The sequence below is a fragment of the Anaerolineae bacterium genome, assembly GCA_025062375.1.
Classification (GTDB): domain Bacteria; phylum Chloroflexota; class Anaerolineae; order SpSt-600; family SpSt-600; genus SpSt-600.
This window is the reverse complement of sequence record JANXAG010000011.1, coordinates 1-55,089: the sequence shown is the minus strand read 5'-3', so window position 1 is coordinate 55,089 and position 55,089 is coordinate 1. Positions and strand designations below refer to the sequence as shown.

The window sequence follows — 55,089 nt, the reverse complement described above, 5'->3', positions numbered from 1 at the left end:
TTTCCATGATGAATTGAGCCTTATTTCTGAGGCACTGCAGAAGACCTTCGGGGCTTACGTGCGAGGAGAAGGGTTGGTGGCCTTGCTTTACGGCCTCGGAGTGGTCTTACTGATGGAAGTAGCTGGTTTGAGTTTTGCCCTGCCTGTGGGGTTTATCTGTGGATTTATGACCTTAGTTCCGTACATAGGCGAGCCGATAGCGATGTTCTTCCCGGCCGTGCTGGCCCTTTTTCAACGGCCTGAAGTTACCCTCTGGGTTTTTCTTCCCCTGGTAATTTATCAGCAAATTCTGGTTCGTATCCTTCTGCCTAAAATAATAAGTGAAGCAACCGGAATGCCGGCCATCCTGGTAATTTTAAGCATTCTGATCGGGGTAAAAGCGATGGGGTTTTTAGGATTCATTCTCGCCATCCCTCTGGCTGGGATGCTCTACGCCATAGGTTTTTACATCCTCAGGAAATACAGGCGTTAATTTTACCCCGTAGCTGACCCTGGACTTTCTGGACAAAGCTTCGGAGGCCGGTTTCAACCCCCGCATGGGCAAAAAGTTTTTGCCTCAAGTGCTTTTGGGGCGTGAAGTATGGTAAGTCAGATAACGAAAATCAAGCGCCTGGGGTTATAGGGGAAGTGACCGGTGGCTATGGCGATTTTCCCTTATCCCATATCTCTGGGAAGCGAGATGTTCAGAAATGGGCGAAGAGCAGTTCAAGCTTCGCATGACGAACAAAAGCTACAGGCAGGGTAAGTGCGGACAAACAGGCGGGCCCAAAGGGCCCGTTTTCTTTGATTGATAAACAATGCTGGTTCATTTTGCCCGGGGCAAGCCATGCTCCATCCCATGCTCTCCTGTAGATGCCATCCTCCGACAGCGAGATAAGCCGATAAATGGCTTTTTTTCGTTTAGATGGTGGACCTCGCTACCAGATGGACCAAGATGGGGCAGCCCAAAGAAAATTTGCATAGCGATGTGGGATGCCTTCCTGGCCTATTTGGTGGAGGGATTGTTCCTCCTGAGAAGGGCGTCTTTCAGGACCGTGCAAATACCCCAACATACTTTCTTTCTGCTCTCACCCATTAATGCGTCAGGGAACCTGCATTTTTGACCAAAACCGCCAACAGGAGTAAGATGCAATCGTATAAAAGCTAAAGGGGAAAGAAGGGGGGAGGAGCATGGAAGAACTGTTCAGAAAGGTAGCTTTTGAGGCAGCTATCAGGGCTGGGAATATAATCGTTTCAATGTTGGAAAAGCCCCGAGAAATTCACTCCAAAGGGCCAAAAGATATCGTTACTGACGCCGATTTTGCTGCTGAAAGGGCCATAATTGAAATTATAACTTCCTGGTTCCCGGAACACTCCATCTGTTCTGAAGAAAAACCCTTTCGTCAGAGCAATTCCCCCTACACTTGGTATATTGACCCGCTGGACGGAACTACCAATTATTCCCATCGTTTCCCCGTTTTCTGCACTTCTGTGGCTCTGGCGGAGAGGGAGGAAGTAATTCTGGGCGTGGTTTATGAACCTTTAAACAATCGCCTCTTCTGGGCCCAGAAGGGCCATGGAGCCTATCTAAACGGCAAACCTCTGAGAGTAAGTTCCATTTCTTCCCTTGAGGAGAGTTTGATGGGCTTGGATTTGCCACGTCCCCAGGCCCTCAGGAAGGGTTTTAGCTCTTTTCTGCCTAAATTGGTAGAAAGGGTTTTCACCATAAGAGCTATGGGCTCGGCCGTGCTGGGGTTTTGCTTTGTAGCTGCCGGCTGGCTTGAGGCTTACCTTCACCTCGCCCTGAATCCCTGGGACCTGGCTGCCGGTGCTCTGATAGTAGAGGAGGCAGGCGGAAAAATCACTCAGGTGAATGGCAAACCGTGGAATGTTGAAGCAAAAGCCCTCTTAGCTTCCAACGGCCTCCTTCACCAGGAATTCCTCAAAATTCTAGGAAATTTCACCGCACCTTGACCCAATCCACCTGGTAGTGACAAGCGGGGGAATTTTCCTTATGTTCCACTGTAATCCTGGGGCTTAAATCTCTGCCATCTTCACTTATGACTACCACATACCATATAGATGGTTGGGTGCTGAGAATGATATCGTAATAGCCCAGGTCCGGCCCACCCTTTGAGACCGATACCGCTTCATAACCCCAGGGATTGAAAACCTTAACCCTAACCCCAGCCAGTGGATTTCCCGACGCATCTCTTATAAAACCAAAAATGCTTCCTATAAAACATCCTCTCTCAGGAGCTGGTCTCACAGGACCTGCAAGGGTGAAGGGGAAAAGGATAGGTGTGGGGGTAGGAGATGGAACGGGAGTGAAAGTAGGAGTAGGGGTGGGTTTTGGCCAGAAAATAGGGGTAGGAGAAGGGGTTGGAGATGGTGTTGGACTCAAGGCAGGGGTAGGAGAAGGCAAAGGGGGAACTGGCGAAGGAGTGAAGGTTGGGGTAAAAAACTGGACCACTTCTGTTCTGGAACGGATCATCCAGGATAAATTCCAGAGCATAAACACACCCGCGCAGGCCATGATGAGAAGCATAATCAAAATGATAAAGAAAGCCAGCACATATTCACGATTTCTCATCCCGGTAATCCTTATATAAATTGTGCTCGTAAATGTATCGTTCAACCTCCGGCGGGACCAGGTATCTTATGGGCAGGCCCTCCCGCACTCTTTCCTGGATCTCGGTGGAAGAGATGCCTATCTCCGGGGCTTTTATGAATATCACCTGCTTCTTTATCCCGGGTATGACGCTATCCAGAGCCTCTATGTCCACACCGTATCCTGGGCGGTTCACAGCTATTATCTTGCAGAGTTTTATGAGCTCGTCAGGCCTGTGCCAGGTGAGGATGCCGGCCAACGAATCCACCCCCATGATGAAATACAATTCTGAATCGGACCCCATCTCCTTTCGCAGCATGGCTACAGTGTCTACCGAATAAGAGGGCCCTGGTCTGTTCACTTCAATTGGGGAGACTTCAAAGTAAGGGTTGGAAGAAATGGCCAGCTCCACCATTCTGTAGCGATGGTGGGCCGGCGAATAAGGCCTCCTCAACTTGTGGGGAGGGTGTCCGGCTGGAATGAAAATAACTTTAGCCAGGCCTACTCTAACCCTCGCCTCCTCAGCTATTATAAGATGGCCGTAGTGGATGGGGTCAAAAGTTCCCCCAATAATGCCTATTTTCACTCTTTCCACTCCAGCTCCATATCCCCTATAACAACCGTATCGCCATCCTGGATTCCCATCCGGCGCAGGGCTTTTATCACACCAAGCTTTTCCAGTTTTCTGTGAAATAGAGAAATGGCCTCTTCCTGTTCCCAGTTTATAGTGGCAGCAATCCTCTCAATCTCCTGCCCCCTTATTCTCCACACTCCTCCATCCCGGGATATTGTAAACAGCGGTTCTTTTTTCATCGCGGGGGTGACCTCTTCTTCTACAAGGGCTGGCATTTCCTTCGGCATTTCCTGCAGGAGAGCAGCCACAGCTCTCATGAGTTCCCAAACCCCCTCTCCTGTGGCGGCCGATATGGGGTAAACCCCACAGCCTGCTTTTGCGAAGGAATCCCTTATTTGAGGCCATTTCTCCCTCACTTCAGGGATGTCCATTTTGTTAAAGGCTACGATTTGAGGTTTGGCGGCCAGACGGTCACTGAAAAGAGCTAGCTCCCGGTTTATAGCCTCAAAGTCTTTCATGGGATCCGGGCTCAGGCCATCCAATAAATGGATTATAACCCTTGTGCGCTCTATGTGGCGCAGGAATTTGTGGCCGAGTCCCGCTCCCCTGTGGGCTCCTTCTATAAGGCCAGGGATATCAGCCAGAACGAAATCGTAATCCCCCACTGTTACCACTCCGAGGTTGGGTTCCAGAGTGGTGAAAGGATACGGGGCTATTTTGGGGCGTGCGGCGCTTACTGCGGCCAGCAAGGTGGATTTGCCAGCGTTGGGGACACCGACTATCCCCGCATCAGCTATAAGTTTGAGTTCAAGGTAAAGCCAGCGCTCCTCGCCAGGTTCACCCTTTTCAGCAAACCTGGGAGCCTGGTTCACAGGGGTCGCGAAAGCAGCATTTCCCCTGCCCCCCCTGCCACCCTTAGCCACTAAAACCTTCTGACCTGGCTCTACAAGGTCAGCTATGAATTCCCCTGTATTTGCATCCCTAACCACTGTCCCGGGAGGAACCGGGATGTAGAGGTCTTCGCCGCTTTTCCCAGCCTGCTTCTTCCCCCGACCGTGCTGTCCAGATTGAGCTTTGAAATGCGAGCGCTTCTTAAAATGAATCAGCGTATTGATGTGAGGGTCCACAACAAGATAAACATCCCCTCCTTTCCCACCATCGCCTCCATCGGGGCCACCGAAGGGGACAAACTTTTCCCTCCGGAAACTAACACAACCGTTACCACCGTTCCCAGCTTTTACGTAAATCCTGGCTTCATCAAAAAACATATTCCCTCCCAGGCCCGGCTGCTAAAAGCATAACGGATAAGAAGAGAGTTGTCAAGGAAACCAACAGGTTATGAAAACTCCTCAGCATGGGGGTAATAGGTGACCAGAGGGCTTTTCCCCGCAATGCTTAGTGAAAGGACGCTGAATCTTGACAGAATAATTTTAATGGCTTATCATCCAGTTTACAGGTGTCAGCCCGGATAAAGGTTCGGAAGATGAGGAAAAACGCCTTTATTTTGTGGTTTCTGGCTGTAAGCGTTTTCGTGCTGGCTTTTAAACCCCAGTTGCCCGGAGCTTACATATCTAGCCCACGGGATGGAGAAACAATTCAGGGGCAAGTGGCCATCCTGGGAACTGCCAGTATCCCCGATTTCTGGAAATATGAGCTTCATTACTCACCTCAACTTTTAACGGGCGAAAACTGGATGCCCATCGGAGGCGTTGTGGAAACCCCGGTGGTGGATGGTCTCCTCGGCTTTTGGGATACTACTAAAGTGCCAGATGGCTCCTATGTTCTGAGGCTCAGGGTCGCCAGGCGCGATGGCAACTACGTGGAAGTTTTCGTCCGGGGCCTTGTGGTAGCCAACCGAACGCCGATCCAAACCCCAACCCCCACACCTGCAACCCCAGAGCCCTCCCCAACACCCTTACCGCCGACCCCTACGGTAATCATTGAGCTTCCAGCAACCCCCACACCTTTTCCTTCCCCCACCATCCCACCGAAGCTCACACCTACCCGAACCGAGGATTACATTTTTGACCCTGGTAAATTGTTTTCCCCCTTTTGCTATGGCATGGGGGCGGCTGGACTCTTTTTTGCTTTCTTCGGCTTTCTCTTCCTTATGCGAGCTCTCATACACTTGATGCGGAGGCCCTAAAGGTTTATGGCTGGCAAGGTTATCGTAGGGCTCGGGAACCCTGGACCTCAATATGCCGAAACTCGCCATAATGTGGGCTTTCAATTTGTGGATTACCTGGCCAGGAAACACAATATAACCTTTTCCGAGTTCCGTTTTAATGCTCACCTGGCTCTTGGAACGATAAAAGGCCAGGAAGTTATACTGGTCAAACCCCTGACTTTCATGAACCTGAGCGGGCAAGCTGTTAAGCCTCTGGTTAAATCTCTGGCTGTTCCTCTCCACGACCTTCTGGTGGTTTACGATGATATGGACCTTCCGGTCGGTGCTATAAGGTTCAGACCGAAAGGAGGAGCCGGAGGGCATCGGGGTATGCGCTCCATTATTGAAGCGCTGGGCCATCAGGACTTTCCAAGACTCCGCTTTGGCATTGGCCGTCCAATTAGAGGGGACCCTGTGGATTACGTGCTGGGGGAGTTCTCTGAAGAGGAAAAAGCGGCTATAGCTTTGGCCTTTGAAAAGGCTGTGGATGTAGTGGAGGGATGGGTGGAGAAGGGGCTGGAAGAAGCTTTGCGGAGGTTTTCGCTCCTGACAGTTACTGAAGGGTAGAAGAGGTGTTAAGATTTGTAAAAAAAGGAGAGATGAGCATGGAGAGGATTATGGTAATAGTGAACCCGATAGCAGCCAATGGTAAGGTGGGAAGGAAATGGCCTTCCGTCAAGGAGTTTTTGGAGAAAAGAGGGATCCCATTTTCTTTTGCCCTTACTCAATACCCCGCCCACGCTATAGCTTTAGCCGCTGAAGCGGTGGAAAGAGGGTTCAAAACTATCGTAGCCTTTGGAGGAGATGGGACTTTGAACGAAATGGTGAACGGGGTTTTCCGACATGGGATTTCTTCCGAAATCACCCTTGGGGCTATTCCAGGGGGCACTGGCTCGGATTTTACCCGTTCCCTTGGACTCCCGCGAGACCCCATCAAGGCTTTTGAGAAAATACTGGAAGGGGAAACCACTCGGGTTGACCTTGGGGAAATAGAGTGCTTCAAAGAGGGCAGGCCTGAAAGGCGCTATTTCATCAATGTGGCAGGATTGGGCTTTGATGCTGTGGTGGCTGAGAGAACTAACAGGTTGCCTAAATTTATGGGTGGAACGCTCCCTTACCTCTTCAGCCTCTTAGTTACCCTTTTGACTTATAAAAGCCTTCCCTTTAAAATAAACATTGATTCCCAGACCCTTGAGCTTAAAGCCTACCTTGTAGTGGTGGCTAACGGGAAGTATTTCGGTGGAGGGATGTTCATAGCGCCTGAAGCGGTATTGGACGATGGCAAATTCTATGTGGCCATAGGAGAAGATATGAGCCGGTTTGAGTTCCTTTCCCTTGTGCCCAGCGTTTACAAGGGTACCCACATTGCTCATCCCAAAGTAAAAGTCTACGAAGCCCAGACTGTAAAAGTTAGCTCTGAAGTTACCCTTTACATAGAAGCTGAGGGGGAAGTTGTAGGAGTGGCCCCGGCCACCTTTAAGGTTCACCCTCGCGCGGTGAATTTCCTCTGCTGAGGTGAGGATGCGAAAAGGTTTGCTACTGGCTTTCAGCGCTTTTCTTTTTGCTTTGATTGCCTACATCGCCCACCTGTGGCTTTCGGTACTGGAAGGTTTTCCAGCAAACTTCTCACCCATTATTTCCAGCAAACTGCCCTCAATTCGCGCCGAAAATGACAAACCAATCGCTAAGCAAGTTTTCTTCATTCTCTTTGAGGAGGAGATTTCTTTTTCAGGAAACGGAGCCTATTTCCAGGTGGTATGGCCTGAAGTTCCCGGGTATTACACCCACTATGTTATGCTTATAACTGGTGCCCCGCCTGAGCTTGTGGGGGTTTATTTTGAACCCCGCCCGATAAAGGCCAACAATCTGCTGGAAGAGATGGCACGTTCTGGCCTGCGGGTTGCTTTCTCCGGACCTTACTGGTGGAAAGAGCTTCTGGGGCCTTCTGTGAAAGATCTATATGCGAGTTTCTTCGCTCTCCCTGACCGTTACCCTGAGATATTTTCTGAAGGTAAACGTTTTGCCTCCCTTTTTTCACCGGACTTTCTCTTCCTCCACATACCCTCCGGGGGAGATGCTCTTGAAGGGAATCCTGAAGCTTTGGGCTTTGATGCCTCTCAGGATATTCTGGTTGTCCTGACCCCTTCCTCTTTCATTGTGGCAGGCAATGGGGTAATACCGGGCAATTATGGGCCGATCTCTTTTCTGGACATCGCTTCTACCCTCGGGGTTTTGAGTGGTTCTCCGGTTCCGGCAGCGAAAGGTATTCCCCTCCTTCATGCTTTTCTCCTTTCCGACGAACTCAAAGCTTTGAAACTTGCCTCGGTGGCCCATCAGCGTGTCCAATTAGCCGATTTTTATCTAAAAAAATTAATTGGTAGAAGCCTTGATGAGGGAATAAAAAGCGATGCTGCTTTAATTTTGAATTCGCTTGAATTGGGAAACATCTATGCAGTTTTGGAGCTGGCCAAACTTACATTAGAAGAGGCCAATGAGGCTATAGTTAGAGCCAGAGCTAGCACCATAATTGCTGGAAAGTGGAGAAGGCTTCCCCTCTTCCTTCTCTGGGCTCTGGTGCCGCCTCTGTTGCTGACCTTAAGGCGTAAGCCTTCGGCCTGGCTTTTAATCATGGCTGGTCTACTTTCTTTCACCATGAATGCATGGCTTTTCCGTCAGGAATGGCACTCTTTTTCCTGGGAGGCTTTGCTTCGCTCAGACTTATCCCTTTCGGCTATTAAACGGACTTTTCTTTCCCTCTATGTTCCAGCCCTGTTACCCCTGCTCTGGCTCCTTCTGGAGATGGAGGAAGATGCAATAGAAGCCGGAGAAACCCTGGCTCGTTACGGGCTGTGGACTTTGTATTTTACCTCTCTCCCTGTAGCCTTGAGCTTTTTAATGATTGGGGCTGTTCCGGTTTACTTTTTCCCTTCCCTCGGCTTTTATGCAGCCGAGTTCATGGGTTTGCAACAGTTATTTTTGAGCGGTCTTCTGGCTTTACCGTTGCCTTTTGTGGGGATGGGGCTCTTTCTCCCCTTAAAGCTTATAGCTTTCATGATGCATCGTTCTGAGACAAATTAAAAAGACTTTCTCTCAAAAGAGCGGTCAACCGCCCTTCGCAACTCGCCCCGCAAGTGGGACCCATAACCACGGCGAACCATCAGGCCCACGAGGGTGGAAAAAAATTCGGGGGGTCCAGGGGGCCTGGGGGATGTGCCCCCAGAAAACCCCAAAAGGGAGCCATCACCCACCCCTTGCACCCCGCCCACGAGTGGGACCCAGAACCGTGGCAAACTTAAAGCCCATGAGGGCGGAGAAAAATCGGGGATGGAGGGGGGCAAAGCCCCCATCACAGGGGTCTTGGGGGGCCCCCAGAAACCTTTGCCCACGGGGGCGGGAAGATCCCATCCATGGTGAAGCGGCCTCACCCCCGCACTCTGAAGATTGAGAAGGATCGCCCTTAAGCGCAAACAAGTAATTACCGCAACCGTTTCTCCCTGAGGTCCAGGGCCAAACTTTTACTTCAGCTTCTCCCTGAACCACTCTATAGTGAGCCGCAAACCCTCCTCTAAAGGGACTTTTGGCTCCCACCCCAGAATTTTCCTGGCTTTAGTTATATCTGGCCGGCGAAGCCGCGGGTCATCCGGAGGAGAAGGTTTAAACTCTATTCCAGACCGGTTGCCCACAATTTCATTGATCAAGTAAGCAAGATCTAATATCCGCATCTCCTCAGGGTTGCCCAGGTTAACAGGTTCCACTTCGTCGGAAAAAAGAAGCCGGTATATACCTTCCACCATATCCTCTATGTAGCAGAAGCTTCGGGTCTGTTGACCATCCCCATAGACAGTTAGAGGCTCGCCTCGTAAAGCCTGTCCAATAAAATTGGGGATAACTCTACCGTCATCAAGACGCATCCTGGGCCCATAGGTGTTAAAAATCCTGGCGATTCGCGTTTCCAGCCCGTGGTGGCGGTGGTAGGCCATAGTAAGGGCTTCGGCGAAACGCTTGGCTTCATCGTATACTCCCCGGGGGCCTATGGGGTTAACATTGCCCCAGTAGCTTTCAGGCTGGGGATGGACCAGAGGGTCGCCGTAAACTTCGGAGGTGGAAGCCAGAAGGAAGCGAGCTCCTTTGGCTTTGGCAAGCCCCAGGGCTTTGTGGGTCCCTAGTGCTCCCACCTTGAGGGTTTGAATGGGGTATTTCATGTAATCCACAGGGCTAGCCGGCGAGGCAAAGTGCAAAACTGCGTCAAGAGGCCCAGGAACGTAAATGAAATTGGTGACATCGTGCTCTATAAATAGAAAACGCTTGTTCCCAAAAAGGTGAGCTATGTTGTCGGGTGTGCCTGTAATGAAGTTATCCATCCCGATGACTTCATGCCCTTCCCTTATAAACCTGTCGCAGAGGTGAGAACCTATAAACCCAGCAGCCCCGGTTATAAGGATGCGCATTTTTTCCTCCGGATTGCAAACACAGGTTACTCTTTGAAGAAGCTTACCTCCACCAATGCTTCTTTTTCCAGGGTAAAGCCTAAGCCCACCACCCCTTTCGCTATCTTCAGGAGGGCTTGCTTACGGTCATCGACCCGAGCCCAGCCTTCCTTCCACCCTTCCGGAAGAACAAAGAGGAGTTTGCCAAACTGGATACCAGGCTTCTTGAGGTGAAACCACAGCCTGAGTTCTTTACCCGCGACTAAGCGTTTAACTTCCTGAATCTCAACCCCTCCTTGGGTTATATGGAAGGTGGAAGAAAGAAGTTGGGGTTCAGAAAGAGAGGGCCTTATGCCCAGAAGGACAGTTTCATGGGGCTGATGTCTTTTCAGGATAATGGTGCCATCGGTCACGCCCAGATAGCGCCCGCGCCAGTAATTGTAGACGTGGTAGCGTCCTGGTGGTATGCCCAATTCCTCTAGGGTCAGATTGGTAGTTACGGTGCGGTTGCTCCAGTTAAGAACTCCTGCCACCCACCATTCACCCCATGGCCTTTTAATTTTCATCACCATGATGGATGGCTGTTCGTGTCGGAAAAGGTCCACGGTTGTAGCGCTTTCGGGAGAAGGAGGTAATATCCGGCGCAGGTAGTTGGACCTGCCTCTCCTCAGGGAGAGGAGGTTATCGCTATCCACCACTGCTCCTCCACTTAAACCCACTATGCTCACCAAGGACCGGACTTCGTTCAGGACCAGGTTTGATTGGTCGTCGCGCGTGCGGACCAGGACGCAATCGGGGTCGTTGGCCCACAAACGGCGGTGGAAGAAATAACGGGTCATGGTGTTACGGATGGAGTTTTCGGCTGATGGGGACGATAAATCCCGCCAGAAAGGACTCCAATCGGGGTGAACATCTGGCCCAATCCTCATGGCGTCCACTAGCCCAATGGAAGGGCCCAGGGGAGCCCCGCACCCGAGGAGGTAAACATCATCTCCAGCACCTTCCCTTATCGCTTCAAGCCCCTGCCTAACGGCTTGCGCTCTGGTTATACGGGGGTTACGCCTTCGCCCGGGCATCGCTCCGGCAAAGAGGAAATCCAATTTGAAGAACTCAAATCCCAAATCTCTGCGGAGAATGTGGAAGAGTTCTTTGAGCCAGCTCTGGACTTCCTGGACGGATAGATCCAGACCGTAGCAGGGAACTCCCCAGTGCTCCCATGCCAGAACAGGTTCCCCTTCTTCACTTCTCAGGACCCAATCGGGATGTTCGGCCATGAGGCGGGAATCTTCGCCAACGGCAAAGGGGGCGACCCACAAAGCTGGACGGAAGCCTGCTCTTTTTATCTCCTCTGCCAGAAACTTCAAGCCGGAGGGGAATTTATCTCTGTTTACTTCAAGCCAATCTCCGATAGCGCGCTGGTAGCCGTCATCTACAATGATGTACTCAAAGGGTAGAGCCAGCTCCCTGGCCTTACGGACACATTTGAGGACTTCTTCCTCGGTGTTTTCACCGTAAAAGTAATACCAGGTGCACCACCCGGTGAAAGAGCGAGACTGTTTGGCTTGCATCCTTTCGCCCCAGAGGGATCCGTAAGCTTCCAGAAGTTCGCATGGGTTATCACCACAGGCCAGGACAAGTTCTTCCGAGAGGAATTTCTCCCCGGGAGAAAGGGGGAAGCCATCAGCGTAACAGCAAGCCGAAAGTTCGGATATACCTTTGGAGTTAGTAAGGGTTAAGGATATTTCTCCGAGTTGCCTGGACGAAGTGACGAATCCCAGAAGGAGGGATAAGCCTTCAGGTGGAGCAACTACTGTAAACCATTCGCTGCTCAGTTTTCTGGCGCCAGCCAGATCAAAATGGGGCTGGTGCATCCTCCGGTAGGCATCGGTGGCAGGATCTACATAGAGGCCATCGCTTATCAATCTGGCAAAAGATGGGGACCAGGATTGCCATCCGTTCTGGTAAAAACGCCAAGAAGAAGTGGGGCCTTCTAACTTTAACCCCTCCTTTTCCACCTCAAGGACTATGAGCCTCTTTATGGAAAGGGGGTTGCCGCTCTTGTTGAAGACTTCAAGCTTTACCGAGGTAAAAAGTTCTCGGGAGATAAACCTCTTGACCGCGATGAACTCGTCTTCCCCCTCGGGAGCCTGCAGGCGGAGGCAATGGGTTTTTCCTTCTACCTCGTATTCAACGCGGGAAATTGTACCCTGCAGGAGGGGGCTGAAATCGTTCCCTTCGGGTTCAAGGGGGTGAATCATTTTCCACCTCGTCCTTTATTCCAGAAATTTCACGTAATTGAAATTAACCTTTTCGGGATCTGCGTAAACGCCCCGGTATTCCGGGGGCAATAAAGAGGCCAGAATATACATGGCTTCCGTGGTCATTTTGGTCAGATCACCCCTTTCAATTATGGGAGGAGGGATGAACTTAAAAGGGCGGCCTATCCGAATGTGAACTTCGGTGGGGCGAAGCTTCTTCAAGTTCTGGAAGAACTTTTCCTGCCCCCATATGGCTATTGGAACAATGGGGGAGTCGGTTTTTAGAGCGATATAGGCAATTCCATCTTTAGCCTTTTGCAATCGGCCATGGTGGCTTCTGGTGCCTTCGGGGGCCATGAGGAGGGGCTGTTCCTGGGCCAGGGTTTCCAGAGCGCCCTTAAGGGCTTGCCGATCAATCTCCCCTCTCCTGATAGGCACTACACCATAAAGGCGAATGAAAAACCCCAGGAACGGGTAATCCAACACTTCCCTCTTGGCCATTATGGTCACTTCTCTCGGAGCAAGCCCCCCCACAAGAACAGGGTCCAGAAAGTTTATGTGGTTTATCATGAGGATAACACGCCCTTTTCGGGGGAAATTTTCCCAGCCCTCTATTCTGTAGCGGAGGAAAATGCGAAAGAGAATTCTCAGGATATAGTTCAGGATGGATCGCGCCCTCATATCCCTCCCCCTCCGGTCAAAAGTTTGCCAGAATGATACCATAAAATTTTTGAATAAGCCAATAAGACAGCCTGGAGGGCGACCATCACTCACCAAGTTGGTGCGGAAGAAGTCCACAGGTCCTCCCTTTGCCCAGTCGGAACGCCACTTCCACCTTTTCCTTGAAAGGTTTGACCTCGCGGCATTTTCATGGCTATAATTCTGGAAAACAAAGCCCGAGCGGAGGGCCCCTTTTTTAAATCTGGCCAGAGGTGTGGATAAATAAATGAGGTGGGTGAAAGTATTGCTTTACATCTCTCTGGTTTGCGTCGCAGGTTGTCGCGGAAGCATGGAGGCAAAAAATTTTACAAATTTTCGGCCAGCTCGTTATGCCGTAGATTACGGGGCCAAGCCGAACCTGGAGCATCTTTCGCAGGCTGAGCTGGCTATTGTCCAGCCCGTCCTTTCGCCCCAAGAAATACGCCTCTTAAGGGAAGGCGGAACAGAAGTCTTGGCTTATATTTCCATCGGCGAGGCGGAGCCTGACGACCCAGCCCTCCCTAATCTCTCCAGCTGCATCCTGGGTCAAAATCCCAACTGGGGTTCGTGGTATATGGATGCCCGTTGCTCAGAGTGGCAAGATTTTGTCCTGGAACGGGCCCGTTCTCTCCGGGAGAAAGGGTATTCTGGCCTTTTCCTGGATACTGTGGATACGGCTGAACTCTATCCCCAGACATCTCCCGGATTCGTGGAGTTGATCCGCCGTCTGCGCCAGGAGATAGGCGGAATCATCGTCCAGAATCGCGGCTTCAGCGTTCTGGACGAAGTGGTCAACTATATAGATGGCATTATGCATGAGGACCTGAGCGCGGGCTATGATTTCTCTACCGGCCATTATCTCTACCACGAACAGGACCCAACGCCGGCTCTGACCTATCGGGATCGGTTAATCCTTCTGGCCCTTGACTATGCCCCACCCGACCGACCTCATCTGGCCTGGAAGGCTTGTGAGAGGGCCCGACTCCTGGGCTTTACGGGGTATGTAGCTTTCCACGTGTACCTGCACGAAGGGGGCATTTTCTGCGATGAAGTTCCTCTGCCCCCCTCATACCGGGCCACACCCCAAGGCGTCCTGCGGGGTTCTGAAATGATAAACCTTTATGGCCTGAACTGGTTTGGCATGGAGACCCGCGATCGCGCCCCCCACGGCCTCTGGACAGGCAGGAAAGTGCCGGAATTCCTGAAGCAGATTCGGGAACTGGGGTTCACTGCCCTGCGTTTGCCCCTTTCCCCTCAAGTCCTCTGGCCAGGTTATGATACCGCTTCCTGGGCTCAAAATCCTGGCGGTTATCCCAGCGATGCTTATGCTGGCTTGCTCTATTTTCTTGAAGAGGCTCGCAAAGAAGGCCTTTATGTCCTCCTGGACTTCCACACTTATGACCCGAATCGCCTGGGAGCAAGCCTTCCCGGCCGGCCTTTCGGCAACGGTTATACGAAAGAGAACTGGCTGGCTGACCTACGTCGCATGGCAGAAATTGCCCTCAGTTTCCCGAATGTAATGGGCATTGACCTGTGCAACGAGCCCTATGCCCTGACCTGGGCTGAATGGAAGGCGCTGGCAAAAGAAGGAGCGGAAACTATCCTCCAGGCCAATCCCTTCATCCTGGCAATCGTTGAGGGAGTCGGGAACATGTCCGACAACGGTGGCTGGCCTGCTTTCTGGGGTGAAAATCTCACCGAAGCCTATGAAGATCCCATCATCAAGGAGTGGCACGTGTTTCTCCCTCTGGTATCGAGGGCTGGCGGAAGCTCTGGGCTCCCCAGTAGGACGGTGACCCCCTCCCTTTTGGGCCGTATTCTGTATCTGCCCCACGTTTATGGACCCGATGTAGCCCATCAACCATATTTTGATGACCCTGATTTTCCCCACAATCTTCCAGACATTTGGGAAATTCACTTTGGCCGGATGGCTGGCAAGTTCCCCCTTGGTATCGGGGAATTCGGAGGGCGCTACGAAGGGAAGGATAAAATCTGGCAAGATGCCTTTGTGGACTACCTTCTGGCTAAGAAAATCCACATCTTTTTCTACTGGGCTCTAAACCCCAACTCTGGAGACACCGGCGGCCTTCTTTTGGATGACTGGCGAACTGTTCACGAGGGCAAGCTTACCCTACTCCGTCGCCTCATGCATAAGTAATGCAGGCGAAAGTTCCCGGAAAAGGGTAGGATATGCTCTTAAGAGAAGCTCTCGGCGTTAAAGCTGGAGAGGTCATTTCTCTGACGGGGGCAGGGGGGAAGACTTCCCTGGCTCTACGCCTTATGGCTGAACTTAAAGGGGAAGGATTCAGGGTTATTTTCACCACTACCACCAGGGTCCTGGAGCCAGTTCCTGGCCCCGGTGAGGCTCTCATCCTGGAGGAGAACGAACTCTTAATCCCTGAGCGGGTTCTGGAGGCTTTCCGGAACCACGAGGCCATCATCCTGGCCCGCCGGCGGCTCAGAGAGAAGGCTTCAATCCACCCTCGCTATCCCTTCCCCGTACTCCCCCGCAAGCTTCAGGGTCTTTCTCCGGAAACGATTGATAGAATCCACGAAGCTGCAGGCGATGCAGTTATAATCGTTGAAGCCGATGGAGCCAGGGGACGCCTTCTCAAAGCACCGGCGCCTCACGAGCCCATTGTCCCCTCTTCCACCTCGCTCTACGTGGCCATGGCCCATGCCGATGCCTCAGGCAAACCCCTCACCGAAGAGTTTTTCCACAGGCCCCGCGAAATTACAAGGCTTCTGAACTGCCCCGAGGGCTCCGTGCTGGACGAAGCCGCCATCGCTTCTCTCTTTCTGCACCCCGAAGGCGGCATGAAAGGGAAACCCCCTTCGGCCAGGTTTATCCCGGTGGTGAACACCCGTGAGGAAGCACCTCCCCAGAAGGCCTACAAAATTGCTCGCTTTCTCCTCCGCTCTCCGGAAGTCCGGAAAGTACTGGTGACAGCTTTGTGGGGTGAGAAGCCAGTGAGAGATATTGTGGGAAGGGTGAAAGGCATTATCCTGGCTGCTGGCGAATCCGAGCGCTTCGGCTGCCCGAAACAGCTCTTTCCAGTAGAAGGCGTCCCAATGCTGGAAAGGGTTGTGGAGATAGCCCTGGCCTCGCCCCTGGAAAGCATTGTAGTAATCCTTGGGGCTTATGCTGAAGAACTCATCCCCATCCTTAAGGGAAAGCCGGTTCAATTTCTGGTAAACAAGGACTGGCGGGAAGGGATAGCCTCTTCCATAAGGGCCAGCCTCCTGGTGGCAGGGTCCGAGACAGAAGCTCTGGTGTTTTTCCTGGCTGACCAGCCTTTCGTAAGGCCGGAAACAGTAGCGGCGATAGTTCGACACTATTACAGGACTCGCAGGCCCATAGTGGCCCCAGCCTTTAGAGGAGTCAGGGGAAACCCTGTGCTCTTTGACCGCTCTACTTTCCTTGAACTGGCATCCATAAAGGGCGATAAAGGGGGCCGTTCCCTTATAGAGGCACATCCCGATTGGGTGGAAATCGTAGAGGTAGCTGATCCCGGGATAAGGATTGATATTGATACTCCTCAGGATCTGAGCCTGAGCAGGGAAATGCTTTCAATGTGAAAGGTCTGGGGGAACATGTCCACTGGTTGCACTTTCTCCAGGACATAGCCGTTTTTTACCAGAAAGGCGAGATCCCTGGCCAGAGTAGCTGGATCGCACGAAACGTAGGCGATCTTTTGGGGCTTAAGGCGCACGAGACCTTCAAGGGCTTCCTTTTCCATACCCGTGCGCGGTGGGTCTACCACGGCAAGGTCAATCTTCTCCTCCAGTTGCCCTGAAACTTCTTCCATTCGTCCCTGGATGAAGAGGGCATTTCCTGCCCCTTGCATCTCTGCATTGAGGAGGGCATCGTTCACGGCGAAGGGGTTCTCTTCCACTCCTATGACCCTGGCCACTTTATCTGCCAGGGCTAATCCGAACAATCCAACCCCGCAGTAACCATCCAGCAGGGTCTCTTTTCCTTCTGGCGTTAAAAATTCCTCCACTATTTCCACCAACTTCTCGGCCTGGGGAGTGTTGGCCTGGAAAAAGCTCATGGCCGAAATTCGGTAAAGCCTCCCCGCTACTTCCTCCTGGATAAAATCGCTACCAGCCATCACCACCGGAGGGCCTGAAGGGGGAATAAGGACACATGAAACAGGAAGTTCAGTGGAAAGCTCAAGGGTCTCTTTGTGTGCCGTCTCCAGAACAAGGAGCTGATGGCCTGTCCTTACCCCGACTTTGACCTTCAAGGAGAGCAAGGGGGGAAGTTCCATCTCTACGGCTTCAAGGACTTCCTCTACAAGGGGGTGAAGGATGTAGCACTCCTCAATGACCACAAGTTCGGTGCTGCGCAGGGCCTGGAAAGCGAGCATTCCCTCTGGAGTAACCCGAAAGCGTACAGAGTTGCGGTAGTGCCAGGGCCACGGACTTGGAACAACAGGAAAGATTTCAGCCTCAAGGCCTCCAATGCGAGCGAGTTGCTCGGCTAGGATTTCCCGCTTGAACTGAAGCTGGGCCTTGTAGTCAATGTGCTGCCACTGGCATCCCCCGCACCGGCCAAAATACGGACACGGGGGTTCAACCCTGTAAGGGGAAGGGGTCAGAACTTCCAAAAGCCTGGCCCTTGCCCAGCTCCGGTGGTCCTCCTCAATCTCAACCTGAACCCTTTCTCCAGCTATTCCTCCGGCCACGAAGATGGCTTTGCCCTCGTAAAAACCGAGGGCTTCACCTCCGTGGGCCATTTTCTCCAGACGAATTTCCATTTTCCTCATTGGAGATAAAGTATAGCGATTACGGCTAAGCCCCAGAGGAGGAGGCCTGCCAGCAGTGGCTTGTCGGTAAAGATGAGATCTTCGGGAGCTCCACCCTCCCCTTTCACGTGGATGAGGTAAAGGTAACGGAAAAGGCAGTAGAGGACCAACGGGATGGTTAACATCATGGTGTGATTCGGAGGGAGGTTGGGAGCAGAGAAAGTGTAAAGGGAGTAAGCGACGATGGTGCTGGAAGTTACTATGACTATCATTTCGTCCAGAAGGCGCAGGTTATATTCCTCAAGAATGGTTCTGTGGTTTGAGGCGTTCTCATTGAGAAGGAGAAGTTCGTGGCGGCGGCGGCTTATGCTTATAAAGAGGGCCAGCAAAGTGGTGCAGATATAGAGCCAGGGAGAAAATCTTTCGGCCTTTACCAGGATAACCCCGGCGGCCACTCTAAGGACGAACCCCGCTGAGACTGTGAAAACGTCCATCAAGGCTACATTCTTGAGCCAGAAGGAATAAGCTACCATGGAAATAAGGTAAGCAAGGGCCACAAGGCCGAAGTAGAAATCCAGGAGGAAAGAGACAGGGATTAAAGTTATCCCGAGAGCTGAAGCTGTAGCCAAGGCGAGCTTAGGGCTCAGCTGGCCAGAGGCAATTGGCCTCTTTCTCTTGGTAGGGTGAAGGCGGTCTTTCTCGGCATCCACCACATCGTTCACCAGGTAGACTGCGCCGGATAGGAGGCAGAAAATGAGAAAGCCCAGTACAGTCTTGGAAAGAGGAACCAGTTTGAAGAGTTTTTCATCAAAGACAAGAGCGGCAAAGACAAAAACATTTTTGGCCCACTGCTTGGGCCTCATCGCTTTTAAAAGGGCTATAACCATTCTTACGCTTCTCCCCGGGAGAGGATGACGGAAAGATAATAGCGCAAAGGATTGAAATAGTCAAACAATGGCCGAGGTTAATCCCTCCGATGGTCTGCTCCCCTGCTGTTGTAGGCAGGGGATCGCCAGAGGCGATTCCAAGGGGGTTCCTGGTTTAAGGGCGGCTTCCTTCTCGGAGAAAGTGGATGAAAAGTATTGCGATAAGAACCCGCAGAGCACCAGAAATCCAGAACAGGGCTTTGTAACCGAGCGCGTTTGCCAGCAAGCCTCCTATCACTGGCCCGATCGTCATCCCAAGTCCTGATATTACCTGATATAAAGCCACATGGACGGGTCTTCCTTCCTCGGGCGTGAGCTCCAAAAGGAGGTTAAAGACAGCGAGGTTAAATCCGGCCCAGATAAAGCCACTGAAAAGCTCAACGGGTATTATGAACCATACCCCGGGGGCCAAAGCCCAAAGCCAAGGGATAAAGGGGATAACAAGCGAAGTTAGCCTCTGAACCCACAATGCTCCGCGCTCATCAGCCTGGCGGCCGAAAATCCGTTGTCCGGGAATGGAGGCCAGGATGGCCAGCGAGGAAGTAAGCCCGATGAGAGTTCCTCCTGCTTTGAAGCCCTCAACCATGTAGACAGGGAAAAAAGGTGCGGCTAAGTGGACGGAAAAGTTCCACAGGCCAGATAAAATGCAGAAAGGCAAAAAACCAGGGATTCTTCCGGTAAATTTTAACACTGCTTTCGTAGAAAGATTTTGGGTTCTTCTCTGGGCCATGAGAGGCTCCTCTATCCGGGCGAAAGAGTAAGCCGAAAGGAGCCCCAGGATGCCGGCCAGGCCGAAAACGACCTGATAACCACCTGGGCTGCCCAGCAGGTCTATCAAACCGCCCGCTAACAGGGTGACCAGAACGCTGGCCAGGCCGATGAGTATATTGCGGGAGGCAAAATATCTTCCCCGCCACTGCAGAGGCACAAGCTTCCCTACGAGGGCTGTCCAGGCAGGGTTGGCAAAGTGGCTGGCAAAGACCCGCAGAGTAGCGATGCCTATCCCGAAAGATATCGCGTACCCACTAAAGGGGATGAAAGGCAGGAGGGCCAGGAGGAAGAGGGTTGATTTGCTGAAGATAAGGGCTTTCAGGATGAACCTTTTGTATTCAACACTTCTTTCGGCCAGGGCAGCCCCCGGGAACATAGCCAGAGGCATAGTAAGGTTGGAAAGGGAAGCCAGGAGGCCTATCTGGGGCCTGGTGGCTCCAAGGGCCAAAAAGTAAAGAGCCTGAAAGGCGTTCACTATAGCATCGCTTGCCCCTCCGAATACTCCGTCGGCCAGGAACCACCGGAGGGAACGCCTGAGCAGAGATCCGACGTGAGGCCCCCAGTCGTCTTCCACAAGGGCGATGAGACGTTTGAGCACGGGCTTATCCTACCTGGATGAATTGCTCCATAGGGATGACAAAAATAATAGCTCTGTGCTGACCAGGCGGCGGCTCAGCGCAGGCCCTGGTAACAGCTTTGAGGAGTTCTTCCACCCGCTCTTCTTCCGTGCCAATGAGGAGGGTGACGTTCCCGCGCCGCAGGAATCCGCCGGTACTGGCTATCTTGGTTACCCTGAAATTTCGGCTAATAAGTGCTTCCATAACTGAAGGTGCGTCATCATCTTTTATTATGGCCAGAACCAGTTTCTTCACGGGGTGCCCTCCCTTATAGCTGGTAAAATTTTTCTACTGGAACCACCAGGACTATTGCTCCGCCCGTGCTGACTTCTACCATCCGTGGAAAAGAAGGAGGCCAGGGAGCGATAACCCCTGCTGGAATATAGCGGAACCGGGCTGGACAGTGGGCCTTGACTACTTCCAGGAAAAGAGGAAGCTTCCGATGATTCATCCCCACCAGCAGAGTTACCATAGGCTCTTCCAAAAAGCCTCCCTTGACTTCTATAACCGTGGCCTGAAAGCTTTCCCTGTAGAGGGCCTTGAGGAGCTTTTGCACGTAAGAACTATGCACAATAGTAAAAGCCAGACGGTCTATATTCCCGCCTTTCATCTTGCCCTCTCTTCCATTATCTCTGTAAGGGATAAACCTTCCTTCCCCATAAAGTAGAGGCCAAGGGCTACAACGTAGAAATACTGGACAGCATGGGTCAAAAGCGAAGCACTCAGGGCAACCTCCTTCGGCACCCCGAAGACGGCCAGAGCTAAGATGGCAGAGGCTTGGTACGGTCCCAGCCCTCCTGGCGCTGCCGGTATCATTATCCCCAGGTTTACTGCGGACATGAAAAACAGAGCCTGCCAGACTCCATTCCAGCCAGCGAGAGGAATGTGGAGGGCTCTCATCCCAAGGTAATAGGTGACTGTTTCCACCCCCCATATTACCACGGAAAAGGTGAGGGAGCGAAGGAAAACGGGTCCGGAGCGCAGGATTTCCAGGCCTTCGGTAAAAGAGGAGATCATTCCCAAAAGTTTTCTCTCCCATTGCTGGGGCAAAGGATTGGCCAGAAAGCCCAGGATTTTCATAGTTTGTGCCCGCAAGAAAAGCAGCGAAAGCAGGACCATAAGAGTTGAAAGGAAGAGGAAGGCCGAGAGCAAAGCCACCTTCTTGCCCCAATCCGGAAGGGGATAGAACAGGCCCACTGCCCCCATGGCACCCACAATTGTCAGGCCATCCAGAACTCTTTCCACCACTACGGTAGCAAAGGAAAGACTCACAGAAACTTTGGTTTTCCGGCTTACAAGGTAAGCTCTAGCAAATTCCCCAAGCCTTCCAGGAAGCAAGTTGTTTATTGCAAAGCCTACCATTAATGAAGGGAAAAGCACCGGGAAGGAAAAATTCCCCGCAGGCTCCAAGATCCATTTCCAGCGAGTGGTCCTGAGAAAGTAAGAAAGGGACGTAGAAATAAAGGCCAAAGCCACAAAGCGATAATCAGCCCCCTGCAGGGATTGCCACGTCTTCCCCCAGTCTATTTTCTTTACCGCCAGGGCAATGAAGAAAAGGGTTATCAGGAACCCGAGAAGGTTAAAAGCTCTTTTCCTGATCTTATCTCCTCCCCTTCCCCAGAATCAACCCTAGGCTAATCCCAAGCATGTCCACGAAAAAATCCTGAAAGGAACTGGCTCGGCCCGGAACAAAGCTCTGATACCACTCATCCAGCGCGGCCCACCCCAGAGAGATTGCCCCTGCAGGAAACCATTTCCCCGCCGTAGCTCTCAACAGGAGCAGAGCCAGGATGGTATACTCAACAAGGTGGAAAAGGATGTTCCGCGGCTCTCCCCCCACTTCGGGCAAGAAAGAACCGGGGATGGAGGATAGGGAGAATATAATCCCCATCCAAAAGATGGCAGGACCCCACCTGAAAAGGAAAGACCTCATCTCCCGAAGCGTTCCCTCAGGAAATTCAGGACTGTCAAATCCACCAGGGATTCTTCCTGCCACCGTTCCTCCAGGTTTTCCCTCAGGCAGAGGTTTTTGAAGGCTTCCTTCGTGACTTCGTCGTACTGGCCTGAGAGGGGGCCTCTGTAATCCCCGGTCTTAAGGAGGATGCGCTGGATTTCTAAGGCGATTTCCCCCTTTATTTCCACCAGATCTTCAGGTCTGGGCTTGAAGAAATAAAGTTCGTAAAGGTTCAACAGCCTCCTGAGCTCTTTTATAGGCTCGGGGTGGTCATCAACCCTGAGGTCTATATAGCGGTCGTTGAAGCCGCCATATCCGCCCTTCTCTCTTACCACCAGAAGCGCTGCTGATTGCTGGCCTCGTCTGTCACCACCGGCAGCCTGTCCAGCTTCCAGGGCCGCTAAGAGCCTGTGGGCCAGCTCTCCTTCGCCCTTTTCAAAAGCTTCAGCCATGGCTTCCACTACCCTGGGGCCTGCAAGTATGTTGCCCTGGCAGGCATATCCAGAGCCCACCACATGCCCGGCCCATTCAAAGCACCCCCTACCCGTGTAAGCCGCAGCTCCACCCCGGAAATCCACTATCCCAACCTGACGCAGGTCCCGGCCTTCATCTTCAGCTAAGAGGATTTCCACCACCTCTGGAGCTGAAAGGCCCAGGCTCAGAAGCTCAAGGCCTCTCGGTCCGTAGGATGTATTAGCCCAGGATTGGGTGGCAATGGCGCCCGTTCGGGCCTTGGCCCACGGAACCACCGCCCCGACCGCGAGAAATTTGGATTGGACAGCAACACCCAGATCGCCCGTAGCAGGGTCAAAGGCCACAATTGAGAAAGTTGAAAACATTCCAGCCCTCCTTCAGGATACCTGACCTGTCAGAAGCGAAACGGCGCCTGCTTTTTTCAGAGCTCCGGAAACTATGGGAACAGTCCAGTCCTCCACCAAGGCTATCATGTTTCCACCCCATCCAGCCCCCGAAAGTTTTGCTCCCAGGGCCCCGGCCTCCCGGGCTGCATCCACCAGGCGATCCAGCTCGGGAGAGGAAACCCCCAACTCTGCCAAGAGACGGTGGTTCTCATCCATAAGTTCACCAATCCTTCGGAGCTCACCCCTTTCTATGGCTTCCTTCCCCTCCAGCACTATACTTCCTATCTGATCAAAGAGCCTTTCACACCTGGCCCTATCTTCTTCCCACCTCTTTCTTACCCATAACACCACATCCCTGGTGGGGCTTGGAATCCCCGTATCCCCTATGATGAAGGTTAAAGTTCGCCCCGCTTTGAAGGGCACCGGGGGTTGTCCTTTAACGAAAAACACCGGCATTTCGTAGGCGATTACAGTATTATCTATGCCGCTGGGGGTGCCGTGGTAAATTTTTTCCGTTTCGTAAACTATGGCCGAGATTTCATCGGGGGTAAGTTTTCGCTGAAAGTAAAGGGACAAAGCCCTTACGATGGCCGTAGAGACAGCTGCTCCGCTTCCAAGGCCGCGGGCTATGGGGATTTCGGAGTGGATCGTTATTGTGAAACCATAAGCCTTTCCCAGTTCCAGGCGTTTTAGAGTTAACTCTACCACGAGACGAAGCGGATCATCGGGAGAAGCCTCTTCCAGGTAGAACTCCTTCCCGATATCAGGGGCCCGGATGAAGATTTCACCGGGGGAATCTTCCACTGTAGCCCAGGCCTTTACCCCAGTTACCGGTGCGGCAATGGCGGGCCTGCCGTAGACTACTGCATGTTCCCCCAAAAGGATGATTTTTCCCGAAGCTGAAGCTCTGGCTTCCATCAATCCAGCTGAGCTCTGAACAGGATTGCCCCTCTGGGACAAATTTGAGCACACACCTCGCAGCCAGTGCACAGGAGCGGGTCTATTTTCATCTTTGGCTTTTTGGTTTTAGGGTCTATTTCCTCGCTCCTGAGGGTTGCAGGACAGCCCGCCCGGAAACAGAGGCCGCAACCGTTACACTTTTCAGGGTCAACCCTCAGGGGTTTGTAAGTCCTGCGCACTTCCGGCAGGAGGGCGCACTCCCTCCTTGTTACAATTACAGCCGCTTCGTCCACTGCCAGGGCTTCCTTAAAGGCCTTTTCAACCCCCTTAAGGTCGTAAGCATCCACAGTGTAAACATGCTTTATTCCGAAGGCTCTGGCCACGTCTTCTATGAGAACTTCCGCTGATTTCTCGCCCTGAAGGGTCTGGCCCGTTCCGGGATGACCCTGATGACCAGTCATGGCGGTGCTGCGGTTATCCATGACTACTGTTATGGCCTTTCCCTTATTGTAAGCTATATTGAGGAGCGCCGGCATTCCCGTGTGGAAAAAGGTGGAGTCCCCAATTACGGCTACGATTCTTTCCTCAAGACCGGATTTATCGGCACCGTGGGCCTGACCTATGCCCGCTCCCATGCAACCACAGGTGTGGATAGTGGAAAGAGGGGGAAGAGCTCCCAGGGTGTAACAGCCTATGTCTCCGGTCACTGCCAGCTTGAGTTTGCTCATTATGTAGAAAACTCCGCGGTGAGGGCACCCTGGACAAAGAACCGGAGGCCTCGGGGGTAGCTCCCCAACTTCCACTTTTGGCCTTTCAACTCCGGCCTCGGGGGGAAGAAGGCCGGCCTTTATAGCAGCCTCCCTTAATACTGTGGGATCAAATTCACCACAGATGGGGAAAACGCTCTTGCCTTCAACCGGTATCCCCATCAGGCGAATTTCCTCCTCCAGGAAAGGATCCAGCTCTTCTATGACTATGAGCCTCTTAACCCTGGAGGCAAACTCTCTCACCATCCGCTTGGGGATAGGATAGGTCATCCCCAGTCTAAGGAAAGAAGCTTCCGGAAAGACTTCGCGGGCGTACTGATAGGCCACCCCGCAGGTGACTATGCCCAGGGAGGGGTCACCCATTTCTATGCGGTTATAGGGGAAAGATTCGGCAAACTCTTCAAGCCGTCTTATCCTTTCCTCAATTACAGGGTGGCGAAGGCGAGCGTAGGCTGGAAGCATAACGTACTTAGGAACGTTGCGGGGAAATTGGGAAGGCCTTTGGGAGCGAGTTACCCTCTCACCAAGGGTTACAGCCCCCGCCGAGTGGGCAATCCTGGTGGTAATCCGATAGAGAACCGGAGTATCAAAAAGTTCGCTTATTTCCACAGCCACTTTCATCATATCTTTGGCTTCCTGGCTGTCGGAGGGCTCAAGACAGGGGACCCTGGCGAACTTAGCATAGCGGCGATTGTCCTGCTCGTTCTGGGAAGAATGCATTGCAGGGTCATCGGCAGAGATCACGATTAAAGCCGCTTCGGCTCCAGTCATAGAGGCATAAAAAAGGGAATCGGCCGCCACATTAAGGCCGACGTGTTTCATCGCGGCCATGGCTCTTATGCCGGCATATGCAGCTCCAGCAGCCACATCCAGTGCCACCTTTTCATTGGTAGACCACTCAGCGTATACTCCCGGGTAACGGGCGAAGGCTTCTAAAATTTCAGTAGAAGGGGTGCCAGGGTAAGCTGCAGCCACTTCAATGCCTGCTTCCCACGCGCCCCTGGCTATAGCTTCGTTCCCCAGCATTAACTCCTTTTCCATGTTGCATCCTCCGTGGGCGGGTGAATTTGCAGCTAATTATAACATGCTTAAAGTAAGGGGTCAATGGTTTGATGGTCAATTTAAAGACTTGAACGGCCAGAGAACGCCCCTTCACCTTCCGAAGTGCCAGGTTTTAGCCGGTGGGCCCAGAGATGCTTGCCGGCCCATCAGTCCTGCAGCGAAGAGAATTGCCCGAGATGCTCTGGGTGAGCTTCCGGGTTTAAAGATAAGGCTTTATGTAAATAAACGGGCACAGGGCACTTAAAGCGGCTAATCCAGCAAAGAATAAACCGAAGAAGAAATGATCCCATCGTTCCGGGAGCAGGGCCTTTATACCACAACCCACTGCCCCCAAAAGGGCTATGGCCAGAGTAAAACGATTCCAATCGCTGGTGAGGAAGCCCTTAAGGACCAGAGCAAAGGCCAGGAGGATAAAGATGAGCCCCGCTCCCGCCATAGCTCTTCTCTTTAAACCTTCTCTCAGGCCCAAGGAAAACCCAAAGCCTATGGGTATCAGGGCCGGGAAGAGGTATCGGCCCTGGTGCTGGACAAATTTGAGGTTATACCAGATGAAGGAAAGAGCCGTGAAGGCAAAGGATAAAGCCAGAAGGATAAAACCAAGGTGCTGGAACTCCTTAAGCTCCCGCCACCCCCGTGGCAACCAGAGGAGCAATCCCCAGAGGGCGAGGAAAGAGGCCAGAAATAATAGAGCATAGATTCGCTCATCCATAGGAACAGCCATCCAGCCGAACTGTCCCCAGAAACTCCGGAAAGAAGTCAGGAGAAAAGCCCTGAGAACGCTCCAGATTCCCATCGATTCAACCCATTCCATGGTGCGAGGCTGTCCCACTACTACAGCGTCGTGCCGGGAAAGGCCGAAGGGGTCAGAGGGACCATAAACAGCCATGTTTCGGACAAACCAGGGTAGTGTAAAAAGAAGGGGCCAGAGACTCAACACAAAAGAGCGCACTCCCCTGCTCCAGGAAATGCGGCGATAAGCGTATACGGCAAAGATTACAGGGTAAAGGACAAAGGAGATATAAGCCGTGGTCTTGGTCAAAAAACCGAGGGCTATGAAAAGCGATGGTCTCCATAGAGCTTTTTCCGGGAACCCCTCTTTTATAAGCCGCACCGTTTCCAGGAGAAATAGTCCGATGAAGAGCTCTGCCAGGGCATCGTTATTGACCGAAGCACTTATAGCGATGTGCATGGGTACAAAAGCGGCAAAGGCAGCTGCTCCCACTGCCAACTCGGGCTTTTCCGGTAAAAGCTCCCTGACGATGAGAAAGGCCACGGTTACCACCCCAGCACCGATCGCCATCGAAAGAAGCCTCAGGGCTATGAGATTTCCTCCCGTCAAGGCATATACAGGCGAGGCCAACAGGTAATAGAGAGGGGGCTGATGGAACTCATAGCGGATCGGTTCAATGGACATTTCGGGAGGAAAGCGGCGGCTTTTTATCTCCTCAAGGTAAAGGTGGGGATAATCTCCCATCTCCAGAACGGGTAAACGGCCCTCACGCACCAGGAAGGCAATGTAATTGTAATGGGCGGGCTCATCTGGAGCCTGCCAGGGGGGCGTGTACAGGGCATAGAGGGTACCCAGGACCAGAAAAGCAACTACCACTGTTAAAAACGGGGCCTTGCTTCCCACGTGAACCTCCTGACGAAGGGGTCGTAATATTCTTCCACGGCTTTGCCCAAGAGGTAAAAAGCACTGCAAAACAGAATTATAGCCAGGGCTGGGGGAAACAGGGCATGCCACTGGGGGCCTTCGGGAGACCAGTAAAAGGTCAATTGCGTGAACCAAATCATGGACCCCCAGCTCATCCTTATCCTCGTCCGGCCAAAAAATGAAAGGAAGGCTTCAGTCAGGACCGAGCCTGAAGCTGTGAACATCATAAAGAGGAAACCGGCGGGGAGAACGTAGGGGAGAATATGCCTGCGAATGATGTAAAAATCGCTTCCTCCGGAAAGCCTGGCTGTTTCCACGAAGCCTCTCACCGTTATGCTCTGGGCCCAGGTCTTTAAGATAACAGCGGGTGCCCCAAGGCCAGCGAGGATTCCGTACAAAAGGGCTAAAGTGGGCCAGCGCATATCCACCAAAAGGCCTATTATCAGCAGGATTATGGGCGGTGGCAGGAGGATCAAAACATCGCAGAGGCCCATTAACAAAGTTTCCACCCTTTTTCCGAAATAAGCCGAAGCCACCCCGACACTCACTGCTAGGATTGAGGCCACCAAACCGGACGTGATTCCCACTCCCAGGGAAGTGCCAGCCCCGTACAAAAGCTGACTCAAGATATCCCTCCCGAAAGAATCTGTACCCAGGGGGTGCTTGAGGGAAGGCAAAGTTGGATGAGGGGCAATATCCGGGTCAAACCCTACCATGGGGTGGTATATTCCCCGGTTCCAAACCAGCGCCATAAGAACGGGGTGAGATAAAGCCATGAGAGCAAACAGGGTCAAAATGACAATTCCCGTTAAGCCCTTTGGATTTTTGAGAGCCGCCGTTTTAAACCATTCGCCCATGGATTTTACCCCTCAATCTTGGGTCTATCCAGGCCTGGGCGATATCTAAGGCAACGTGGGAGATGAGAAGCAGGATGCCCGTTAGAGAGAGAACACCCATGAGGAGAGGCACGTCCTGATAGTCAATGGCGAAGAAAAGGAGCACTCCAACCCCAGGCCAGAAAAACATCTTCTCCACTATAAAGCTTCCCAGAAGGAGGAATGGGAATTGAAGCAAGAATCGGCTCAGCAGAGGCAAAACAGCGATCTGACTCAAGTGGACGTCTCTTATCTTGCTGTCTGGCAAGCCTTTGGCCTTGGCCAGGAGGACAAAGTCCTCATTTCGTAGGATGCTCATGCTGGTCCGCATAAGGAGCATTATTTCCCCGAAAGTCGTTAACAAAAGGGCTGTGAAGGGAAGGGCCAGGTGCCAGAGAATGTCCAGAGCAAAGCGAGCCCATCCGGAAAAGGCCCACGCTAAGGCTATAGCTGCGAACAAAAAAACTTTCAAGGTAACTTTTAAGATTTTCTTATGCCCGTAAGCTATCCGGCCTGTGGCCCACCACCCGATAGTGCTGACCATAAAGGTGAGCAGCATCCAGACCATCACTTCGCTGGAGGATATGGTTACATCAGCCCAGAGCTCAATGCTTACCTCGCTCTGAGTAGGGAACCATCTCAGCCTTATGGCAAAAATTTGAATCAACATGAATATAACCCAGGGGAGGAATGAAGAATAACTTACGACCGCTAAGGCTGTGATAGGGGCGCTAATGAGGGAGGAATTCCTGGGTGGCCAGGCCAATCTTTTGCCCAGCCACAACCCTAAAATCCAGGCCGAAATAGTGGCAGGCACCAAAAGGAGCAGCGTTTTGGGGAGAGCCATGAGGAGAAGCTCCACTACGGAAAAGCGCGGATAGAGGAAACTTTTCCCGAGATTGCCTGTGAAAAAACCCTTCATCCACAGCAGATACTGCTGCCAAAGGGGCAAATTGAGGCCAAGGTAGGCTCTGAGAGCTTTTTTCCATATAGGGGGAAAGCCAAAAACCATGCTTACGAAATCTCCAGGGAGAGCATGAATCAGAAGGAAGAGGACAGTTTGGAAGAGAACGAGAGCTATAAAAGCCCGAATAAGACGGTAAAAAAGGTAGCGGACCACTCAGCCCCCTTTTCTGGCAATAACGTCACCCGCGGTTATTTTAACTCCTTTTGCGGTGGTAACACAAATTCTTCAGAGAGGCAACGAACTCCCAAGCAGCATTACCCTGTTCTTTCCCTCAACACTATGCAGAGCCAGGAGTCTTTTTCCCGCAACTTTTAAGAAAGCAAAAGCTTAGGAACGGTTGCAGGAGCTCATTTCAGCCCCTGAGTTACAAGAGCGTTGGGGGCTGAGGAGAGGCACCGTTATGCGGAATTTGGCCCTTTATAAATCTCGGGCTTGAGAACCGCTATGAAAGGGAGGTTCCGGTAAATTTCCCCAAAATCCAACCCATATCCCACAACAAACTTGTTGGGGATCTCAAAGCCCACATAGTCCAGGGGGATCGGAATACGGCGCCGCTCCTTTTTATCCAAAAGGGTGCAAATGCGGAGAGAAGCGGGATTGCGAGCCTTGAGGATTTTGGTAAGGTAGTCAAGAGTGAGGCCCGTATCAATTATATCCTCCACGATAAGGACATGCCTTCCCGATATGGGGGTATCCAGATCTTTGAGGATGCGGACAACACCGCTGGTTTCGGTAGCTGCGCCGTAGCTGGAGGTGGCCATGAAATCTATTTCATGGGGGATGGAAATATGGCGGGTCAAGTCAGCCATGAACATAAAGGCGCCTTTGAGCACTCCTACCAGCACGGGTTTCTTGCCCTGGTAATCCCGAGATATCTGCTCCCCCAGTTCTCGAATCCTGGCCTGAAGGGTTCTCTCGTCAATGAGGATTTCCGCAATATCGTTCTCCAGCATGGCCCCTCCTCAGAAGATAAAGCCCTTTCCCGGCACCCTTGGGTGGTAATTTGCCAAGGAAGGTTCTTTTGTGTATAATTATAACGAAAGTCGGGGCGTGGCGCAGCCTGGGAGCGCACTTGAATGGGGTTCAAGTGGTCGCCGGTTCAAATCCGGCCGCCCCGACTTTAAGATTTTTTAAGACTCCAGAACGCAGATAGCACCAGCTTGCTTTATCCTTAAAGCGATGGTCTCAAAGACCCGGAACTTGTGTTCCATGTTGGAGCTTTCCAGATATGCTGTTACCATATCCTGTCCAACAGCCAGGTCCACGTAGATGGGCCTGGGAGAAAGGACTACCACCCTATTTTCTGGAACAGCGGGCGTGTAGAAAAGGCCTGCTTCAACCACTTTCTTCACCAATTCCACCTCTAAAATGCCTTGCTTCCCCACCACCCTCTGGAGCAGAGTGTAAGAAGATGGGTTGATTACCGCTGCGTAGGGACCATAGAATCCAGAGGAAGTCAGTTTGGCCACTGCTTTGGAAATATCAGCCAGGGCTTGCCCTTCCTTTTCCCAATCGCCCAATGGTAGAATCTGGCGGCCAGAAGCGTTCAGAAGGCCTTCAAGACCTGCTTCCTCACACCCTTTGAAGATAAGCTCATCTTCCTTCATGGCGCAGATAGCAGCCGCCCCTGCCACAGGCCCCACGTCAAAGGGAAGCCCTCTCTCAAAAGCGTCCAAGTCCCGAGCTGTAATGACGAAATCCCAGGAAAGCTCCGTCAGGGGAAGAGCCCTTACGCATTCGGCTCTTATAGTTTTCTCTTCCTCCTTATAGCTGTAAAGGGGTACAGTGTAAACCCCGAACCCAAGGGGACCACAAAGCTTAAGGAAACGCCTTCCCACCAGAATCTGGCTGGCTATTTCTTTAACGGTGTTGTCAATTATTTCCCACTGGGCCGGGCTCAGAGGTGCTGCACTTCGCATCAGGATGTGTTCCATCTTTAACCCTCCTTCTCAGATTTTATAAGGCTTCCTACAGTCCACCCGGAAGGGCTTAAATGCCTTATCCTTTCCAGAAGCCTCTTGAAAAGGTTTTCATGGTATAATTCGTGGGTCCTTAAAGTTTTCAGGAGTTCCTTGACCGAGGGGTCCTCCACTTTCTCCAGGAAAATCTCGTACTTGTGGGCTGTTCCCGCTTCCAAGTCTATATCAGCCTCCAGCATTTGCCGAACTTCCCGGGAGAGGTCCACAGGATGATGTTCGATCGGTATCGGTTTGCCTAAGGCGGCGAGCTTTTCCGCAAGCCATCCTAAATGTTGCATCTCATTGATGGCTTGAAGCTCCAGCTGGCGGGAGACCTCTTCGTCTTTGGTCAAAAAGGAATGGAAAAGATATTGCAGGATGGCGGCGTACTCGTGGCGTATTCCCCAGTCCAGTGCTTCCAGAATGAAAGGCGAAGGGACAGAGGGCGCGGGGGCCTCCTCGGGAGCTAATGCCTGTTCTCGCCGGAATTTCTCCCCGAACTCCAAGAACATCTCGCGATGGCGCTCTTCATCTGCCAGGATCCTCTCCAGATCAGAACGAAGGGCGGGATCCTCTATGACGGCAATGTAAGACCGATACATGGCTATGGCGCGGTCTTCCGCCTGGACATCCCGATCCATCCATTCAGCTTTGGTTTCTCCCCCCAGATCCGTGAAGCCCCGCTCTATGGTTGGTATGCCCTGAAGTTTGACGATCCAGCGAGAAAGTATCCAGAAATGGCGCATTTCCTCTCTTGCGATGCCTTCGATTTCGCAGGCTTCCTCCCCTTCGCCCATGGCGTAAGCATGCAGGAGGTACTGAATAATGGCAGCATGCTCATCCCTTGCGGCAGCTTTAAGCATTTCTACTAAATTAGCCATAATTTACTCCCCCTTCTTCAAAATCTGCTGCAGGCGGTTGTATTCCCCCTCTAAGAAATTGGCATGGAAAGCTTCTTCGTCCCGCAGCTTTTCAAAGATGGCCTTTATCTGAGGGTCATCCGCAAGTTCCATTGCCAGCTGATATTTGTCACGAGCCGCCATTTCTTCAATCATCATCACTTTAAGGAAATTGAGCCAGTCCATTTTTGACCTCCTTCAGAGGATTTCTTTGAATTTATCTGCGGAAGCATTGCATACGGGGCAACGCTCCGGTAATTCGTTTTCAGCTATATAGCCGCAGATCTGGCAAACATAATATCTAGGAGCTGTTTCTGCTACAAGATGCTGAAGGGCTCTTTTGTAAAGGGAAGCGTGCTCTTCCTCCACATCCCGTGCATGGCTGAAGGATAAAGCCGCCTGGCGATCACCCTCCTCTTCGGCCTCTTTTATGAATTGGGGGTAAAATACCCCGCTTGCCCTTTCTTCCCTTTCAAAAGAGGCTTTTAGGTTTGTTTCGGTATCTTTTATTACTACTTCGCCCAGAAGCTTTAAATTGCGGGTGGCGTGAACCCGTTCGGCCTCGGCTACCGCTCTGAAAAGAGCCGCTATTTGAGGGTAGCCCTCTTCCTCTGCCTTTTCAGCGTAGGCAAGAAGTCGGAAGTAGGCTTTGGCCTCTCCTACAAAGGCTGTATAGAGGTTCTGCCTCGTCCTTTCACCCATCTTCTATCCTTCAAAGAAGGGCTTTTCCCAGTCGTCCCACCAGGTTTGATTGGCTACGAGGTACTCCAGAGCCTCCCGGAGAACTTTGTAGTGTCTGTTTTCTTCCTCCATGAGCAAACTGTAAACTTCTTTACCCGCAGGAGCAGAAGTTTTATCTCTGGCTTCTTTGTAAAGCGCATAGCTACGCTCCTCCAACTTTAGGGCATACTCCAGAGCAGCCACATCTCCCTTGAGGCCCGGGGCCTCTTCTGGTGGTGGGAATATGAAAGGTGGCAGAAAGAAACCCTCAGGAGCTTCTTCAGGCTCCGGCAGCTGAGAAATGTCCAATTTCTTGCCTTCCTCCAGAGCTTCCTGCCGGCTAAGCCAGGACTTTCCTTGACGGATTGCTTCATATTCGGCTAACAATATGCGAAGATGTTCCTCTTCCATCTGGGCTAAGTAGGCAAAAGTCCTGCGTCCTCGGTCATCAAGGCTACGTCTGGAGGCTTCGGAATAGAAATCCTTGCCCATTTTCTCATTCTTCACAGCTAACGCCAATATGGAAAGGGTTTCCCCCAACATAAATTCCTCCTATAATGGGGCCCAGGGTATACGTATCCCCGGGCCCCTGCTTTGAGTTTATTCCACCACTTTGATGGGGTGAACATACTCCCAGAGGCCGTGAATGTTGCAGTAAGAAGTCGCATATAGAGTGCCCGATTTCTGGACTTTCATCCAGAAGACCACTTCGTGGTGGGTGTAAACGGGACCTGTATTGGGCCCCTGCACCGATTCACCATGGGCGTTAAAGGCGAAGTAGCCTACATCGTAAGCATACTTGTCCCCTTCAGGGTGGAAATAGACGTTTATCCAACGGATATGATGTTCGGTGGTGTTGGGATGGGCTATTTCTTTGCCTATACTGACTTTTACCTGGAAGAGCTCACCCGCCTTGACCTCCGAGGGAGCTTCAATGACTGGAACGTGCTTTTCAGTTTTCCAGTCAGCTTTCTGATAGAGTTCCCCTATCATTATGCACCTCCTTCTAAGAGTTTTAAGGCTTCTTCAAAGGCCATGGTGGTTTTATCCTTTATCAGCTTTTCCACCATGGCCCCCCATTTCCTGTCACCTATAGAGACACAGCCTACGGCTGTTCCGTCGCGCAGGACGATTTTCCTGTAAATTCCAGCCTCAGGTCTGGAAAAACGCAGGTGAATCCCTTGATTTTCCGGAAGGTTCACTTCACCTGCTGAGGTAACTTCTATATCCATTATCTTCAGGGAATTGGAAGGGACAACCTCTCTGTAGGTAGCTTCCTCACCGGCCATAGAGGCAGCAGCTACCTGAGCCTGGGCCAGGGCCACAGGGATTATCCCCCAGGAGCGGCCCCGGAAATAAGCCACATCCCCGGCAGCGTATATATCCGGAGCTGATGTGGCCATCCTCTCGTCCACCAAAATCCCCCCCTCTACCATAAGGCCGGCTTCCCTGGCCAGCCCGGCATTGCACTTGACCCCAATGGTTATGAGGACCAGTTGGGCCTGAAATTTTCGGCCATCACTCAGCACCACGCCTTCCACTTTCCCATTTCCCAGAATGGCCCTGGCTTCTGCAGAAACTTCTACCCTTATACCCATGTTTTCCACAAGCTTCTGTAACACGCGTGCTCCTTCTTCATCCAGCTGGCGGGGTAAAAGGTAGGAAGCTCGTTCCAGGACTACAACTGATAGGCCGCGAACTCTCAAAGCCCTTGCCGCTTCCAGCCCCAGAAGGCCCCCTCCCAGTATTACTGCTCTCTCACATTGCTCAGAGTAACTTTTTATAGCCCGGGCGTCGTCCAAGGTGCGGAGCGTGAAAACCCCTTCCCTGTCTATTCCCTCTAAAGGTGGAAGCAAGGGGAGGCTTCCTGTTGCCAGGAGAAGTTTCCTGTAGGAATATTCCCGCCCATCGGCAGTGACTATAGCTTTACGCTCGGGGAACAAGCGAACTACGGGAGTGCTAAGGTGAATTTTTATCCCTGCATTTTCATACCATGATGGCTCATGAGGGAAAAGCTCTTTTTCCGACAATTCCCCAGCGATAAAAGATGGAAGGCGCGGGCGATAGTAATAGTGGTATGGCTCCTTTGTAAAAACATCAATCTCTCCCGTTTTGCGCCGGGCAAGTTCCAAAGCAGCAGTTATACCTGCCACCCCATTGCCTATGATGACTAGGTTAAGAGGTAAGGGTTTCATGGAGTTTCTTTTATAAGACGAGCGAACTTAGCCCCGAATTCTTCCCCCTTCTTGAGTTCTTCAGGCTCTGGCCTGCCTGCGAACACCAGAGTATCTACCAGTTCCCATTTGAGGCGTTCGAGGATTTCCTTAAGCCTTCTCAGGGCTCCTCCGCTCCAGCCGTAGCTTCCAAAGTAGGCGGCTTTCTTGTTCATTACTCGTTTGAGGGCGGCTATGTCCAGGGCATGGGCAACTGGGGGGAAGAGGCCTCCTTCGTAGGTAGGAGCGCCTATTATGACCCCTTGCCGTGTCCACAGGTATGGGAGGATATAAGCTGGATGAACTCGGGCGGCATCAAATATCTCTACAGGAACCCCTTCCCGGGACACACCCTGAGCTACCGCGTTCATGAATTTTTCGGTATTGCCGTACATGGAGCCGTAAATAAGGGTGACAGCCGGTTCACCGGGAGATGTGGCATAACTTGCCCAGAGGCGGTATAGTTCCACTATTACTGAAGGGTTCTTACGCCAGAGAAGTCCGTGAGAAGGGGCGATAATATCAATCTTGAGGTCCTTGAGTTTCTCTATAGCCCTGAGGACGGGGCCGCTGAACGTAGCTACTACAGTTACGTAGTAGCGGAGAGCTTCTTTTTTGTAGAAATCCAGGTCGGTGCATTCGTCTTCAAAAATTGCCCCTCTCAGGGCGCCGTATCCTCCGAAGGCGTCGCAGGAGAAGAGGATCTGAGAATTCGTTTCATAGGTCATCATAGTCTCAGGCCAGTGCACGAATGGAGTATGAAGGAAGCGGAGAGTTCGCTGCCCTAAAGTAAGGAGTTCGCCATCTTCAACCACTTTGACGTTTTCCGTGATCCCGAAGAAGTTCTTTAGAAGTTCAGCTCCCTTAGGGGTGACTATTATGGTAGCCTTAGGGGCAACCTGCCGGAAAGTATACAGGGTTCCTGTGTGGTCTGGTTCCATGTGGTTTATAACAACGTAGTCAATTTCGGCGGGGTTGGTGACTTCAGCAATGTTGGAGAAAAATTCATCAGTTTTGAAGCCCTTGGCCAGGTCTATGAGGACCTTTTTTTCGTCCAAAATGATGTAGTAATTATAGGAGACCCCTTCCCTCTCTATAGGCCAGAGGCCTTCAAAGAGATCAGTAGTGCGATCATTTATGCCTACCCAAAAAATTCCCGGAGCTATGGATATTGGAGGCATGGCAGCGCTATTTTGCTTTAATCCAATGGCTGGAACATATCCTTAGTGGCTCCGCAATCGGGGCAAACCCAATCATCAGGGAGCTGTTCAAAGGGGGTGCCAGCAGGGACATTACGGTCAGGATCACCCTTTGTGGGGTCATAAATGTAGCCGCAAACGGTGCATTCATATCGCTTCATGGCAGGCCTCCTTTCTAAAGTTTTTGCCCTGAAAGCTTATATACTAAATTTGAGCGAATTTGTCAATAATCTTGAAAACTACCCTGAGCCAGAAGTTCGGGTGGTTTTTTGGCCCCATTTGTGGGCAGATTGCTTCCATGATGCCCTTTCCGCATCTTTTCCCACTTCCGTGGGTCTAGTTTAAGGCTTCCCTCAGAGGGCTGGTTTCTTTTTGAAGGGCCCCCTTAGGGTCCAGGGAGATCCCCCCTTCCCTTAAGTTTACCACCACGGTGTCTCCGAGTTTAAAGCGTCCTTCCAGGATGGCTTCAGAAAGAGGCTCTTCCACGTAGCGTTGGATCGCTCTCTTAAGAGGGCGAGCGCCAAAGTTGGGGTCATAGCCTTTCTCGGCCAGGAATTCCCGGGCTTCTTCTGTTATTTCTATGGCAAGCTTTTGCTCCTCAAGCCTTTTGGCCAGCTTGCCAATTTCCAGATCCACAATCTTTTTGATGTCTTCCTTGGTTAAAGGTTTGAAGACCACCACTGCGTCTACACGGTTCAGGAACTCGGGGCGGAAAGTGCGTTTGAGTTCAGCCATAACTTGCTCTTTCATAGCCTCATAGCGGGTCTGAAGGTCTTTAACTTCATCCCTAGTGGCTTTAAAACCAAGGGCTGCTGCCCTGTTGAGCCTTTCCACTCCAATGTTGGAGGTCATTATAATTATGCAGTTCCGGAAATCAACTCTGCGGCCGCGACCATCGGTGAGGTGGCCTTCTTCCATTATCTGGAGGAGGATGTTGAAGACTTCGGGGTGGGCTTTTTCTATCTCATCCAGAAGGATCACGCTGTAGGGGCGATGGCGAACGGCTTCAGTGAGTTGTCCTCCTTCTTCATACCCCACATAACCCGGAGGAGCTCCAATGAGGCGAGAAACTGTGTGGCGTTCCATAAATTCGGACATGTCTATTTGAATCAGGGCCTCCTCTGTTCCGAACATAAACTCTGCCAGAGCTTTGGCCAGCTCCGTTTTCCCTACCCCTGTAGGCCCCATGAAGATGAAAGTTCCAATAGGGCGGCGTGGATCTTTAAGCCCGGCCCTTGCCCTTCGGACAGCTTTGGCTATGGTTTCAATAGCTTCATCCTGGCTTACAATGCGCTTGTGAAGTTCCTCCTCCATCCTGAGGAGGCGTTTGGTCTCCTCTTCCGCCAAAGAGGTCACCGGTATGCCCGTCCACATGGAGACCACTTCAGCAATATCTTCGGGGGTCACCATGGGGAGGTCTTCAGAGAGGTCCCACTCCTCCCTGAGGGATGAAAGCTGTTTTTCCAATTCCACTTCTTTGAGGCGCAAAGCAACCGCCTCTTCGTAATTGCCGAATTCCAGAATTTCCTCTTTTCTCTGACGTATACGCCTTAAATTGCGGAATATTTCTAGAAGTTCACGAGCATGAGGCGATTTGTACATCCTTACTCTGGCAGCAGCTTCATCAATGAGGTCAATAGCTTTATCCGGAAGGTACCGATCCGTGATATAGCGGATGGACAGGCGAACGGCACTCAATATAGCTTCATCAGTTATCCTAACTTTGTGGTGAGCTTCGTACCGGCTCCTTATCCCTTTGAGGATCTCAATGGTTTCCTGGGGGGTGGGCTCTGAAACATATACAGGCTGGAAGCGGCGCTCTAAGGCGGCATCTTTCTCCACATATTTTCTATAGTCGTCAGGAGTGGTGGCCCCTATGCACTGCAATTCGCCACGGGCTAACGCTGGCTTAAGGATATTGGCAGCATCAACAGCTGAGCCTGCGGCTCCTGCGCCCACCAACATGTGCATTTCATCTATGAAAAGGATTACAGGGGAGCGGCGTATTTCTTCAATGACCTTCTTAAGGCGTTCCTCAAATTGTCCTCTATAGATGGTTCCAGCCACCAGCGCTCCCACATCCAGCATGACCACTCTCTTCTCCAGAAGGGGCTCTGGCACTTCTCCTGCCACTATGCGCTGGGCAAGCCCTTCCACGATGGCCGTTTTTCCAACCCCTGGCTCTCCTATAAGGGCAGGGTTGTTTTTAGTGCGCCGGGCTAAAATCTGCATCACCCTTTCTATTTCCTTCTCCCGGCCTATTACCGGATCAAGCTTCCCCTCCGCAGCCAAGGCTGTGAGGTCTACCGAAAGCTGGTCCAGCAAGGGGGTTGTGCTTTCGGGGGGGCGAGTGGAAGGCTGAGGCTTGCTTTCAATGAGGAGCTTTGTAGTTTGGCGCCGGATAGCTTCCAGGTCCACTCCCAAGTTTCTGAGGACTTCTATGGCCAGCCCTTCTTCCTCCTTAGCCAGGGCTAAGAGCAGGTGTTCGGTTCCCACATAATTGTGGCCCAACCTGCGGGCTTCGTCCATAGCTAAAGCTAGAACCCTCTTGGTTCTGGGGGTGAGGGTAAGCTGGGTTGGAGCATGCCTTCCGGGCTTTATGAGCCTTTCCAGACTACGGCGAACGTGAGAAGGGTTTATCCCGAGCTCTTCCAGGACTTTAACCGCTACGCTGTCCTTGTCGTGAAGGAGGCCCAGAAGGAGATGTTCAGTCCCAATGTAACTGTGGTTGAACCTTATGGCCTCTTCCTGAGCCAGTTTGAGGACTTTTCGGGCCTGTTTGGTAAATTTTTCCAGCTTATCCCCCATTAATCCCTCCGTGAAAACTCTTCATAATCTTTGCGCCAATCCTCGCTGGATCTATTATGCTCGGCCACCCTCTTCAAGCTTAAGCCCATCCGGCGGTGAACGGGGTCAAGGCTTATAATTTGCAAGCGCAGTACATCCCCCACCTTTACCACTTCTTTAGGGTGGTTTATGCGCTGGAAGGAAAGTTCGGATATGTGGATGAGACCTTCAATCCCATCTTCTATCTGGACGAAAGCGCCAAAGGGAGCCAGTTTTGTCACAGTCCCTTCCACAAACTGCCCGACCCGGTATTTTTCTTCCACCATGCTCCAGGGCTCAGGGTGGATGCGCTTCAGGCTCAAGCTTACTTTACCTCGTTCCCGATCTACTTCCAGGACGTAAACTTCCACCTTATCCCCTACTTTCACCACCTCACTCGGATGGGAAACCTTTGTCCAGGAGAGTTCTGATAGGTGGATCAAGCCTTCAATTCCTCCGATATCCACAAAAGCCCCGAATTCGCATATACCCGTAACGACTCCGGTGTATATATCTCCTTCCTGTAGCTCTCGCAGGAGGCGGTTCTTCTGCTCTTCACGCCATTCTTCCATAGCCAATTTCTCTGAAAGGATCAGGCGGCCCTGGTCTCTTTGAGCATCCATTACTTTCAATTTTATCTTCTGCCCCACCAATTCGGAAAGGACTTTTGTCCTGTTGCTTCCCCTGTGATTGCGGTACCGGAGCGGATCCACCTGGGATACAGGGACGAAACCCCTCAGGACTCCTATCTTTACCAGCAATCCCCCCTTGTTGTAATCCACTACTTCGGCCTCAAAGGTGGCTCTTGTGCGCTTGAGCTCCTCTACGTAATCCCAATCGGCCTCGAGCCTGGCCCTGAGGATGGAGACAACGGCCTGACTCGTGTCTGTCTCGGGCCTTACAATGCAAACAGGGATTTCATCGCCCTCTTTGTAATTTTTAAGTATCTCCCGGGCTGGTCCTGAGAGCTCTTTGTGGTGAAGGACTGCTTCAGTTTTTGTGCCAATGTTCACCAATACCTCATTGGGGGATATTTTCACAAGGACCCCTTTGACGATACTTCCGGGGGCTATGTGAGGTATTTCCAGAAGTTCGTGGAAGAATTCCGACTTTTCCATAAGCCCTCCCGGCCTCTTTCGGTTCAAGAAGTATTATAGATAAATCCAGGCTAAAAGGCAAACTCAAACTATCTGTAATCCCTAAAAAACTGCCCGGGCAGAACTTGCGCTCCTCAAACGTCAGTTTCCAGCAGGCTTTTATTTTCCGCAAAATCATGCTATAATTTCCTCAACGATTTGCAAAGGAGGCAAATTATGGGGGAAAACCTTTACCCTTTTGCCGCCCGCAATTTTCTGGATGCTTATTCCAACACAGATTACAGGATGCCTCTCCAGGCTCAGCAGTTGGACCGCTTTTACGTTCCCAGGGAGAAGGAGGGTTCACGGCTTGAGCTGCTCAAGAAGGAGATAATATGGGGTGCCGAAAAGGGTCTCTCCACTAAGTTCATCCTTTCAGGCCATGTAGGGTGTGGAAAATCCACTGAACTTAACCGCCTGACCAGAGATCTGGAGCGGGATGAAACCGCTTCTCACCAGTTGCTGGTGGTTTCTTACTCCATAAACGAAATCCTGGACCTCCAAGGGATTGATTACACTGATATCGCTTTCTCCATAGTAGTGGCCCTTTACAACAAGCTTCAAGCACTGGATATAGCCCTTTCTCCGGAAGAAGCCCACAAGGTTTCGGATTGGATAAACAAAGAAGTGGAAACCTTTACCCGCCGGACTCTTCAGGCTGAAGTGGACGTAGGCACGAATGAGGGTCTGGGGAGGCTTTTAAGCCTCATGTCCCTCATCGGAATAAGCGTAAGGGGCCGGGGAGAAAAGGTTGAAGAAACCCGTTTCCGCGTTCGGAAGAGGGCTTCCGAGTTGCGCGACCTGGTCAATGGTATCGTCAGGAGGGTTAAAGAGATAACCGGGAAGAACATCCTGGTGGTAATTGATGATCTGGACAAGTTGCCGCGAATGGAAGCCCTTCAGGTGTTCCGCGAGGAAGGGCCGTTCCTCACCCTTCTGGAGTGTATGGCTATTTACACCGCTCCTGTTTCCCTGATGTATGAACTGGGAGATTCGCCCGCTCTTGAACCCTATAAAACCTATCCGGTACCAATGTTCAGCGTCTTCAAGAAAGAAAACCGCCAGGTCAACGAAGAAGGTGTGGCCAAGCTTGAAGAAATGGTCTACAGGAGAGTCCACCCACAGCTTTTTGAGGATGGGGTGGTCCGACGCTTGGCCCTGGCCAGTGGAGGGGTTGCTCGCCACCTGGTGAAAATGGTGCAGGATAGTTGCCTCTATTGTGCCACCTTCAATCTCCCCAGGATAAGCCACGAAGTCGTGGACTGGGTTATAAACGAGTTCAAGAAAGATTACTCCCGGCGCCTCTCTCACGAAGATTACCTCAACCTCAAAAGGGTCTACGAGCTTAAAGAATGCCCCAGCCTGGAAAACGCCTGGGAATACCTTCAGTCCCTATGTGTTCTGGAGTATTCCAATGGAAACTACTGGTATGATGTCCACCCGGTGGTGGAACTTTTACTTGAGGAAAAGGGGTTAATATGAGCCCGGTGAAGGAAAGCTTCAGTGATCCCATTGAAAAACGCTACCCGGAGCAGATAAAACTTCTTCTATCCATGGTTCGCATGAGCAGGCTTGGAGGCATCGCCACTGCTGAATGCGATGACCTGGAACTGAGGGAACGCCTCTTCCGCTACTTTGAAAAGCGCTTCCGGGAAATGAACATATACCTTTACCCCGTGGAAATAACTGAGGAGGACTTGAACCTGGTTCGGGTCCTCAGGAACCTGACGGATAGGTCTGGCTTTAAGGAACTGGAGCTTTCAGGAAAATACGAGAACATAGTGTTCTTTGTGTATGGGCTGGAAAAACTCGCGGAAGAGGACCAGGAAAAATTCCTCCTCTGGTTAAACTTGTTCCGCGATGCCACCACTATTATCCGTCAGCCCATAATCCTCTGGGCTACGAGCGATTTTGTGGACAAAATGGCCCGGGAAGCCCCCGATTTCTGGACCTGGAAGGGAATGCTTTTTCGATTTGAAAGTCTCCCCACCGGGGCTATTAAGAGGGCTAAACTCCCGCCTCTGAAACGCTACCTCCAGAGCCTTCTGGAAGATCCTGATTTTTCCATCTGGAACGAGCTCTACATTCCCCTCAGAGCTATTCCCTTAGCAGAAGCCAAAGTCCGTTTCCACGCCTTTCTACGCCGTGGACCAGCTGGAGAAAGTCAGGACGTTATCTCTATCCTGGAAAAGGGGGAATCCGCTATTCTCCTGGGGGAACCAGGGGCCGGAAAGACCACTGTAGTAAAGCATCTTACTTGGCTTCTGGCCCGTAAAGCCTGGGAACGCCACGATGAAGAAACCCGCCGACCATTGCTAATCCCGGTCTTCATCCGCCTTCATCTGCTCCGCCGAACCCACCAGCTAGAAGAGCTCGTCCTGAGCCAGTTCCAAACCTATGGCCTTAAAGAGATAAAGGATTTGAAAGACCTGGAAGAACTTCTCCGCCAGAGCCCCGAAGCCTTAGAGTTAATGGACCGGAAAAGGGCTCGTTTTCTTTTCATCCTCGATGGATTAAACGAGATGCCTCCGGAGTCCAGGCCAGCTCTGGACCAGTTCCTTCACCGCTACCGGGACCACCGCTTTATCCTTACAAGCCGGTTCTACGACGAAGCCCTGGCAGGCCGCTTCCCCTCTTTCCTGCTCCAGGGCCTGAGAGAAGAAGACATTGACCTTTACGTTACTACATATCTGGGAGAGGAAAGGGGGCGAAAACTCGCACAAATCATAAAGACTGATCCCGCTCTCAGGGAGTTATCCTCCAACCCGCTGGCCCTTTCCATGCTTACCAGGATATCCTTCACTGACGAAATGTTTCCCCGCAACAGAGGGCTTCTGTTTCAGAAATTCGCTGAAAACCTCCTGCGTCGGACTGAAACAGAGTGGTGGATTATACTGGGCAGAACAAGAGGTAAAGTAGCGGTAGAGGTGAGCTGGGAGGTCCTCGCCTACCTTGGCCTCACAATGCAGAGGGAAAAAGCCGAGTCCATTCACCGGGAAAGGGTTTACTGGCTCATAAGGGAAACCACCTTCGGGATGAATGTGAAAGCTTCAGCTCAGGAGATCCTGGAAGGGCTTCTTTACAGCGGCCTCCTGCGCCTTTCCAGGGACAGAGACATGGTGGAGTTCATGCATCACTCAGTGCGGGAATACTTTGCTGCCCTTGGCCTCCTCAAGCGGGGAGAACCCATATCCTGGTATCTTGCAAGCCCTGAAGACATAGCGTACTGGTCTGGAGTGGCCATTTGCCTGTTTGGCCTTACCCCCTACAGAGCTTCCACCTACAGGGAGATAATTCAGGATGGCTCTGACCCCAATCGTCTCTGGCTGGCAGCTTCTTGTCTTTCCAGTATCCTTTCGGAGGGGGATATAGAAAAGCTTGAAAGCGAAGTTGTCCGGCAGGAAGGGGATAAAGCTCTATTCCACCTGGTGTGGGGGATGGCTTGCGAGCTTGCGGGCGATTTTATGGGAGCGATAGAACATCTGCTGGAATCCCTGCGCCTGAATCCCGACCTCTACTATGCCTATTACGAAGTGGGCTGGATACGCCGGGCTTTGGGGCAGAGAGATCTGGCCATAGAAGCTCTAAGAAAAGCCATAGAACTTTACCCCGGTCTGGTGGATGCTTACAACCTTCTGGGCATTATCTACTACGAAAACGGGGATTACACCAAGGCCATCACTAACTTCCTCCAAACCACTTCCCTGGAACCGGGTAATCCCCACCATCATTACAACCTGGGTCTTGCCTACAAAGCCCTGGGAGAATATGAAAGAGCCTTCGGGGCTTTCAGGCGGGCCTTCACCCTCAAACCTGACTACGAGGAAGCCAGAGTCCAACTGGAAATGATGGATAAAGCCCTTGCTACCCCTGTTCTCTCTTTCTTGAGGCAAGTCTATTTCCTCCGGGATGTCCCTCTGGAAAAATTGCTTCTCCTGGCCGAGCGCCTCAAACCTGTAAATTTCAAGAGCGGTGAGGTAATAATCAGGCAGGGGGAACTGGGTTCCACTTTTTATTTTATTGCTGAAGGCAAGGTTGAGGTTTACATCTACGGCCTGGAGGGGCGAAAGGTAACCCTTGGCATCCTCGGCCCCGGGAGTTATTTTGGGGAAATTGCCCTCTTAGAGGAAACTCCTATCCGAACGGCTTCAGTGGTGGCTCTTACCCCTGTGAAAGGCTGGGTTTTGAACAGGGAAGATTTTAACGAAGTCATGGCCTCGCTTCCTTCCGCAATGGAGAGATTGGTTCAGACCAGGAACGAGCGCTTGCAGAGAGATATAAGCAGGATACTGGAGGAGCAGGCAGCTCATTCTCCTCTTATCAGGATGGTATCCTCACCTGAAGGGAAACCCTCAGCCGAGCTGGAGCAGATTTTAACCATTCTCATAGCTGATGTCCAGGCTTCCACCCAGCTGGCCATGCTTCTGGGCCCCAAGGCTACCCTGAGGTTCATAAGGGAATTTTACCTGGAAATGACAGAGGCAGTGGGAGCCAGGGGGGTTATAAAGCAGTATACCGGAGATCAGATTTTGGTGGTCTTCAAGGAACCAGAAGAAGCCCTGAGGGTGGCCCCCAAAATGCAGGCAGCTTTCTCTCGCCTTGTGGAACGCTGGCTTGATAAATACCCAGAGCTACGCGAACACAGGCTTGGAATAGGGATAAGCACGGGGCCTGTAATGTTTGATACTGTGTGGTCCGAAAGCATTATAGCTGGCACTCCTGTAATATTGGCTTCTCGCCTTTCGGCCCGAAGCAAGCCTTTGGGGGAAATCTTGATGGATGAAGCTACTGCCCAGCGTGTCAAGGGGCAGTTTCCCCTTCAGCCTATGCCAACCCCCCTTATCATAAAGGGCTTTGAAACTCCTCTTAAAGTCTACAAGTTAGCCGTTGAAACTGAGGAAAGCCCTTCTCGCTGATGTAAAATGGGGGTTCCATTGAGTTTCTTCCGCCAGCTTGACAGGCGTGCTTTCCTGGGCTTTAAGGTTTGGGAATTTTCTTTCCGAAGCTTATCTCGCCCTTATGGCCTCTGGTTTTTGAAGCATGTGGTCTTACGTCATCCTTTAGCCACTTTGAGAGGCCTCCTTAAGTACCGAAAACTTGTGAAGAGAAACTTGCTGGACAGGGCCGTCAATTTCCTCGGGTCCGATAGTCCGGAAGATTTTTTCAGGGATCAGAAGAACCTGATAATAGCTCCGGGGTACTGTCAGAAGCCTTTTAACTGCCCGGCGGGACGTTTCAGCCCTTCTTGCCTCCTTCCCCAGTCCTGCTTTGAGTTTTGCTCCATCAAAAATCTCATCTCAGCCGGCCTCAAGCTTGGAGCCAAAGTATACGTGATGACGAGCGCCCTGAGGATAGGGCAGGACCTTCTGCTCCCCGCTCTGGAGGGAAAAGGCCCCTCTCGAATTCTGGCCTTCGTTTGCCCCTATTCCCTCCACCCCTTCGCTTTGGCCTGCTTGATTTGTGGCCTTAGGGGATTTATTCTCACTTTTGCTGAAGGAGCCTGTTCCGATTACGAAGCCTGGCTGATGGCGGATAAGGGTGTAAAGCCAGAGCAGACCGCCGTTAGCCGTGAAGGGGAAGAATTCCTTAGGAATTTCTCTCTTGAAACCTGAGGGTTTTGCCTCAGGAGTGGGCTTGTGGTATTTTTAAAGAAGCATAACTGCAGTAGTAGCGGGAGGGGGTATGCAGGGTTTTGAGGAGATGGGCAAGCTTCTCCTGCTCATGGGTTTTCTGGTAATTCTCATGGGGTTATTCCTCATTCTAGCAGGGCGTTTGCCTCACTTTGGCCATCTGCCAGGCGATATAATTATCAGACGAGAAAATTTCGGCTGTTACATCCCGCTGGCCACTTCTATCCTTCTCAGCCTTTTACTGACTATAATACTGAACCTCATCCTGAGGTTGAGGCGTTAAAGGTTCTCCCTATTCTCCCAGGACTTTGATGATAAGCCTTTTGGGACGTCTGCCGTCAAACTCGGCGTAGAAGATGCGCTGCCATGGCCCCAAATCCAGCCTGCCGTTAGTGACGGGCACTATGACTTGGTGATGCACCAGAACAGAGCGGAGGTGGGCGTCGCCATTGTCCTCCCCGGTGGCATTGTGATGGTAATCGGAACGGTAAGGGGCAAGCTTATCCATTAGCTCCCAGAAATCTCTGAAGAATCCTTCCTCATCATCGTTAACTATAACGCCGGCGGTGATATGCATGGCGGAGACCAGTACAAAACCCTCCTTTATTCCGCTTTCTCTGACTGCTTCCTCAACCTGAGGAGTTATGTGAACCAGCTGCGTCCTGTGGGTAGTGTTAAAGGTTAAGTACTTGGTGTAAGCTTTCATTTTTCCCCTCCGGGGGTTTGCGGTTTAGAGGATAAAGAAATATCTGTGCAGCTCCCAATCAGTCACTCTTATCCGGTAGTCATCCCATTCTTTCCGCTTGGCTTCCAGGAAGCGCTTGAAGGTGTGTTCTCCGAGGGCCTTTTTCACAAGCTCGCTTTTCTCCATTTCATCCAGGGCTTCGGCGAGGGAGCCGGGAAGGGTTCGGATGTATCGCTCTTTAAGACGGGAGTCGTCAAAGTGGTAAACATCTTCCTCCACAGGATCTGGTGGCCATAATCCTTTCTCAATGCCTTCAAGACCGGCGTGAAGCATTACTGCGAAAGCTAAGTAAGGGTTGCAGCTGGGGTCTGGGCACCGCAGTTCTATCCGTGTGGAGTTTTCTTTGCCCTGAGGAAAGGCGGGGACCCTGATGAGAGCCGAGCGGTTTATCCTGCCCCAGCATATGTAAACAGGGGCTTCATATCCGGGGACGAGGCGCTTATATGAGTTAACGGTGGGGGCCACAACTGCAGATAGAGCTCTGGCGTTCTCCAGCTGCCCTGCTATGAAGTGGTAAGCCAGCTTTGAAAGCTTATATTTATCGTCTGAGTCGTGGAAGGCATTGCGTCCATCCAGGGTGAAGAGGCTCTGGTGTGTGTGCATTCCGGAGCCATTTATCCCAAAGATAGGTTTAGGCATGAAGGAAGCGTGGAGGTTGTGGGCCTGGGCTACGGCCCTTATCACGTATTTGGTGGTTATTACGTTATCAGCGGCCGTGAGGGCATCGGAGTAGCGGATGTCCACTTCGTGCTGGCCGGGGGATACTTCGTGGTGATCCATTTCCATGTCAATTCCCATAATGTGGAGCATAGAGATTATTTCAGACCGAACTACTGCGGCCTGGTCCCTTGGGGAGAAGTCAAAATAGCCTCCGACGTCGTGGGGGACGGGTTGAGGTTTGGGGAAATCGTTCATTTTGAAGAGGAAAAATTCAATTTCGGCTCCTACGTTGTAGGTGTAGCCCATATCTTTTGCCTTCTGGAGCGCCCTTTTGAGGATATAGCGCGGGTCTCCTTCAAAAGGTTTGTAATCAGGGGTGTAGACATCGCAGAGGAGGCGTGCTTTGCGCATATTTTCGGGCTCCCAGGGTAGAATGCAGAAGGTTGAGGGGTCGGGCACAAGTAGCATGTCGCTTTCGTATATGCGGGCGAACCCTTCCACTGAGGAGCCGTCAAACCATATTCCTCGTTCAAGAACTTCTTCAAGGCGTTTTGCTGGGATTGTAGCGCTTTTTACCGAACCCATTATATCGGTGAATTGCAGGACGATGAATTTTATGTCTTCCTCTTTTACCTGGCGCAGGACTTCTTCAGGCGTCATGTTTCTGGTCATGGCATTACCTCCTTTTTAAAAATAGAAAGCTCCCAAGCCTCTTAAGCTGGCCTGGGAGCTTCAGGGCCCCCGTTTTCAATTTCCAGATAAATTATACCATCCTTCTTCCCCAAGCGCAAATTGGAGTTTGGGGGCGAAATAAGTTGCCGCTTGGCTCCGGACAATTTGGGGGGGCTTCAACACACCGCTTCGGAAGTGGTCCCCTCCAACGTCGGATTTTGGTTTATGCTGAAATCGTGATATCATAATTAAAATTTTGCGAGGAGGATAGTCTATGCAGCCCATTTTGTTGTCCGTCCTGGAAAACTGGGTTAGGTTCATTATGACCAGGCTTCCGGGTGCCATAGCTTTCTTCATTGGCGGCTGGATAGCTCTAAAGGTGGTTCTTTTCATTGTTAACAAAGCAATGCAGGCCGCTAAGACTGAACCTACCATTGCTTCCCTGTTCAGAGCTTTGCTCAGTGTAGCCGGCTGGATCTTAATCCTGGCCGGGACTTTGAGAGCGCTGGGTCTAAATGAACTGGCTTTAGCAATATCAGGCTCCATAGCAGCCGTCGCTTTAGGCCTCGCAACGGGTATATCCGGCACTACTTCTGACATCCTGGCTGGTATTTTCTTGGCCACTGACCCCGATTTTAAGGTCGGTTACAAAGTGACGGCAGCGGGGATAACGGGGGTGATAAAGTCTCTTGACTTGCGCAAAACCCGAATAGAGGGCGAGGACGGCAAGCTGTATGTGATCCCCAACAGAGCTGTAGAATCGGCTACTTGGGTGGTAGAAGAAAGGGCGTAATGAGATGGCCTTTGATGTGCCTGTAAAGCAAAATGAGAAGCTGAGAAAAGTACTGGAAAGGGTTAATCAGGACCAGGAGCTCAGACAGTGGTGGAAAAGCGCCAACATAAATGCTATTGACCGCCAGGGGATGAGCGATCACGGGGAAGTCCACATAAGGATAGTGGCCAATGCTGCTCTCAAGATCCTGAGGCTTCTTATGGAGGCAGGAATAAAGCCGAGTGCAGAGCTCAATCATGGCCTTACAGGAGAGGACGCAGAGGTTATCACTCTCCTCGGAGCCTGTCTCCACGATGTGGGGATGGCTATTCACCGGAGGGAGCATGAGCTTTTCAGTGTGGCTTTAGGTTATCCCAAAGCTCGCCAGCTCCTGGAAGGCATATACACTGAACCAACCATCACCATAATGGCCTGCGAAATTCTCCACGCCGTTATTGCCCACCGCTGGGATATGCCCTGTCTGACCATTGAGGCTGGGGTCGTTAAAGTGGCCGATGCCCTGGATATGACAGGTGGCCGCTCCAGAATACCCTTTGAGGCGGGCAAAGTGAATATCTATTCGGTCTCGGCCCTGGCGGTTGATGCGGTGAAAATTGAGAGAGGGGACGAAAGGCCTGTAAGGATAGAAATCATTATGAATAATTCGGCAGGCATCTTCCAGGTGGACGAGCTCCTTAAGCGCAAATTGCAGAACTCTTCCATTTATCCCTATGTGGAAGTAGTGGCGAAGATAGAGGGAGTTGCCGAGAGGAGAATTATGGAGGTTTACAGGCTTTAGGCCCTTTCAAAGGGATCAAAGAGCTTTCTGTGCTCCTGGAGGGCGAAGCGGTCGGTCATACCAGCGATGTAATCGCAAATTATTCGTGGGAGTTCTTCCTCCGCCAGGCGAGCTCTCACGCCTTCGGGGAGCTGGCGAGGTTCTGACATATAAGCGTGGAATAGATCCGCAATCAAGCGCTTGGCTTTGGTCATCATTCTCACTACGCGGTAGTGGCGGTAAAAGTTTTCCATGAGGTAAGTCTTTAGCTCCCGATAGAGGCTGGTCATTTCCTCAGAGAAGCTCACCAGGGATTGTCCGCATTTTCTCACTTCCTCTGCAGATCTGGGCGATGCCCTCTCCAGACGTCTCGTGGTTTCTTCCAGAGTGTCGGAAACGCTCCAGTCAATCAGCTTCCGAATGAGACGATGCCGGGCCAGGTCATCAAAAGCGTTTACGTTTATTCTGAGCTCTTTAACGAGCTCCCGGCCGATAGAGATGTCCAGGAGGGAAGAGGGGTTGAGGATACCGGCCCTTAGACCATCGTCCAGGTCGTGGGAAGAGTAGGCGATTTCATCTGCAATGTTTACAATTTGAGCTTCAAGGGACGGGAGTTTGTGAGGCTCGTAGCCTTCGCCAGTTCCTCTGTCGTATTCGGTGGTGTGTTTGGCGAGCCCTTCCCTTACTTCCCAGGTTAGGTTCAGGCCAGGGAAGTCAGGGTAGCGCCTTTCCAGCAGGGTAACGATCCTAAGGCTCTGGCGGTTGTGGTCAAATCCTCCGTAATTGGCCATGAGCTCGTGGAGAGCTTCTTCTCCTGAGTGGCCAAAGGGGGTGTGACCCAGGTCGTGAGCCAGGGCTATGGCTTCCACCAGGTCTTCATTCGCTCCCAAGGCTCTGGCTATAGTCCGCCCAAGCTGAGCTACTTCTAAGGTGTGGGTGAGCCGGGTACGGTAGTAATCTCCTTCATAGTAAACGAAGACCTGGGTTTTGTATTCCAGACGCCGAAAAGCGGTGGTATGGATTATACGGTCCCTGTCTCTCTGGAAGGCGGTGCGATACGGGTGCTCTTTCTCTGGATATTCTCTTCCCCGGCTTTCCCGGCTTTTCACTGCATAGGGGGCTAAGGTCAGGAGCTCAATCTCTTCAAGTTGTTCTCTTTGGCGCATCCTCTCAGGCTCCGGGGGTTGCAGTAGGGGTTGGGGAGGGCACCGGGGTAAGGAGGAAGGGCCTTGTGTGTCCGGCCTTCCATTCCAGGTTCAGGACTTCCCCTTCCCCTCCCAACACTCCTATGTCTTCACCGTTGACTATTGCTTTCACCCCTCCGGCGTTCCCACATTTTACATAGATGGTCTCTCCATTCCAGGACAGGGTTTCTCCGGGGTTCAGGAAACCGGCGAACACCAGAACCTGGTCCACTCTAACTTCAAGCCAGCTTCTCCCAACTCCTGCGAGGGTCAAATTAAGCAGATGGGGAGTAGGAGTGGGAGAAGGGGACGGAGTCCACGTAGGGGTAGGTGAAGGAGTTGCAGTTGGAGCTGTGGTGGGAGTTGGGGAAGGAGTAGGCTTCATAGGGAGCGAAAGAGTGGGGTGATAGTTGATGTAGGCAAACCAGCCCAGGGCTACAATCACCGCAATTATCAGGAGGGGGAGTAAAAATCCTCCCAGGTTTTTGAAAGGCCACGGGGAAGGCCTTTCCAGAGGAAATTCAGTTTTAGGGAGAGCTGTTTCTTGAGGGGGGATGCCGCCTCTTTCTGCCTGGTAGATTTTAAGCATTTCCTCGGGGTTAAGGCCGAGGAATAGAGCATAGTTACGGATGAACCCTCTGGCGAAGATTTCGCCGGGAAGCGAGTTGTAATCACCTTCTTCCAGGGCCTCTATAAATTTGGGTTTTATGCGCGTTTCTTTAGCTACCTCCTCAATGGTAAGGCCAAGAGCCTCTCTTCTTTCTCTTAGCCTCTGACCAAGTTCGCCCATGTGCCCCCCGGCTTTAGAAGTCTACGCTTTTCCCTTCATAAGCATAGAGGAAAAGCATTTCGGTCTCTTTTTCTGAAGGAATGCGGGTTCCGGCATTAATGCATGCATCCATGTTGGCGTTTTCTACGAGCCTGCGCAGGGCTTTTTCAAATTCTTCCTTTTCTATCCCTGCTTCAGCTAAGGTTAAGGGTTCATGGATCGTATGCGCCAGTTCCCGGATTTTTCTGGCAAGAAGGAAAGCGGCCTCTTTTTCATCTTGGAAAGGGATTCTCAGAAAGTGGAGGATTTCACCGTAACGGGTTCCGCCAGCGTTAGCGCAATATTCAATGGTGTAAGGGAGGAAAAGCCCCACTGCTCGGCCGTGATGGATCTTGAAAAGGGCTCCTAAAGAGTGGCCCAGAGCATGCGCCAGGGCAGCCATAGAGTTAATGAAACCAAGACCAGCCAGAGTGGCCGCATAGTGCATTTTAGTGCGAGCTTCTCGATCTTCTTTGCCCTTTTCGTAGGCCCGAGGGAGGAATTCAAAGATAAGTTTAATGGCCTGGAGGCATAGGCCATCGGCAAAGTCGTTATGCCATATGTTGGTAAAGCCTTCTACAGCGTGGCAGAGGGCATCCATACCCGTGGAGGCTGTTAAACCTGGGGGCAATTCCATTACAAGGTCTGGGTCTATGATGGCGATATCCGGAGTGCTGATGGGGGCACCGAGGGAAAGCTTGCGTTGTTCAGCTTTGTCTGTAAGAACCACTGCCCAGGTAACCTCGGCTCCTGTTCCGCTTGTGGTAGGGATGGCTACCATCCGGGCTTTCTGGCGAAGTTTTAATTCTTCGAAGGGGTTTATAGCTCTCGGATCAAGGTGAGGGTTTTCGTAAAGGAGCCAGATAGCCTTGGCCGCATCCAGGCACGACCCTCCACCTATTCCTACTATCCAATCAGGGTTAAGGGTTTCGGCAAGATCTTTTCCTTTCAGAACTGTTTCCAGAGAGGGCTCCGGTTCTACTTCGGAGAATATGCTGGTTTCAATGCCTGCATCCCTCAGGTATTTTTCAACTTTCTGGACAAATCCCAGGCGCAAAATGTTTTCGTCGGTAATTATAAGGGCTCTTCGGCCCCGGAGTTGGGAAAGGTGGAAGAGGGCATCATCCCCATAAACGATGTAAGGGGATTGGAAAAACCACATGTTTGCCTCCAGAGGTTAAGCCACGAACTCCGTTTCAATCCTGGAACAACACTTTACCAGTTCGTTTGCGGCTTTAACGTTGCGCATTATTTTTATCATGTCTCCTTTGAGTCTGAGCTGCCGGGTAACAAGGCCCTGGATGGGGTCCAGCTGACCCAGAATAACTTTCTTCCAGGTGCCGAAGGGGGCCCAAATTTTGAACTCAGGGTCTTTAACGGAGGGGTCGTGGGTCATAAAAGCTTCACGGCATTTTCCATGCCAGAGGTCCATATAGAAGTAAACGGTTTCTTTGAAATCGCCCTCGGGTTCAATGACGAAGTAAAAATCGCCTTCCCAGTTTTTGGCGGCTTCGGCATAGGTTTCGCTTTCGTTAAGGGTTTTGCAGAGGGCTTTTACCCATTCATCAGAGGGAAACTTGTAAGCCATGGGACACCTCCTTTTTGTGAAATCACCAACATTTTAATTGTTCCCCGGGAGATTGTCAATTTGGTTGAGGGCCTGTGGGCGAGCTTTTCAACGGTTTAATGCAGAAGCAGGGATAACCCCGGTTTGGACACGCACCCTCTGAGGGTTTTTCTCGCCAGACTATGGGCTCATCGGCTTGACAGGACCTTTCAAGAGGGTTAGAATCGTGCCATAAGTTTGCCTGAAGGGGATAAAACGGATGGCTTCCCGCAGGCTCTACTTTGCTTTGTTTATGGCTCTGGTATGGCTTTTCCTGGTTGTAGCCCTTTACTATGTACCCCATAAGCCTTTTTCTCCCTCCAACCTTAAGGCACTGGGGAAGGCCCTTTCGGCCCTGGCCGGAGGACTGGCAACGCTGGCTCTGGGAACGGGGTTAGGACTTCTGACCACGAAATTTTTTCCCTTTGAACCTGCCCAAAGGATGGTCTGGTCCGCAGCGCTGGGCATGGGGCTGCTCTCTTCAGGCAGTATGGCTCTGGGAGCAGTAGGCTTACTGAGGCCCACGGTAGTGTGGCCATTGACTTTGCTCGGTCTTGCAGCGACGGGGCCAGAGCTCGTCCGGGCTTTGAGGAAGTTTAAGTTCCCAGAACCTCAGAATCGCTTTGAGCGTTTCCTCGCTTTTTACATATTCCTTTCCCTGGGGCTCTCCCTCCTTCAGGCTTTAACCCCGCCTTCTGCCTGGGATTCCCTCGTTTACCATCTTACAGGTCCAAAGTTCTACTTGAAAGAGGGGAAAATTTCTCACCCCTTGGATTTACCTTACCTTGGGTTCCCGCAGCTTACGGAGATGCTTTTCACCTGGGCTATGGCTCTTGCGGGCGAAAGAACTGCCGCTGTAATCCACTGGTCCTACGGCCTCCTGGCAGCTTTCATAGGCCTTGGGTTTTCAGAAAGCCCTTATCTGGTGGGAGCGCTTGTCCTCTCTGCTCCAACGGTTTTTATCCTAACCAGCTGGCCCTACGTTGATATAGCTTTGCTGGTTTATGTAACTTTGACCTTCCAGGCCCTGGAATTCTACCGCGAAAGGCGTTCTTTGAGGTGGCTCGTCCTGGCCGGGGCGATGGCAGGCTTTGCCCTTTCGGTCAAGTATACGGCCGTGGCCGTCCTGGTGGCTGCTTCTTTCCTCCTCTTCATTGTGAACCGGAGGAGGGAGTGCCTCCTTTTCCCTCTGATAGCATTCCTTCTTTTCTCTCCCTGGCTCATCAAAAACCTGGCTCTTACAGGCAACCCTTTCTATCCGTTTTTCCTCAAGGGGGTTTACTGGGATGAATACCGGAGATGGTGGTTCGGAAGGCCGTGGACGGGTTTCGCCACCACTGCTCCTTTTAAATTGGTCACCGCTCTTTGGGATGCCACCATCTGGGGAGTTGAGGGCCTCAAAGGTTATCAGGCTTCCCTCGGGCCTTTGTTCCTCGGGCTTTTTCCTCTCCTGGCCGGCTGGAAGCTTGTATCCCAGCGGGAACGTTTGATAGTGCGCGATGCTCTTATTTTCTTTTCCATCCTCTACGCTTTCTGGCTTTTGGGGCTGGCCTGGAGTCAATTGCTAGTTCAGGGGCGCCTTCTGCTTCCGGCCTTTGGCGTTCTGGCCATAGCCCTTTCAGTCGGGGTCAGAGCACTGGAGGCGCTGCCACCTAGGCCCGTGAATTTGGGGTGGGTCTTCCGGGCCGCTATTGTTTTAGTGCTGGTTTTCAACCTGGTAGAATTTTCTCTGGGCACTATTGAAGTTTCTCCCTTGAGAGTTATTGTGGGCTTTGAAAGGGAGGAAGATTTTCTCGCTCGCCGTCTTGGATGGTATATCAAGGCTATAGAGTTCATTAACCAGGATTTGCCCCCGGGGGCCAGGGTTCTTTTCCTTTGGGAACCCAGAAGTTATCACTGCCAGCGGGATTGCCTTCCTGATTCCATTTTGGATCGCTTTTCCCATTCCCTTTATCTCCACGGTTATGATGCTGAGGCTCTGATCTCAGCCTGGCGGAGAGAAGGGGTGACCCATTTGCTCCTTCACCGGGCAGGGCTCAATTATATTGTAGAAGAAGGATTTGATCCCATCGGGCCCGGGGAGCTTGAGGTGCTGGGTGAGGTGCTGAGGTTTTGCCGAAAAGTGAAAGATTTTGGGGGGGCTTACCAACTTTTTGAGCTCCCTGAAGCGAGCTCCCATTTTTTGTTTGAAGAATAGGGATAAGCTCTTCAGGTTTTATCCCCGCAGGTTCAGGGTTTACGTTTGTTTATTTAGTCGGGCTCATGAGGGCAATATTCTTTTAAGGTCTTGGGGGGCACCCCCGAAGTCCCCCGAGATGGGGGCTTCGCCCCCCTCCACCCCCCGAATTTTTCCCACCCTCGTGGGCTTTAGGTTCGCCACGGTTCTGGATCCCACTCGTGGGTAGAATGCAAGAGGTTGGTGATCGCTCCCTTTTTGAGGTTTCTGGGGGCACATCCCCCAAAC

Annotated in this window: 52 protein-coding genes and 1 tRNA gene; 16 read left to right on the top strand and 37 right to left on the bottom strand. The window is 51.8% G+C overall.

The annotated features are described in order from the left end of the window. Both NZ653_04860 and NZ653_04855 read left to right on the top strand, forming a co-directional pair. Positions 1-472 (top strand): AI-2E family transporter (locus tag NZ653_04860; protein MCS7286447.1); only part of this gene is annotated, 472 nt, incomplete at its 5' end. A 698-nt stretch (positions 473-1,170) separates the two neighbouring features. Further along, the gene (locus NZ653_04855) at positions 1,171-1,953 is read left to right on the top strand and encodes an inositol monophosphatase (protein ID MCS7286446.1); all 783 of its coding nucleotides are present in this window, start codon (positions 1,171-1,173) and stop codon (positions 1,951-1,953) included. On the opposite strand, the gene NZ653_04850 is transcribed toward NZ653_04855, so the two are convergent. The 3 genes from NZ653_04850 to obgE are packed head-to-tail and all read right to left on the bottom strand — an operon-like array spanning position 1,940 to position 4,432. After that, on the bottom strand, positions 1,940-2,572 hold the full coding sequence (locus tag NZ653_04850) for a carboxypeptidase-like regulatory domain-containing protein (protein MCS7286445.1): 633 nt from the start codon (positions 2,570-2,572) through the stop codon (positions 1,940-1,942). The genes NZ653_04855 and NZ653_04850 overlap by 14 nt on opposite strands. Then, the gene (gene nadD, locus NZ653_04845; protein ID MCS7286444.1) at positions 2,559-3,185 is read right to left on the bottom strand and encodes a nicotinate-nucleotide adenylyltransferase; all 627 of its coding nucleotides are present in this window, start codon (positions 3,183-3,185) and stop codon (positions 2,559-2,561) included. Before nadD ends, NZ653_04850 begins: the two co-directional genes overlap by 14 nt. Next, positions 3,173-4,432, bottom strand: coding sequence for a GTPase ObgE (gene obgE, locus NZ653_04840; GenBank protein MCS7286443.1), 1,260 nt, complete (start codon positions 4,430-4,432; stop codon positions 3,173-3,175). The genes nadD and obgE overlap by 13 nt, the downstream gene beginning before the upstream one ends. A gap of 215 nt (positions 4,433-4,647) precedes the next feature. On the opposite strand from obgE, the gene NZ653_04835 reads away from it, so the two are divergent. The 4 genes from NZ653_04835 to NZ653_04820 are packed head-to-tail and all read left to right on the top strand — an operon-like array spanning position 4,648 to position 8,409. After that, positions 4,648-5,310: a hypothetical protein gene (locus NZ653_04835; GenBank protein MCS7286442.1), complete on the top strand. Its 663-nt coding sequence runs from the start codon at positions 4,648-4,650 to the stop codon at positions 5,308-5,310. 6 nt (positions 5,311-5,316) lie between these two features. Next, positions 5,317-5,898: an aminoacyl-tRNA hydrolase gene (gene pth, locus NZ653_04830; GenBank protein MCS7286441.1), complete on the top strand. Its 582-nt coding sequence runs from the start codon at positions 5,317-5,319 to the stop codon at positions 5,896-5,898. Between the two features lie 38 nt (positions 5,899-5,936). Beyond that, positions 5,937-6,845 (top strand): diacylglycerol kinase family lipid kinase, encoded by a 909-nt coding sequence (locus tag NZ653_04825; protein MCS7286440.1) that lies wholly within the window; start codon positions 5,937-5,939, stop codon positions 6,843-6,845. 7 nt (positions 6,846-6,852) lie between these two features. After that, positions 6,853-8,409 (top strand): hypothetical protein, encoded by a 1,557-nt coding sequence (locus tag NZ653_04820; protein MCS7286439.1) that lies wholly within the window; start codon positions 6,853-6,855, stop codon positions 8,407-8,409. Positions 8,410-8,846: 437 nt separating this feature from the next. On the opposite strand, the gene NZ653_04815 is transcribed toward NZ653_04820, so the two are convergent. From NZ653_04815 to NZ653_04805, 3 genes are read right to left on the bottom strand one after another with little or no spacing between them, the layout of a single operon-like run. After that, entirely contained in the window at positions 8,847-9,779 is a 933-nt protein-coding gene (locus NZ653_04815; GenBank protein MCS7286438.1) for an SDR family oxidoreductase, read from the bottom strand. Between the two features lie 26 nt (positions 9,780-9,805). Further along, complete coding sequence (locus NZ653_04810) at positions 9,806-12,016, bottom strand: alpha-galactosidase (GenBank protein MCS7286437.1); 2,211 nt, start codon at positions 12,014-12,016, stop codon at positions 9,806-9,808. 15 nt (positions 12,017-12,031) lie between these two features. Further along, the gene (locus NZ653_04805) at positions 12,032-12,697 is read right to left on the bottom strand and encodes a 1-acyl-sn-glycerol-3-phosphate acyltransferase (protein ID MCS7286436.1); all 666 of its coding nucleotides are present in this window, start codon (positions 12,695-12,697) and stop codon (positions 12,032-12,034) included. 265 nt (positions 12,698-12,962) lie between these two features. On the opposite strand from NZ653_04805, the gene NZ653_04800 reads away from it, so the two are divergent. Continuing rightward, entirely contained in the window at positions 12,963-14,873 is a 1,911-nt protein-coding gene (locus tag NZ653_04800) for a cellulase family glycosylhydrolase (protein MCS7286435.1), read from the top strand. Between the two features lie 32 nt (positions 14,874-14,905). Next, entirely contained in the window at positions 14,906-16,294 is a 1,389-nt protein-coding gene (yqeC, locus tag NZ653_04795) for a selenium cofactor biosynthesis protein YqeC (GenBank protein ID MCS7286434.1), read from the top strand. Here yqeC and rlmD read toward each other — a convergent pair. From rlmD to hpt, 14 genes are all read right to left on the bottom strand, one after another. Continuing rightward, the gene (rlmD, locus tag NZ653_04790; GenBank protein ID MCS7286433.1) at positions 16,255-17,487 is read right to left on the bottom strand and encodes a 23S rRNA (uracil(1939)-C(5))-methyltransferase RlmD; all 1,233 of its coding nucleotides are present in this window, start codon (positions 17,485-17,487) and stop codon (positions 16,255-16,257) included. The genes yqeC and rlmD overlap by 40 nt on opposite strands. Next, entirely contained in the window at positions 17,484-18,353 is an 870-nt protein-coding gene (locus tag NZ653_04785; GenBank protein ID MCS7286432.1) for a decaprenyl-phosphate phosphoribosyltransferase, read from the bottom strand. Before NZ653_04785 ends, rlmD begins: the two co-directional genes overlap by 4 nt. 154 nt (positions 18,354-18,507) lie before the next feature. Further along, positions 18,508-19,761 (bottom strand): MFS transporter, encoded by a 1,254-nt coding sequence (locus tag NZ653_04780; GenBank protein ID MCS7286431.1) that lies wholly within the window; start codon positions 19,759-19,761, stop codon positions 18,508-18,510. Positions 19,762-19,765: 4 nt separating this feature from the next. Further along, positions 19,766-20,035, bottom strand: coding sequence for a cyclic-di-AMP receptor (locus NZ653_04775; GenBank protein MCS7286430.1), 270 nt, complete (start codon positions 20,033-20,035; stop codon positions 19,766-19,768). Between the two features lie 13 nt (positions 20,036-20,048). After that, positions 20,049-20,390, bottom strand: coding sequence for a cyclic-di-AMP receptor (locus NZ653_04770; protein MCS7286429.1), 342 nt, complete (start codon positions 20,388-20,390; stop codon positions 20,049-20,051). After that, entirely contained in the window at positions 20,387-21,346 is a 960-nt protein-coding gene (locus tag NZ653_04765) for a flippase-like domain-containing protein (protein MCS7286428.1), read from the bottom strand. The genes NZ653_04770 and NZ653_04765 overlap by 4 nt, the downstream gene beginning before the upstream one ends. A 34-nt stretch (positions 21,347-21,380) precedes the next feature. Continuing rightward, on the bottom strand, positions 21,381-21,671 hold the full coding sequence (locus tag NZ653_04760; protein MCS7286427.1) for a VanZ family protein: 291 nt from the start codon (positions 21,669-21,671) through the stop codon (positions 21,381-21,383). 38 nt (positions 21,672-21,709) lie between these two features. Next, positions 21,710-22,573, bottom strand: coding sequence for a DUF1028 domain-containing protein (locus NZ653_04755; protein MCS7286426.1), 864 nt, complete (start codon positions 22,571-22,573; stop codon positions 21,710-21,712). A 12-nt stretch (positions 22,574-22,585) separates the two neighbouring features. Next, complete coding sequence (gene mvk, locus NZ653_04750; GenBank protein ID MCS7286425.1) at positions 22,586-23,512, bottom strand: mevalonate kinase; 927 nt, start codon at positions 23,510-23,512, stop codon at positions 22,586-22,588. Continuing rightward, positions 23,512-25,302 (bottom strand): indolepyruvate ferredoxin oxidoreductase subunit alpha, encoded by a 1,791-nt coding sequence (iorA, locus tag NZ653_04745; protein ID MCS7286424.1) that lies wholly within the window; start codon positions 25,300-25,302, stop codon positions 23,512-23,514. Before iorA ends, mvk begins: the two co-directional genes overlap by 1 nt. A 220-nt stretch (positions 25,303-25,522) precedes the next feature. Then, positions 25,523-26,956, bottom strand: coding sequence for a DUF2142 domain-containing protein (locus tag NZ653_04740; GenBank protein ID MCS7286423.1), 1,434 nt, complete (start codon positions 26,954-26,956; stop codon positions 25,523-25,525). After that, the gene (locus NZ653_04735) at positions 26,932-27,834 is read right to left on the bottom strand and encodes an ABC transporter permease (GenBank protein MCS7286422.1); all 903 of its coding nucleotides are present in this window, start codon (positions 27,832-27,834) and stop codon (positions 26,932-26,934) included. Before NZ653_04735 ends, NZ653_04740 begins: the two co-directional genes overlap by 25 nt. Beyond that, a complete protein-coding gene (locus NZ653_04730) occupies positions 27,818-28,972 on the bottom strand; it encodes an ABC transporter permease (GenBank protein MCS7286421.1) in 1,155 nt (384 codons plus the stop codon). Before NZ653_04730 ends, NZ653_04735 begins: the two co-directional genes overlap by 17 nt. A gap of 245 nt (positions 28,973-29,217) precedes the next feature. Then, positions 29,218-29,769 (bottom strand): hypoxanthine phosphoribosyltransferase, encoded by a 552-nt coding sequence (gene hpt, locus NZ653_04725; protein MCS7286420.1) that lies wholly within the window; start codon positions 29,767-29,769, stop codon positions 29,218-29,220. A gap of 94 nt (positions 29,770-29,863) precedes the next feature. Between hpt and NZ653_04720 the strand changes: the two genes are divergently transcribed. Next, positions 29,864-29,937 (top strand) — tRNA-Pro (locus tag NZ653_04720). Positions 29,938-29,949: 12 nt separating this feature from the next. Here NZ653_04720 and NZ653_04715 read toward each other — a convergent pair. The 11 genes from NZ653_04715 to NZ653_04665 all read right to left on the bottom strand — a co-directional run bounded on the left by NZ653_04715 (position 29,950) and on the right by NZ653_04665 (position 39,752). Beyond that, positions 29,950-30,753, bottom strand: a complete 804-nt coding sequence (locus tag NZ653_04715; GenBank protein ID MCS7286419.1) for a bacteriocin family protein — start codon at positions 30,751-30,753, stop codon at positions 29,950-29,952. Positions 30,754-30,755: 2 nt separating this feature from the next. Continuing rightward, complete coding sequence (locus NZ653_04710) at positions 30,756-31,658, bottom strand: ferritin-like domain-containing protein (GenBank protein ID MCS7286418.1); 903 nt, start codon at positions 31,656-31,658, stop codon at positions 30,756-30,758. 3 nt (positions 31,659-31,661) lie between these two features. Further along, on the bottom strand, positions 31,662-31,862 hold the full coding sequence (locus NZ653_04705) for a hypothetical protein (protein MCS7286417.1): 201 nt from the start codon (positions 31,860-31,862) through the stop codon (positions 31,662-31,664). Between the two features lie 12 nt (positions 31,863-31,874). Further along, positions 31,875-32,378, bottom strand: a complete 504-nt coding sequence (locus NZ653_04700; protein MCS7286416.1) for a rubrerythrin family protein — start codon at positions 32,376-32,378, stop codon at positions 31,875-31,877. Between the two features lie 3 nt (positions 32,379-32,381). Next, entirely contained in the window at positions 32,382-32,939 is a 558-nt protein-coding gene (locus NZ653_04695; GenBank protein ID MCS7286415.1) for a ferritin family protein, read from the bottom strand. 57 nt (positions 32,940-32,996) lie between these two features. Then, positions 32,997-33,389, bottom strand: a complete 393-nt coding sequence (locus NZ653_04690; protein MCS7286414.1) for a class II SORL domain-containing protein — start codon at positions 33,387-33,389, stop codon at positions 32,997-32,999. Beyond that, positions 33,389-34,591, bottom strand: a complete 1,203-nt coding sequence (locus NZ653_04685; GenBank protein MCS7286413.1) for an FAD-dependent oxidoreductase — start codon at positions 34,589-34,591, stop codon at positions 33,389-33,391. The genes NZ653_04690 and NZ653_04685 overlap by 1 nt, the downstream gene beginning before the upstream one ends. After that, complete coding sequence (locus NZ653_04680) at positions 34,588-35,790, bottom strand: FprA family A-type flavoprotein (GenBank protein MCS7286412.1); 1,203 nt, start codon at positions 35,788-35,790, stop codon at positions 34,588-34,590. The genes NZ653_04685 and NZ653_04680 overlap by 4 nt, the downstream gene beginning before the upstream one ends. A 17-nt stretch (positions 35,791-35,807) precedes the next feature. Further along, the gene (locus tag NZ653_04675; GenBank protein ID MCS7286411.1) at positions 35,808-35,969 is read right to left on the bottom strand and encodes a rubredoxin; all 162 of its coding nucleotides are present in this window, start codon (positions 35,967-35,969) and stop codon (positions 35,808-35,810) included. Between the two features lie 175 nt (positions 35,970-36,144). Next, positions 36,145-38,616, bottom strand: a complete 2,472-nt coding sequence (locus NZ653_04670; GenBank protein MCS7286410.1) for an ATP-dependent Clp protease ATP-binding subunit — start codon at positions 38,614-38,616, stop codon at positions 36,145-36,147. Beyond that, entirely contained in the window at positions 38,616-39,752 is a 1,137-nt protein-coding gene (locus NZ653_04665) for a S1 RNA-binding domain-containing protein (GenBank protein MCS7286409.1), read from the bottom strand. The genes NZ653_04670 and NZ653_04665 overlap by 1 nt, the downstream gene beginning before the upstream one ends. A gap of 195 nt (positions 39,753-39,947) precedes the next feature. Here NZ653_04665 and NZ653_04660 point away from each other — a divergent pair, with 195 nt between their 5' ends. The 4 genes from NZ653_04660 to NZ653_04645 all read left to right on the top strand — a co-directional run bounded on the left by NZ653_04660 (position 39,948) and on the right by NZ653_04645 (position 45,683). Further along, complete coding sequence (locus NZ653_04660) at positions 39,948-41,252, top strand: hypothetical protein (protein ID MCS7286408.1); 1,305 nt, start codon at positions 39,948-39,950, stop codon at positions 41,250-41,252. Further along, positions 41,249-44,686, top strand: a complete 3,438-nt coding sequence (locus NZ653_04655; protein MCS7286407.1) for a cyclic nucleotide-binding domain-containing protein — start codon at positions 41,249-41,251, stop codon at positions 44,684-44,686. The genes NZ653_04660 and NZ653_04655 overlap by 4 nt, the downstream gene beginning before the upstream one ends. Positions 44,687-44,692: 6 nt before the next feature. Further along, the gene (locus NZ653_04650) at positions 44,693-45,382 is read left to right on the top strand and encodes a hypothetical protein (protein MCS7286406.1); all 690 of its coding nucleotides are present in this window, start codon (positions 44,693-44,695) and stop codon (positions 45,380-45,382) included. Positions 45,383-45,452: 70 nt separating this feature from the next. Beyond that, positions 45,453-45,683, top strand: a complete 231-nt coding sequence (locus NZ653_04645; protein MCS7286405.1) for a DUF2905 domain-containing protein — start codon at positions 45,453-45,455, stop codon at positions 45,681-45,683. 9 nt (positions 45,684-45,692) lie between these two features. On the opposite strand, the gene NZ653_04640 is transcribed toward NZ653_04645, so the two are convergent. Together NZ653_04640 and glnA are read right to left on the bottom strand one after the other, a co-directional pair. Continuing rightward, a complete protein-coding gene (locus NZ653_04640; GenBank protein ID MCS7286404.1) occupies positions 45,693-46,106 on the bottom strand; it encodes a secondary thiamine-phosphate synthase enzyme YjbQ in 414 nt (137 codons plus the stop codon). A gap of 24 nt (positions 46,107-46,130) precedes the next feature. Then, positions 46,131-47,477: a type I glutamate--ammonia ligase gene (glnA, locus tag NZ653_04635; protein ID MCS7286403.1), complete on the bottom strand. Its 1,347-nt coding sequence runs from the start codon at positions 47,475-47,477 to the stop codon at positions 46,131-46,133. A 274-nt stretch (positions 47,478-47,751) separates the two neighbouring features. Here glnA and NZ653_04630 point away from each other — a divergent pair, with 274 nt between their 5' ends. Then, the gene (locus NZ653_04630; protein MCS7286402.1) at positions 47,752-48,270 is read left to right on the top strand and encodes a mechanosensitive ion channel family protein; all 519 of its coding nucleotides are present in this window, start codon (positions 47,752-47,754) and stop codon (positions 48,268-48,270) included. A 4-nt stretch (positions 48,271-48,274) separates the two neighbouring features. Beyond that, on the top strand, positions 48,275-49,048 hold the full coding sequence (locus NZ653_04625) for an HD domain-containing protein (GenBank protein ID MCS7286401.1): 774 nt from the start codon (positions 48,275-48,277) through the stop codon (positions 49,046-49,048). On the opposite strand, the gene NZ653_04620 is transcribed toward NZ653_04625, so the two are convergent. The 4 genes from NZ653_04620 to NZ653_04605 are packed head-to-tail and all read right to left on the bottom strand — an operon-like array spanning position 49,045 to position 52,607. Beyond that, positions 49,045-50,193, bottom strand: coding sequence for a deoxyguanosinetriphosphate triphosphohydrolase (locus NZ653_04620; GenBank protein MCS7286400.1), 1,149 nt, complete (start codon positions 50,191-50,193; stop codon positions 49,045-49,047). The two genes, NZ653_04625 and NZ653_04620, sit on opposite strands and share 4 nt — an antisense overlap. A gap of 4 nt (positions 50,194-50,197) precedes the next feature. Beyond that, a complete protein-coding gene (locus tag NZ653_04615) occupies positions 50,198-51,001 on the bottom strand; it encodes a DUF4115 domain-containing protein (protein ID MCS7286399.1) in 804 nt (267 codons plus the stop codon). Between the two features lie 13 nt (positions 51,002-51,014). Further along, the gene (locus NZ653_04610; GenBank protein MCS7286398.1) at positions 51,015-52,181 is read right to left on the bottom strand and encodes an iron-containing alcohol dehydrogenase; all 1,167 of its coding nucleotides are present in this window, start codon (positions 52,179-52,181) and stop codon (positions 51,015-51,017) included. Positions 52,182-52,196: 15 nt separating this feature from the next. Next, positions 52,197-52,607 (bottom strand): SCP2 sterol-binding domain-containing protein, encoded by a 411-nt coding sequence (locus NZ653_04605; GenBank protein ID MCS7286397.1) that lies wholly within the window; start codon positions 52,605-52,607, stop codon positions 52,197-52,199. A gap of 238 nt (positions 52,608-52,845) precedes the next feature. Between NZ653_04605 and NZ653_04600 the strand changes: the two genes are divergently transcribed. Next, positions 52,846-54,822: a glycosyltransferase family 39 protein gene (locus NZ653_04600; GenBank protein MCS7286396.1), complete on the top strand. Its 1,977-nt coding sequence runs from the start codon at positions 52,846-52,848 to the stop codon at positions 54,820-54,822. Positions 54,823-55,089: the final 267 nt, after the last annotated feature.

What these genes read in the sequence shown, in the direction of transcription:
- NZ653_04835 (MCS7286442.1), top strand. Translation starts at nt 4,648, where the DNA reads ATGAGGAAAAACGCCTTTATTTTGTGGTTTCTGGCTGTAAGCGTTTTC.
- iorA (MCS7286424.1), bottom strand. Translation starts at nt 25,302, where the DNA reads ATGGAAAAGGAGTTAATGCTGGGGAACGAAGCTATAGCCAGGGGCGCG.
- NZ653_04680 (MCS7286412.1), bottom strand. Translation starts at nt 35,790, where the DNA reads ATGCCTCCAATATCCATAGCTCCGGGAATTTTTTGGGTAGGCATAAAT.
- NZ653_04815 (MCS7286438.1), bottom strand. Translation starts at nt 9,779, where the DNA reads ATGCGCATCCTTATAACCGGGGCTGCTGGGTTTATAGGTTCTCACCTC.
- NZ653_04695 (MCS7286415.1), bottom strand. Translation starts at nt 32,939, where the DNA reads ATGTTGGGGGAAACCCTTTCCATATTGGCGTTAGCTGTGAAGAATGAG.
- NZ653_04850 (MCS7286445.1), bottom strand. Translation starts at nt 2,572, where the DNA reads ATGAGAAATCGTGAATATGTGCTGGCTTTCTTTATCATTTTGATTATG.
- NZ653_04805 (MCS7286436.1), bottom strand. Translation starts at nt 12,697, where the DNA reads ATGAGGGCGCGATCCATCCTGAACTATATCCTGAGAATTCTCTTTCGC.
- NZ653_04605 (MCS7286397.1), bottom strand. Translation starts at nt 52,607, where the DNA reads ATGGCTTACAAGTTTCCCTCTGATGAATGGGTAAAAGCCCTCTGCAAA.
- NZ653_04640 (MCS7286404.1), bottom strand. Translation starts at nt 46,106, where the DNA reads ATGAAAGCTTACACCAAGTACTTAACCTTTAACACTACCCACAGGACG.
- yqeC (MCS7286434.1), top strand. Translation starts at nt 14,906, where the DNA reads ATGCTCTTAAGAGAAGCTCTCGGCGTTAAAGCTGGAGAGGTCATTTCT.
- NZ653_04755 (MCS7286426.1), bottom strand. Translation starts at nt 22,573, where the DNA reads ATGTTTTCAACTTTCTCAATTGTGGCCTTTGACCCTGCTACGGGCGAT.
- NZ653_04825 (MCS7286440.1), top strand. Translation starts at nt 5,937, where the DNA reads ATGGAGAGGATTATGGTAATAGTGAACCCGATAGCAGCCAATGGTAAG.
- NZ653_04785 (MCS7286432.1), bottom strand. Translation starts at nt 18,353, where the DNA reads ATGGTTATAGCCCTTTTAAAAGCGATGAGGCCCAAGCAGTGGGCCAAA.
- NZ653_04820 (MCS7286439.1), top strand. Translation starts at nt 6,853, where the DNA reads ATGCGAAAAGGTTTGCTACTGGCTTTCAGCGCTTTTCTTTTTGCTTTG.
- NZ653_04715 (MCS7286419.1), bottom strand. Translation starts at nt 30,753, where the DNA reads ATGGAACACATCCTGATGCGAAGTGCAGCACCTCTGAGCCCGGCCCAG.
- NZ653_04630 (MCS7286402.1), top strand. Translation starts at nt 47,752, where the DNA reads ATGCAGCCCATTTTGTTGTCCGTCCTGGAAAACTGGGTTAGGTTCATT.
- rlmD (MCS7286433.1), bottom strand. Translation starts at nt 17,487, where the DNA reads ATGAGGAAAATGGAAATTCGTCTGGAGAAAATGGCCCACGGAGGTGAA.
- NZ653_04620 (MCS7286400.1), bottom strand. Translation starts at nt 50,193, where the DNA reads ATGCGCCAAAGAGAACAACTTGAAGAGATTGAGCTCCTGACCTTAGCC.
- NZ653_04690 (MCS7286414.1), bottom strand. Translation starts at nt 33,389, where the DNA reads ATGATAGGGGAACTCTATCAGAAAGCTGACTGGAAAACTGAAAAGCAC.
- obgE (MCS7286443.1), bottom strand. Translation starts at nt 4,432, where the DNA reads ATGTTTTTTGATGAAGCCAGGATTTACGTAAAAGCTGGGAACGGTGGT.
- glnA (MCS7286403.1), bottom strand. Translation starts at nt 47,477, where the DNA reads ATGACCAGAAACATGACGCCTGAAGAAGTCCTGCGCCAGGTAAAAGAG.
- NZ653_04685 (MCS7286413.1), bottom strand. Translation starts at nt 34,591, where the DNA reads ATGAAACCCTTACCTCTTAACCTAGTCATCATAGGCAATGGGGTGGCA.
- NZ653_04670 (MCS7286410.1), bottom strand. Translation starts at nt 38,616, where the DNA reads ATGGGGGATAAGCTGGAAAAATTTACCAAACAGGCCCGAAAAGTCCTC.
- NZ653_04735 (MCS7286422.1), bottom strand. Translation starts at nt 27,834, where the DNA reads ATGGGCGAATGGTTTAAAACGGCGGCTCTCAAAAATCCAAAGGGCTTA.
- NZ653_04770 (MCS7286429.1), bottom strand. Translation starts at nt 20,390, where the DNA reads ATGAAAGGCGGGAATATAGACCGTCTGGCTTTTACTATTGTGCATAGT.
- NZ653_04660 (MCS7286408.1), top strand. Translation starts at nt 39,948, where the DNA reads ATGGGGGAAAACCTTTACCCTTTTGCCGCCCGCAATTTTCTGGATGCT.
- NZ653_04810 (MCS7286437.1), bottom strand. Translation starts at nt 12,016, where the DNA reads ATGATTCACCCCCTTGAACCCGAAGGGAACGATTTCAGCCCCCTCCTG.
- NZ653_04760 (MCS7286427.1), bottom strand. Translation starts at nt 21,671, where the DNA reads ATGGGGATTATATTCTCCCTATCCTCCATCCCCGGTTCTTTCTTGCCC.
- NZ653_04645 (MCS7286405.1), top strand. Translation starts at nt 45,453, where the DNA reads ATGCAGGGTTTTGAGGAGATGGGCAAGCTTCTCCTGCTCATGGGTTTT.
- NZ653_04615 (MCS7286399.1), bottom strand. Translation starts at nt 51,001, where the DNA reads ATGGGCGAACTTGGTCAGAGGCTAAGAGAAAGAAGAGAGGCTCTTGGC.
- NZ653_04665 (MCS7286409.1), bottom strand. Translation starts at nt 39,752, where the DNA reads ATGGAAAAGTCGGAATTCTTCCACGAACTTCTGGAAATACCTCACATA.
- NZ653_04655 (MCS7286407.1), top strand. Translation starts at nt 41,249, where the DNA reads ATGAGCCCGGTGAAGGAAAGCTTCAGTGATCCCATTGAAAAACGCTAC.
- NZ653_04710 (MCS7286418.1), bottom strand. Translation starts at nt 31,658, where the DNA reads ATGGCTAATTTAGTAGAAATGCTTAAAGCTGCCGCAAGGGATGAGCAT.
- NZ653_04705 (MCS7286417.1), bottom strand. Translation starts at nt 31,862, where the DNA reads ATGGACTGGCTCAATTTCCTTAAAGTGATGATGATTGAAGAAATGGCG.
- NZ653_04855 (MCS7286446.1), top strand. Translation starts at nt 1,171, where the DNA reads ATGGAAGAACTGTTCAGAAAGGTAGCTTTTGAGGCAGCTATCAGGGCT.
- NZ653_04625 (MCS7286401.1), top strand. Translation starts at nt 48,275, where the DNA reads ATGGCCTTTGATGTGCCTGTAAAGCAAAATGAGAAGCTGAGAAAAGTA.
- NZ653_04800 (MCS7286435.1), top strand. Translation starts at nt 12,963, where the DNA reads ATGAGGTGGGTGAAAGTATTGCTTTACATCTCTCTGGTTTGCGTCGCA.
- NZ653_04675 (MCS7286411.1), bottom strand. Translation starts at nt 35,969, where the DNA reads ATGAAGCGATATGAATGCACCGTTTGCGGCTACATTTATGACCCCACA.
- NZ653_04650 (MCS7286406.1), top strand. Translation starts at nt 44,693, where the DNA reads ATGGGGGTTCCATTGAGTTTCTTCCGCCAGCTTGACAGGCGTGCTTTC.
- NZ653_04610 (MCS7286398.1), bottom strand. Translation starts at nt 52,181, where the DNA reads ATGTGGTTTTTCCAATCCCCTTACATCGTTTATGGGGATGATGCCCTC.
- NZ653_04700 (MCS7286416.1), bottom strand. Translation starts at nt 32,378, where the DNA reads ATGGGTGAAAGGACGAGGCAGAACCTCTATACAGCCTTTGTAGGAGAG.
- NZ653_04600 (MCS7286396.1), top strand. Translation starts at nt 52,846, where the DNA reads ATGGCTTCCCGCAGGCTCTACTTTGCTTTGTTTATGGCTCTGGTATGG.
- pth (MCS7286441.1), top strand. Translation starts at nt 5,317, where the DNA reads ATGGCTGGCAAGGTTATCGTAGGGCTCGGGAACCCTGGACCTCAATAT.
- mvk (MCS7286425.1), bottom strand. Translation starts at nt 23,512, where the DNA reads ATGGAAGCCAGAGCTTCAGCTTCGGGAAAAATCATCCTTTTGGGGGAA.